This window comes from Saccharothrix sp. BKS2, assembly GCF_047689505.1.
In the GTDB taxonomy this organism is placed as follows: domain Bacteria; phylum Actinomycetota; class Actinomycetes; order Mycobacteriales; family Pseudonocardiaceae; genus Actinosynnema; species Actinosynnema lopnurensis.
In genome coordinates this window covers 518,324-573,932 of sequence record NZ_JAUQOL010000003.1, presented here as the reverse complement: position 1 = coordinate 573,932, position 55,609 = coordinate 518,324, and the positions used below count along the sequence as shown (strand labels likewise).

Sequence of the window (55,609 nt, the reverse complement as noted above, 5' to 3'; positions counted from 1 at the left end):
TCTACCGGGAGCACCGGATCAGCCTGGAGATCCTGACCAACCTGGACCAGCTGCCCGAGCAGGGCGCGCACGTCCTGGTCGGCGGTGTGGTCAACCGGCGCGGGTCCGGGTCGCCGGCGAGCGTGTACGCGTTCGTGCCCAGGCGCTGAGGAGTTCCCCCCGGCAGCGCGGTGGCCTTCACCGACCTCGGCAGGCGGGTGAGCACCTGGTGACCGCGGCCGCCCTCACCGGTGGACGACCAGCCCGCGCCCGCCCTCCCGCTTGGCCTCGTACATGGCCTTGTCCGCGCGCTTCAGCACCGACGCCGCGGTGGTCTCCGGGTCGCGGTCCGCGCAGACCACCACCCCCACCGACGCGCTGATCTCCTCACCGAGGCTGTCCAGCACCCGGAAGGCCACCTCGCGCGGCTCGCCCACCCCCTCCACCAGCACGCCGAACTCGTCGCCGCCCAGCCGGGCCACCACGTCGGTGTCGCGGACGCACCCGCGCAACCTCCGGGCCACCCGCTCCAGCAGCGCGTCGCCGTGCGCGTGGCCCGACACGTCGTTGACCGCCTTGAAGTCGTCCAGGTCCACGAACAGCAGCCCGAACGGCGTGCCGTCGCGGTGGTGGCGGGCCAGCGCCTCGTCCAGCCTGCCCTCGAACAGCGCCCGGTTGGCCAGGCCGGTGAGCGGGTCGTGGTGCGCCTGGTGGGCCAGCGTGCGCTCGGACTCCCGCAGCATCAGGACCAGCCTCGCGTTGTCCACGATGGTCACCAGCTGCCGCAGGACCACCGCGACGAACACGGTGAAACCGCACCCGATCTCCACCCCGTCCAGCGGCTCCACCTCGCCGATGGCGGTGCGCCGCAGCACCAGCACGGTGCAGACCAGCAGCGGCACGTACGGCATGAGCAGGTAGGCCCACTGCCACGGCCGCCGGCTGCGCCCGGGGCCGCCGACCGGGGTCGGGGTCGGCGCGAGGGCGGCCAGGGCGATCAGCGCGGGGCCGAGCACGAAGCCCGCGTTGGCCGCCGGCGGCACCTCCGGCGCCTGGATGCTGACCAGGTAGGCGAACGCCAGGTCCGACGCCGCCAGCGCGGCCAGCCCCAGGCCGAGCAGCCGCAGCTGCGGCCGGAGCACCACCTTGCGGTCGGCGCCGAGCACCACCACGACGACCAGCAGCACCAGGTCGGTGACCGGGTAGGCGACGGCCACCAGGAACGCCGCCGTGCTCGGGTTGCCCACCGCCACGAGGCCGCCCAGCGCCGTGGTCCAGGTGAGCGCGAACAGCGACCCGACCACGATCACGCCGTCCAGCAGCAGCACCAGGCGGGTGCTGCCCGACCGGTGGTCCAGCAGGGCGTCCGGGGTGTCCGACCGCCGGTGGCTGCCGATGACCAGCAGCGCGACGAACGCGAACGGCACGATGCTCAGGTACCCCGCGTCGGCGGGCGACGGCGAGGGCACGGCCCGCTCCTCGGCCAGCTGGTACCAGGTCCACAGCGCCATGCCGACCGTCCAGCCGAACGTGCCGCAGCCCATGGCGACGCGCCACCGGCGGTCCGGCCCGCCGCGCCGGCGCGCCGTCCACCAGCAGCAACCGGTGGCGAGCAGGCCCGCGGCGAGCTGGGCGAGGTTGTCGAGCACGACCGAGGCCCGGCCCTCGACGAGGTCGAGACCGGGTGCCACCCACGCGGCCGCGGCGAGCACCAGCACCGCCGTGGCGGTGACGGCGAAGCGCCTCGTCCCGATCACGCGGCCAAGTGTGCCCGATTTCCGCCCCACCGGCGGGGTGGCCCTGCGAGGATCGGCGGGTGGCAGAGCACGAGGTCCCGGCTGCGGACGACGTGGTGACGGAGCAGGACTACGAGCGCTTCGCGCGGCACCGGATCGCCGGGATGGGCGGTGACGCCGGGGCGTTCAGCCTCTCGTACAACGTGCTGCACCTGGCGTACATGATGATCACCGACTACGAGGCGCTCGTGCACCGCGAGCAGGGCTGGACGATGCCGGGGTTCCGGCTGATGTTCAAGCTGTGGATCCTCGGCCCCACGCAGCCCGCGCGGCTGGCCGACCTGTCCGGCACCACCAGGTCGGCGATGTCGAACCTGATCAACACGCTGGAGCGGGGCGGGCTGGTCGAGCGCACCAGGGACGGCCAGGACCGGCGCGTGGTGTTCGTGGCGCTGACCGAGGAGGGCCGCGCGGCCGTGGCGGGCGTCTTCCCGGTGCAGAACGCGCGCGAGTCGCGGTGGTTCGACGCCCTGGACGACGAGGAGCGCGTGTACGTGGTGCGGCTGATCCGGCGGGTGGTGGCGGCGCGGCCGCAGTAGCACGCCCCCGGCACCCGGACCACGCTGTCCGGGTGCCGGGGGCGCCGTGCGCGGCGGCGGAAGGACGTCCCCGGTGGCCGGACCACGCTGTCCGGCCACCGGGGACAGCTCAGGTGAGCGGCCGGTCCGTCGGCTCGATCGGCCGGGGCAGCACGTCCCGCCCCATCAGGTACGCGTCGACACCCGCGGCGGCCGAGCGGCCCTCCGCGATCGCCCACACGATCAGCGACTGCCCGCGCCCCATGTCACCGGCCACGAACACGCCCTCCACCGAGGTGGCGAACGACGCGTCCCGGGCGACGTTGCCCCGCGCGTCCAGCTCCACCCCCAGGTCCGTGACCAGCCCCTCCTTCTCGGGACCGACGAACCCCATGGCCAGCGTCACCAGCTGCGCCGGGACCTCGCGCTCGCTGCCGGGCACCGGCTCGAAGCGCCCACCGGCCGCCCGCACCTCGACCAGCCGCAGCGCCCGCACCGCGCCGTCGTCGTCGCCCAGGAACTCCGCGGTGGACACCGAGTACAGGCGCTCGCCGCCCTCCTCGTGCGCCGACGTCACCCGGTACAGCATCGGGTAGGTCGGCCACGGGTGGGCCTCCGACCGCAGCTCCGGCGGCCTCGGCATGATCTCCAGCTGCGTCACCGACAGCGCGCCCTGGCGGTGGGCCGTGCCCACGCAGTCCGCGCCCGTGTCACCGCCGCCGATGACCACGACGTGCTTGCCCTCCGCCGTGATCGGCGGCGACGCCAGCTCGCCGCGCGCCACCCGGTTCGCGCCCGGCAGGTACTCCATCGCCTGGTGCACCCCGCGCAGCGACCGGCCGGGGATCGGCAGGTCCCGCCACGCCGTGGCGCCGCCGGCCAGCACCACCGCGTCGAAGGAACCGCGCAGCTCCTCGACCGCGATGTCCGCGCCGACGTCCACGCCCGTCCGGAACTCGGTGCCCTCGGCGCGCATCTGCTCCAACCGCCGGTCCAGGCGCCACTTCTCCATCTTGAACTCGGGTATGCCGTACCGCAGCAGGCCGCCGATCGCGTCGGCCCGCTCCAGCACCACCACGGAGTGCCCGGCCCGGGTCAGCTGCTGCGCCGCGGCCAGCCCGGCCGGACCGGAGCCGACCACCGCGACCTTCCGGCCGGTCCGGGTGGCGGGCACCTGCGGGGTCACCCAGCCCTCGTCCCAGGCCCGGTCGACGATGGAGATCTCCACCCGCTTGATGGTCACCGGATCGCCGTTGATCCCGACCACGCAGGCGGCCTCGCACGGCGCGGGGCACAGCGTCCCGGTGAACTCCGGGAAGTTGTTGGTGGCGTGCAGCCGCTCCGACGCCTTCCGCCAGTCCTCCCGCCACACCAGGTTGTTCCACTCGGGGATCAGGTTCCCCAGCGGACAGCCCTGGTGGCAGAACGGGATGCCGCAGTCCATGCACCGCCCGGCCTGCTTCTCCAGCCGCGGCCGCTCGAACTCCTCGTAGACCTCGCGCCAGTCGCGCAGCCGCAGGAACACCGGCCTGCTGCGCGGCACCTCGCGCTCGGTGGTGAGGAAGCCCCGGGGGTCAGCCATGAGACGCCTCCATGATCGCTTCGTTGACGTCCCGGCCTTCCTGCTCGGCCAGGGCGCGGGCGGCCAGCACCCGCTTGTAGTCCTTGGGCATGACCTTGGTGAACCGGTCGACCGCGAGGTCCCAGTCCGCCAGCAGCGCGTGCGCCACCGCCGAGCCGGTCTCCGCGTAGTGCTTCTCCACCGCGGACCGCAGGAACTCCCGGTCGGCGGTGTCCAGCGGGTCCAGGTCCACCATCTCGGCGTTCACCCGGCCGACCAGCGCGTCGAGCAAGTAGGCGATCCCGCCCGACATGCCCGCCGCGAAGTTGCGCCCGGTCGGCCCGAGCACGACCACCCGGCCACCGGTCATGTACTCGCACCCGTGGTCGCCCACGCCCTCGACCACGGCCAGCGCGCCGGAGTTGCGCACGCAGAACCGCTCGCCGACGCGACCGCGCAGGAAGATCTCGCCGGACGTGGCGCCGTAGCCGATCACGTTGCCCGCGACCACCTGCTGCTCGGCCACGAACTGCGCGTCCGGCACCGGCCGCAGCGTGATCCGGCCGCCGGACAGGCCCTTGCCGAGGTAGTCGTTCGCGTCACCGACGAGCCGCAGCGTGATGCCGCGCGGCACGAACGCGCCGAACGACTGCCCGGCGGTGCCGGTGAACGTGATGTCGATCGTGTCGTCGGGCAGGCCCCGGCCACCCCACTTCCGGGTCACCTCGGACCCGAGCATGGTGCCCACGGTCCGGTTGACGTTGCGCACCGGCAGCTCCAGCCGGACCCGGTCGCCCGAGGCGATGGCGCCCTCGGCCAGCTGGATCAGCGTGTTGTCCAACGCCTTCTCCAACCCGTGGTCCTGCGCCACCACCCGGTGCCGCGCCGCGCCCTCCGGTAGCTCCGGCACGTGGAAGATCGGCGACAGGTCGAGCCCGGCCGCCTTCCAGTGGTCCACCGCCTTGCGCGTGTCGAGCAGGTCGGCCTGGCCCACGGCCTCGGCCAGGGTGCGGAAACCGAGGCGCGCCAGCAGCTCCCGCACCTCCTGCGCGACGAACTCGAAGAAGTTCACCACGTGCTCGGCCTTGCCCGCGAACTTCGCGCGCAGCACCGGGTTCTGCGTGGCCACGCCCACCGGGCAGGTGTCCAGGTGGCACACCCGCATCATGATGCAGCCCGACACGACCAGGGGAGCGGTGGCGAAGCCGAACTCCTCCGCGCCCAGCAGCGCCGCGATCACCACGTCCCGGCCGGTCTTGAGCTGGCCGTCGGTCTGCACCACGATCCGGTCCCGCAGCCGGTTGGCCAGCAGCGTCTGCTGCGTCTCGGCCAGGCCCAGCTCCCACGGGCCGCCCGCGTGCTTGATCGACGACAGGGGCGAGGCGCCGGTGCCGCCGTCGTGGCCGGAGATCAGCACGACGTCCGCGTGCGCCTTGGACACGCCCGCCGCGACCGTGCCCACGCCGACCTCGGAGACGAGCTTCACGTGCACGCGCGCCGCCGGGTTGGCGTTCTTCAGGTCGTGGATGAGCTGCGCCAGGTCCTCGATCGAGTAGATGTCGTGGTGCGGCGGCGGCGAGATCAGGCCGACGCCCGGCGTGGAGTGCCGGGTCTTGGCGATCCACGGGTACACCTTCGCGCCGGGCAGCTGGCCGCCCTCGCCGGGCTTCGCGCCCTGCGCCATCTTGATCTGGATGTCGTCGGCGTTGACCAGGTACTCGCTGGTCACGCCGAACCGGCCGGACGCGACCTGCTTGATCGCGGACCGCCGCGAGTCGCCGTTGGCGTCGGGCACGAACCGCTCCGGGTCCTCGCCGCCCTCGCCGGTGTTGGACTTCGCGCCCAACCGGTTCATCGCGATCGCCAGCACCTCGTGCATCTCCTGCGAGATGGACCCGTAGGAGATGGCGCCGGTGGCGAACCGCTTGACGATCGACGAGACCGGCTCGACCTCCTCGACCGGCACCGGCGGCCGCACGCCCTCCCGGAACTCGAACAGCCCGCGCAGCGTCATCAGCCGCCCGGCCTGCTCGTCGACCGCGCGCGTGTACTCCTTGAAGACGTCGTAGCGGCCGCTGCGGGTGGAGTGCTGGAGCTTGAACACCGTCTGCGGGTTGAACAGGTGCGCCTCGCCCTCGCGGCGCCACTGGTAGTCGCCGCCGGTCTCCAGCTCCCGGTGGTGCGGCCGGACGCCGTCTGCGGGGAACGCGGTGCGGTGCCGCCGGGCGACCTCCTCGGCGATGACGTCGAACCCGATGCCGCCCAGCCGCGAGGTGGTGCCGGTGAAGCAGGAGTCGACGACCTCGTCACCCAGGCCGATGGCCTCGAAGATCTGCGCGCCCGTGTAGGAGGCGACGGTCGACACGCCCATCTTGGACATGGTCTTGCGCACGCCCTTGCCCAGCGCCTTGATCAGGTTGCGGGCGGCGACCTTCGGCTCGACGTCCGGCAGCTCCTCCACCGAGGCCATCGCCAGGTACGGGTTGACCGCCTTGGCGCCGTAGCCGACCAGCAGCGCGATGTGGTGCACCTCGCGGGCGTCGCCCGCCTCCACGATCAGGTCCACCTGGGTGCGGGTCTTCTCCCGCACCAGGTGGTGGTGCACCGCGCCGGTGAGCAGCAGCGACGGGATCGGCGCGTGGTCGGCGTCGACGCCCCGGTCGGACAGCACGACCAGCCGCGCGCCGTCCCGGATGGCCGCCGACACCTCGGCGCGGACCTCGTCCAGCCGCCGCACCAGGGCCGCGCCGCCGCCCGCCATCTCGTAGAGGCCGCGCACGGTGAAGGTGCGGAACTCCGGCAGGGTGCCGTCGTCGTCGACGTGCACCAGCTTGGCCAGCTCGTCGTTGTCCAGCACCGGGAACGGCAGCGAGATGCGCCGGCAGGAGCTCTCGTCCGAGAGCAGCAGGTTGGGCTCCGCGCCCAGGGTGGCGTGCAGCGAGGTCACCAGCTCCTCGCGGATCGCGTCCAGCGGCGGGTTGGTCACCTGGGCGAACAGCTGGGTGAAGTAGTCGAACAGCTGCCGCGGCCGGTTCGACAGCGGCGCGAACGGGGCGTCGTTGCCCATCGAGCCGATCGGCTCCGCGCCGGTGCGGGCCATCGGGCCCAGCAGCAGCGCCAGCTCCTCCTCGGTGTAGCCGAACGCCTGCTGGCGGCGCACCAGCGACGAGTGCGTGGGCACCTCGCGCGCCCGCACCGGCAGGTCGGCCAGGCGCAGCACGCCCCGGGCGACCCACTCCTGGTACGGGTGCTCCGCGGCCAACTGCCCCTTGATCTCCTCGTCGTCGATGATCCGCCCCTGGGCGGTGTCGACAAGGAACATCCGGCCCGGCTCCAGCCGGCCCTTGCGCACGATGGTGGTCGGGTCGAGGTCGAGCACGCCCGCCTCGCTGCCGAGCACCACCAAGCCGTCCTCGGTGACCCAGTACCGAGCGGGGCGCAGGCCGTTGCGGTCGAGCACCGCGCCGATCAGCGTGCCGTCGGTGAACGAGACCAGCGCCGGGCCGTCCCACGGCTCCATGAGCGTGGAGTGGAACTCGTAGAACGCCCGCCGCGCGGGGTCCATCTCGGTGTGGTTCTCCCACGCCTCGGGGATCATCATCAGCACCGCGTGGGGCAGGCTGCGACCGCCCAGGTGCAGCAGCTCCAGCACCTCGTCGAAGGTGGCCGAGTCGCTGGCGCCGCGCGTGATGACCGGGAACACCCGGGACAGGTCGCCGGAGATCAGGTCGGTGGCCAGCACCGACTCCCGGGCGTCCATCCAGTTGCGGTTGCCGCGCAGGGTGTTGATCTCGCCGTTGTGCGCCACGTACCGGTACGGGTGGGCCAGCGGCCACGACGGGAACGTGTTGGTGGAGAAGCGCGAGTGCACCAGGCCGATGGAGCTGGTCACCCGCTCGTCGGTGAGGTCCGGGAAGAACCTCTCCACCTGCGGCTCGGTGAGCATCCCCTTGTAGACCACCGTGCGGCCCGACAGGCTCGGGAAGTACGCCTCGGTGGCGTGCTCCACGCGCTTGCGGACCACGAACGCCAGGCGCTCCAGCTCCAGCCCGCCGGTGCCCTCCGGCCCGGCGAGGAAGAGCTGGCGGAACGCGGGCATGGTCGTCCGCGCGGTCGGCCCGACGTGGTCGGTGTCCACGGGCAGCTCGCGCCAGCCCAGGACGGTGGCGCCCTCCTCGGCGGCGATGCGCTCGACCTCGGCCTTGACCTCGTCCTGCCCGTCGTGCGGCAGGAACGCGGTGCCGACGGCGTAGTGGCCCGGTCCGGGCAGCGCGAAGTCGACGACCTCCCGGTAGAACGCGTCGGGCACCTGGATCAGGATGCCCGCGCCGTCGCCGGTTTCGGGCTCCGCACCGCGGGCACCCCGGTGTTCGAGGTTGCGCAACGCGATCAGGGCCTGGCGCACGATCGCGTGGTTCCTACGCCCGGCCAGGTCGGCCACGAACGCGACGCCACAGGCGTCGTGCTCGTACCGCGGGTCGTAGAGGCCGCCTTGCGGCTGGTTGTGGTGGTGGGTCACAACGGGCCCTCCCGTACGTCGTCTGTTCGCCCTGTTTTCGGGCAAACGGATGCGGCCGAGCGCCCGCGCGCGGCTTTACGCGGACAGGTCGGCCTGCAGGTGCTGGCTGGGGAACCACGCCGGGAGATCATCAGCGTGGGGACCGCACTCCGTTGTGCGGGAGAACTGCACTTCCTGGTGCGTGCGTTCCGTGACCGGATGGGGTCGTGGGAGCACGCTGGGCGGTGCACCGGGGTTGCCGGGGTCTTGTGACGATAGTGTGAATTCGGGGTTATGGCGCTAGTCCGAGAGGGCGGCGTGGCGAAGACCACCCCTACTTGACGCCGTTCGGGTCAGCGGAGTGCACCCTTTCGGGTCAGCTTTTCGGGGGTTCCGGCCGCGGTGGAGGTCAGCCCCTCGCTCCGCGCGCCGCTCTGACGCAGGCGCCGGCGGTGGTCAGGAACAGGATCGCGACGACACCCTGCCACCAGGCGGCCTCGCTCGCGGCCAAGAGCACGTTGACGCTCGCCACCAGTGCGAACAGGGCGGCGAGCAGGGTCCACACCCGGCGTTCGCTCTTCTCCGAACGGGGTACCAGGACGTAGGTCGGCGGGTGGGTCATGGCGGGCACCTCCAGTCGGGCGCTCGTCGCGACCGGGGGCGACGAAGCGGTCCGGAGTACCCGCAGTTTGCGTAGATCACACCTCGGCGGGTGCTCTTCTTTCGCCGCCCGACGAACGTCGTGCACGCTGCGTGATAGGGGTTACCCCGCGGTTACGCCGAACAGGAGACCCACGCCGTAGGTGACGGCCATCGTCAGCGACCCGACCACGACGTTGCGGCGCACCGCCCGCCCGGCCGGGCTGCCGCCGAGCCGGGCGCTGACCACGCCGGTGAGCACCAGCCCGACCAGCACCGCCGCCGCGCACGCCCAGACCCGCCACGCCGTCGGCGGCAGCACGATCGCCGCCAGCGGGATCACCGAACCCGCGGCGAACGCCCCCAGCGAGGCCCACGCGGCGTGCCACGGGTTGGTCAGGTGGTCCGGGTCGATCTGGAGCTCGGCCTCGGCGTGGGCGCGCAGGGCGTCCTTCTCGGTCAGCTCGTGCGCGACCCGGGCGGCCAGGTCCTCGGTCAGGTCCTTGTCCCGGTAGATCCCGGCCAGCTCGCGCTCTTCCTCCTCCGGCATCTCCCGCAGCTCCCACGCCTCCCGGCGCAGCGCGGCCCGCTCGGTGTCCCGCTGGGTGCTCACCGAGGCGTACTCGCCGCCCGCCATCGACAGCGAGCCCGCGACCAGGCCGGCCACCCCCGCGGCGAGGATCGCGGTGCGGTCCGCGGTGGCGCCCGCGACGCCCACGACCAGGCCCGCCGTGGACACGATCCCGTCGTTCGCGCCCAGGACGCCCGCCCGGAGCCGGTTCAGCCGGCCGGAGAGGTCGTCGTGGTGCGGTTCACCGGGGTGCGTCATGCCGGAATCGAACCACCCGGCACGCCACCGGGTGGTGCGCGGGCCGCGAACGGGTGAGGGGCTGGACAACGCGCGCCGGGGCTCGCGCGTCCCCGCTGTGGGGCAAGCGGTTGTGACGAATGGGGGAAGCGGTGGTCGGCGGGCGGGTGGTGGTGCTCGGTGTCGGTCCGGGGTGGTCGGGCTCGGGCTGTGCGCGCTCCCGGTGCCTGTGGTCGGGTGGTGTGTCGCGCCGGGTGTGGAGTGGGGCTCGTCGCTCGCGCGGATCTGCCGGTAGTACGAAATTCCACTCGCGGAGATCCACGGGGGCCGCGACTTTGTGGACGGTGTGGGTTGTCCTGGCCGCGCCCTGCACGTCGTGTTGCCGGAGCTGCGCGTCGGGGTGACCCCGGTCGTGTGGCCGGGTCAGCCGGACTCGATGATCCGCCACTGCGGACCGTTGACCCAGGTGGCCTCCAGGCGGGAGCGGTGCCCGGCTCCGGTGAACTCGACGACCACCGCGTCGGCCGGTTGCTCGACGGTGGCGGCGAAGCCCTGGTGCGGGGTGGCCGAGATCGGTTGCAGGTCGCGGGGTGCGAAGCGGACGGCGGCCACGCCGCCGTGGAGGCGGAAGCTGCGCAGGTAGACCGGTTCGCCGTCCTGCCTGGTCCAGGTGCCCTCCTCCGAGGGCAGCGGCGGTGGTTCGGCGGTGGTGGTGGTTGTGGTGGTGGTCGCCGTCGTTGTGGTGGTCGTGGGCGCGGTGGTGACGATTGGCGGGGGAGTGGTGGTGGTCGGCGTGGTCGTCGAAGGGACGGCGGAGGACTGCTGGACCGGCCCGGCGACGAAGCGCGGCCGCTCCGGCACGCCCGCGTCGAGGACGGACCGGATGCCCAGCCAGGACAGCGCCACCGCGGCGGCGGTCGAGGCCGACCACGCCGCGAGGTACCGCAGGCCCCTGCTCACGCCCGTCATCCTGCCGGCGGTGGGGCGCCCGACCTGACGAGGCCCTGGCGCTGTCCCACCCGGCGGCGGATCAGGCGGCCACGCCGACGAAGTCCGCGAGCCTGCGCAGGTCGCCCTTCACCGAGCGCCGTTCGCGTCGGAGCATCCCGCGGAGCATCGAGTGGACCCGACCGGTGAAGAGCAGTTGCTCCGGGGCGGACGTCCTGGCCAGGTCTAGCGCATCCAGCGCTTCGCGGTCTTGCCGCCGCAGGTAGTGGGCCCACGCGACGGTGATCAGGTGCGAGGTCCGTCGCTCGGACAACTCCCCAGGCAGGTCGTCGTGCGGCACGTTCTCCGCTGCCGCGATGGCCGCTCCCGGGTCACCGAGTTCAAGTGCCAGCCACACGCGGTGGATGGCGATGTTCGTCGGCCCGAAAGCCAGCCAGAAGTCGTTCCGGTCCCCGGTCTTCTCCGCTGCCCGTGCGGCTTCGTCCAGGTGGTCGCGCGCGGCCCGGTGGTCGCCGAGGGTGGCTGCCCCCACGGCGCCCTTCAGCATGAGCGAGCCGTACACGCTGTAGGACTGCGGAGAGCCGAGGCGGGAACGCAGGGCGTCCGCCGCCACGACGGGGGCGTCGGTCGATTCGGTGAGGCGCCCGGCGTGGCGCAGGACCACGGCCAGTCGCCACGCCCCGCCCGCGATCAGCAGGGGGTCACCGGATTCCTCGGCGGCGTGCATCGAACGTTCGGCGGCAACCCACGGCAGGTGTGGCTCGCCCAGTCGGTCCAGCATCCCGGAGGTCACCCGGTACACCAGTGCTTGGAGCGAGGCGGCCTCGCGCTTCTGCTGCTCGTTCTCGGCGGCGTGCGCCAGGTGCCAGGCGTCCGCGATCATGTCCGGCACGAGCGGGGCCATCGCGGACCACCGCTCCGTCTGCGAGTGCGCGAACGCTTTCCCGACGCGAACCCGGAGGTGTTCCGGCGAAACGGACATGCGGTCCGGTGCGCCGATCAGCGAAGCGATGCCGTTGTAGCGCAGCATCGCCGCTTCGATCTCCGGAACGACGTTCGGGGCGGTGCCGAGCGAATCCTTGCGCTTCGCCGTCGCGCGAAAAGGGCCTGGCAGCAGTGCCGACGGGGGAATCCGCAGGGCCTCGGCCACCGCCACGATCGTGGACAACCTGTCCACCTCGCGCTTGCCGTTCTCGATCTGCCTCAGCCACTCGGTGGTGCGTCCCCCGGCCAGTCCGCACAGCACCTCTTGGGTCATCCCCTGCCGCTTGCGGTAGTAGGCGATGCGCTCGCCCACGGTCGCCTCGGTGTCCGGCCGCATATCCCCAGGGTACTCGCGCCCGCCTCGGGCAATGGACCCCCAACAGAAATTTGGGGTTGGCCGCGCGAGGTGGATCTAGCGTCTCGACCGAGCGGCATCCGTGGTCACCAACTCCCTCGGTGACCGGTGTGCCGCTGTCTGAACCGGACATTCGGCAGTTGGGGCAGATCGACATGAGTGAAAGTCCACAGGGCGAAGATCCGCCACGCGTGAGCGACGCCTACAGTCGCGATCTCGGGGCGCTACTGCGGGAAATCCGGCACCGGTCGGGCTGGGCCTCGAACAAGCTGCTGAAGAAGTTGGACTGGTCCGCCGGAAAATTGTCCAAGCTCGAATCGGGAACACGGGGGACGGGCGAGCGGGACATCCTCTTCTTGCTGGGCGTCCTCCAGGCGAGCAAAGAGGATCGCGAACAGGTTCACGATGTTCTTTCGGCGGGCAACCGACACGCCTTTGTCCGTCGTCACGACACCGACGGCAGTGCGCGGTGCATGAGAATCCATGAAGAATCGTCGGTGTCGGTCATCGCGTACGAGCCTTTCACGATTCCGCCGCTCGCTCAGGCGTGGGACTACGCACTGGCCTTGACCGGCAGCGAGGTGTGCGCAAACTCCCGGGCCCGCCGCAAGGATGCCGCCAGGTCGCGTGCCACGGGTCATCAAGGGCAGAGGTGGCGCTTCTACATCCACGAACTCGCCTTGCGAACGGTTGTCGGGGGTAAGGACGTGATGCGCGACCAGATGTTGGACCTCACGCTCACGGTGGGCCTGACGAACATCTCGGTCAACGTCGTTCCGGAGGTCGCGGGCATGGACGCTTACCTGCTGCGACCGGCAACCCTCATGGACGTCGGGCACTCCGCTGGAGCGGTCGCCTGCGTCGAAGGGGATTCCGCCACCGCGTTCTACGACGATGAAGAGATCGTCCAGGAGGTCAAGGAAAAAATGTGCAGGATCAGTGCGGCTGCACTGGGCGACGATGAATCACGGTCCCTGCTCGCCAGGTGGGCCGACCTCTACGACAGGGGCCAGTAGTCGCCTCTTGTCGAGGTCGGTCCCACCGTACGGGATCAAGCTGCGGTCGCAACCTTTCACAGCAGAAGTCGGAAATATGAAACAAAACACGGTTTTCCGGGATCTTCGTCTGGTGGTCATCGGGCTGGCACTCGGTGGACTCGGCCTGAACATCTACCGCCGTACGAGGCGTCAGCCTGCTCCCATCGAGCCGCACAGGGACCGGTTCCCGACCGACAAGGCGGCATGGACGCCCTACCACCACAGGCTGGACGCGCGTCAGCAGCTCCAGGCCGACCTGCTGGTGGGAATTCGGGACGGCGTCAACGCGGTCCTCACCACGATCACGCTCGGCCTGTACCGGCCCGAACCGATGGACGCGCAGAGCCGATACCACCCTCCTCGCCCGCCACGCGCCACCGCCTGAACCGGCCTGCACCCACCCGACCCCGCCGGGTTACCGTGCGCCCCATGGTCTCCGTGCTTCTCGTCGAGGACGATCCCGTGGTGCGGTCGGCGGTCGGCCGCGCGCTCACCGGGCTCGGGCACGCCGTGCTCCCGGTCGGCACGGCGCTGGAGGCGCTGCGCGAGATCACCAGCTCCACCTTCGACCTCGTGGTGCTCGACCTCGGCCTGCCGGACATGGACGGCGCGGACGCGTTGCGGATGATGCGCGGCGTGTGCGACGTGCCGGTGATCGTGGCCACCGCCCGTGATGACGAGGCCGAGATCGTCCGGGTGCTCAACGCGGGGGCCGACGACTACCTGGTCAAGCCGTTCTCCAGCGAGCACCTCGCGGCCCGGTTGGCGGCGGTGCTGCGGCGGGCCCGCAAGCAGGCGCCCGTGGAGGCCCTGCGGCTCGGCGGGCTGACCGTGGACCTCGACCGGCGGGAGGCCCGGCTCCACGGGCGCGAGCTCAACCTGACCCGCAAGGAGTTCGACCTCCTGGCCTACCTCGCCGCCCGCGAGGGCAAGGTGGTGCCGCGCGCCGAGCTGCTGGCGAACCTGTGGAACCTGCCCGGCCGCCACGACGACCAAACACTGGACGTCCACCTGTCCTGGCTCCGCCGCAAGCTCGGTGAGCGCGCGGCCGAACCCCGTTTCCTGCACACCGTGCGCGGCGTCGGGTTCAAGCTCACGGCGGCCGGGTGAGGAAGTCCCTCGCGCTGGTCTCCCTCGCGGTCACCTCGATGGTGGCGCTGGCCTTCCTGATCCCGCTCGCCCTGGTGGTCCGCCAGTTGGCCGAGGACCGGGCGATCACCGACGCCGAGCGCCGGGCGGCCGCCTTCGCGCCGGTGCTGGTGATCACCGACGACCCGGTGGCGGTCAACCAGGCCCTGGCCTCCGGCACGGGCGGGGTCGCGGTGCACCTGGCGGACGGTCGGTCCGCCGGCGTGCCCAGGGCTTCGGCGGAGCAGCTCGACGACGCCCGCGACCAGGTGCGCGCGTTCACCGACACCGTCCCGGCGGGGCGCGTCCACCTCCAACCCGTGCTGCTGGCCCAGGGCCGCGTCGCCGTGGTCGAGGCGTTCGTGCCCGAGGCCGAGCTGTCCCGGGGCGTGACCCAGGCGTGGCTGGCGCTCAGCGGCGTCGCGGTGGCCCTGGTGCTGGCCTCGGTGCTGGTGGCCGACCGGCTCGGGGCGCGCGTGGTGCGGGCGGCGACCGCCCTGGCCGACGGGGCCCGCCGGATGGGGCAGGGCGACCTCGCCGCCCGCGTCGCGCCCACCGGGCCGCCCGAACTGGTCGACGCGGGCGGCGCGTTCAACCGCATGGCCGACCGGATCGGCCAGCTGCTGGCGGGGGAGCGCGAGCTGCTGGCCGACCTCTCCCACCGCCTGCGCACGCCGCTGACCGCGCTGCGCCTGGACTCCGAGACCCTCGGTGCGGACCCCGGCGCCAACCGCGTCCGCCAGGCCGTGCACGCGCTGGAGCGCGAGGTCAACGAGCTGATCCGGGCGGCGCGGCGCGAGCTGGACGACCCGGGCGGCGGTCGGTGCGACGCCGCCGGGGTGGTGCACGACCGGCTGGTGTTCTGGTCGGCCCTGGCCGACGACCAGCAGCGCCTGTGGAACCTGCGCGGCACCGAGCGCGGCGCGGTCGTCCCGCTCAGCCGCAGCGACCTGGCCGCCGCCATGGACGCGGTGCTGGGCAACGTCTTCCGGCACACCCCGGAGGGCACCGGGTTCGTGGTGGCGCTGTTCCACCGGCCGGACCGGGTGGTGGTCGTCGTCGAGGACGCCGGACCCGGTATCGAGGACCTGGAGTCGGCGCTGCGGCGGGGCAGCAGCGGCGCGGGCTCCACCGGCCTGGGGCTCGACATCGCCCGCCGGGCCGCGGAGGCCACCGGCGGCTCCCTCGTGGTCGACCGGGGCCCGCTGGGCGGTACCCGCGTCCAGCTGCGGCTGCTGCTGGCCGACCAGGCTTGATCACCGCACCTTTCCCGCGCCTGATGGCACCTTTAAATCTTTCTTAAGAAAATGCCCGGTTGACATTTTTTCGATCGTGGATAGAGTTCTTTTTGGAATTGCGGCCGGCCGTAGCGCTCCCTCCCTTGCCCGGCCCGCCCGGTTCCCCGTCGGTGCGGCGGCCGCAGCGCTTACCCTGCGAAGAAGCGTTCGCGCGGCCGCCGCACCGAAAACACCGCCGAATGCAAACGAGGTTCTTCCCGTGTCGCGCAAGAGCCGTGTGCTGCCCCTCGCCGCCGTCCTGACCGGCCTGGTCCTCACCGGGTGCGAGCACCCCGACGGAACCGCCCTGGTCACGGTGAACGCGACCGCGGAGCTCAAGGCGGCGATCGGCACCCCGACCCGGGCCGCCACCTCCTCGCGCCCGGCCACCCCGTCGAGCGGGACCACGACCACCACCACCGGCACCTCCACGACCGAGGTCCCGCCGACCACCACGACCACGACCACCACGGCCGAACCGGCGGCGCCCCGACCCGAGGACCGGCCCCGCCCCCGGGTCGACACCCCCGCCGCGCCCCCGAAACCCACCGCCCCCGACGCACCCGCCAAGAGCGAGGTGGAGATCGCCGAGGCCCGCGTGGTCGAGCTGACCAACGCCGAGCGCGCCGCCCAGGGCTGCCCCGCCCTGGCCGCCGACGACCGGCTCGCCGCGGCCGCCCGCGCGCACAGCGCCGACATGGCCGCCCGCGACTACTTCGACCACGTCTCCCAGGACGGCCGCTCGTTCGTCGACCGGGTCAAGGCCGCCGGCTACCCCAGCCCCGGCGCGGAGAACATCGCGGCCGGCCAGCGGACCGCCGAAGCCGTGGTCAAGGGCTGGATGGACTCGCCGGGCCACCGCGCGAACATCCTCAACTGCAAGCTCAAGGCGCTGGGCGCGGGCATGGCCCGCGGCGGTTCCTACGGCATCTACTGGACTCAGAACTTCGGCTGGTGACCCTCGGCGGGCAGCTCGTCGAGGATCAGCACGGTGTGGCTGGACGTCACGTCCGGCATCGTCTGCAACCGCGACAGCACCAGGTCGCGCAGGCTGTGCGCGTCCGGCGCGCGCACCAGCAGCACCAGGTCGTAGTCGCCCGACACCAGCGCCCCGTGCCACACCTCGGGGATCTCCAGCACCCGCTGCCGCACCGCCTTCCACGAGTGCTGGCTGATCTTGAGGTAGACGTAGGCGGAGATGCCGAAGCCGTAGCGCTCCGGGTCGACCACCGCCGCGTACCCGGTGACCACGCCGTCCCGGTGCAGCCGCTCCACCCGTGAGTACGCGCTCGCGCGGGAGATGTGGAGCTTCTCGGCGAGCGCCCGCATCGACAGCCGCCCGTCCGCGCGCAGCGCCTCCACGATGCGCCGGTCCAGCTCGTCGAGCGGTGCCGAACGTCCAGCCTTCGCCGTCATGCGGCCGACCTTAACCCGTCCACGCGGCCGTTCGTCCGGGAAAAGGGCCGTGATCTGGACCTTTGGTCGGTGTGACGCGGACCATGCCCCCATCTCGTCACAGGAGACGGCACAGAAGACCCGGAGGCGCCCATGGCCCGCACCCGCGCACCCGAGCGGACGTTGCTGCCCAGCGAGGAACCCCTGTCGCTGCTGCGCAAGGACGGCTCACCGGTCGAGGACCCGCTCCTGGCGATGCCCGGTGACGACGTGCTGGTGGAGCTGCACCGCCGGATGGTGATCGGCCGCCGCTTCGACGCCCAGGCCACCGCGCTGACCAAGCAGGGCAGGCTGGCCGTCTACCCCTCCTCGCGCGGCCAGGAGGCGTGCGAGGTCGGCGCGGTGGTGGCGCTGCGCGAGCAGGACTGGCTGTTCCCCACCTACCGCGACTCGGTCGCCCTGGTGACCAGGGGCATCGACCCGGGGGAGACGCTGACCCTGCTCCAGGGCGGCTGGCACCTGGGCTACGACCCCTACGAGCACCGCGTCGGCCCGCAGTGCACGCCGCTGGCGACCAACACCCTGCACGCGGTCGGCTTCGCGCACGCGGCCCGGCTGAAGGGCGAGGACACCGCCGCGCTGGTGCTGCTCGGCGACGGCGCCACCTCCGAGGGCGACACGCACGAGGCGCTGAACTTCGCGGGCGTGTGGCGGGCGCCCGTGGTCTTCCTGGTGCAGAACAACGGCTACGCGATCAGCGTGCCCATGTCCAAGCAGACCGCCGCGCCGTCGCTGGCCCACAAGGGCATCGGGTACGGCGTGCCGTCCGTGCTGGTGGACGGCAACGACGTGGCCGCCGTGTACGCGGTGGTGCGCGAGGCGCTCAACGCGGACGGGCCCACGCTGATCGAGGCGGTGACCTACCGCATCGAGGCGCACACCAACGCCGACGACGCCAACCGCTACCGGGACGCCGCCGAGGTCGCGGCCTGGCTGGACCGCGACCCGGTGGACCGGATCGAGTCCTACCTGACCTCGCGCGGGCTGCTGGACCCCGCGCGCCGCGACGCCGTGGCGGCCGAGGCCGAGGACTTCGCGGCGGGGGTGCGGGCGCGGCTCAACACCGACGTCGAGCCCTCGCCCGAGGAGCTGTTCGAGCACGTCTACGCGGCCAGGACCACGCACCTGCGGGAGCAGGCCGCCGCGCTGCGGGAGGAACTGGCATGACCGTCTCCCTGGCAGGGGCGCTGAACAAGGCGCTGGCCGACGCGCTGGAGGCCGACCCCGGCGTGCTGGTGTTCGGCGAGGACGTCGGGCCGCTGGGCGGCGTGTTCCGGGTGACCGACGGGCTGTCCGCGCGGTTCGGCGACGCGCGGGTGTTCGACACGCCGCTGGCGGAGGCCGGCATCGTCGGCACCGCCATCGGCATGGCGATGAACGGCCTGCGGCCCGTGGTCGAGATGCAGTTCGACGCGTTCGCCTACCCGGCGTTCGAGCAGATCACCAGCCACCTGGCCAAGATGCGCAACCGCACCAGGGGCCGCGTGGGGCTGCCCGTCGTGATCCGCGTGCCCTACGGCGGCGGCATCGGCGGCGTGGAGCACCACTGCGACTCCTCCGAGGCGTACTACGCGCACACACCCGGCCTGCGGGTCGTCACGCCGGGCACCCCGGACGACGCCTACCGGCTGCTGCGCGACGCGATCGACTCGCCGGACCCGGTGATCTTCCTGGAGCCCAAGCGGCGGTACTGGGCGAAGGGCGAGCTGGGCGGCGACCCGGTCGGCTTCGACCGGGCGCTGGTCCGGCGACCCGGCCGGGACGTCACGCTGATCGCCTACGGCCCCATGGTCGCCACCGCCCTGGAGACCGCCGAGGCGGCGGGGGAGGAGGGCTGGGACGTCGAGGTGGTCGACCTGAGGTCGCTGTCCCCGTTCGACGACGAGACCGTGTGCGCGTCGGTGGTGAAGACCGGCCGGGCCGTGGTGGTGCACGAGGCGTCCGGGTTCGGCGGGTACGGCGCGGAGGTCGTCGCCCGGGTCACCGAGCGGTGCTTCCACCACCTGCACGCGCCGGTGCTGCGGGTGACCGGGTTCGACATCCCCTACCCGCCGCCGAAGCTGGAGCGCCACCACCTGCCGTCGGTGGACCGCATCCTGGACGCGATCGCCCGGTTGCAGTGGGACGACGAGGTCGTGGGGGGCCACCGTGCCTGACTTCCGCCTGCCCGACCTCGGCGAGGGCCTGACCGAGGGCGAGATCGTCAACTGGCTGGTGTCAGTGGGCGACCACGTGTCGATCGACCAGCCGGTGGTCGAGGTGGAGACGGCCAAGGCGCTGGTCGAGGTGCCCTGCCCGTTCGAGGGCGTGGTGAGCGCCCGGCACGGCGAACCGGGCGAGAAGCTGGCCGTGGGCTCCGTCCTCCTCTCCGTAGGCGCCCCCACCCCCCTCACCCCCACCCCCACCCCCACCCCGGAATCCCCGGACTCCTCCGAGTACTCCGGCAACGTCCTCATCGGCTACGGCACCACCCACACCCCGCGCCGCCGCCGCTCCCGCCCCGGCAAACCCCGCGAGTCGAACGCTCAGGACCACCGTGTCGAACGTTCAGGACCCCCGAGTTCCACATCCGCGCCACCGCGACCCGCGGCCCCGGCCGTCATCTCCCCGATCGTGCGGCAACTGGCCAGGGAGCACGGGCTGGCCCTGGACCGGATCGAGGGCAGCGGCCCCGGCGGCGTGATCCGCCGCGCCGACGTCGAGCGGGAGCTGGCCCGCGCCACCGCCCCGGTCCCCGAACCCCGGTCCGGCCGCCGGATACCGTTGCACGGCCTGCGCGGCGTGGTCGCGCGGAAGCTGGCCACCTCGCGGCGGGAGATCCCCGAGGCGACGGTGTGGGTCGACGTCGACGCCACCGACTTCCTCGCCGCCCGCGCCGCGCTGCCGTCGGTGTCGCTGCTCGCGCTGCTGGCCCGGTTCACCGTGCTGGGCCTCAAGAAGTTCCCCGAGCTGAACTCCCGGGTGGAGGGCGACGAGGTCGTGGTCCTCGACGAGGTCAACCTCGGCTTCGCCGCCCAGACCGACCGCGGCCTGGTCGTGCCCGTGGTCCGGGACGCGCACGCGGCCACCACCGCCGAGCTCGCCACGGCGATCGCCGCCCACACCGCGGCCGCCCGCGAGGGCCGGCTGTCGCCCGCCGCGCTCACCGGCGGCACCTTCACGGTCAACAACTACGGCGTGTTCGGCGTCGACGGCTCGGCCGCGATCATCAACCACCCGGAGGCGGCGATCCTCGGCCTGGGCCGCATCATCGACCGGCCGTGGGTGGTCGGCGGGCAGCTGGCCGTCCGCAAGGTCGCCCAGCTCACGCTCGCCTTCGACCACCGCGTGTGCGACGGCGGCACGGCGGGCGGGTTCCTGCGGTTCGTCGCCGACTGCGTCGAATCGCCCGTCACCGCCCTGGCCGACCTATAGGTTCGACCTCGTGACGTCCAGGGGCGCGGCAGGAGCGACAGGAGCGACGGGGGCCGACCGGGGCGGCCCGGTCGGCGCGGGCAGACCCACCTACCCCGTGCGGACGCGCCGCCTCCTCCTGCGCCCGTTCACCTTCGCCGACCACGCCGCCCTGCACTCGTGGCAGGGCCGGGCCGACGTCAACCGCTACCTCTACAGCGAGGCCCGCACGTCCGAGGAGACCGCCGAGAGCCTGGTCAAGAAGGTCACCCTGAAGTGGCCGGAGCAGGAGGGCGACGCCCTCTCGCTGGCGATCGAGAAAGACGGCGAGGTCATCGGCGAGGCGGTGCTCAAGTACCTCAGCGAGCACCACCGCCAGGGCGAGGTGGGCTACATCCTGCACCCCGACCACCACGGCCGCGGCTACGCCACCGAGGCGGCCGCCGCGGTGCTCGACCTCGCCTTCGACCACCTGGGGCTGCACCGGGTCCGGGCGTCGTGCGACGCGTTCAACGAACCGTCGTGGCGGGTCATGGAGCGGTTGGGGATGCGCCGCGAAGCGCATTTCCGCCACAACGAGGTGTTCAAGGGCGCGTGGGGCGAGGAGTTCGTCTACGCGGTCCTCGACGACGAGTGGCACCGAATGGCGGACAGCCGACCGGGGGCCGACGGCGGATGATGGCTCGATGATCGAGAGGTTCGTCGTGGACAGCGGCGCCTACGAGACCTGGTTGGCCGGCCACCAGGACCAGTACGTGATCAACGCCGAGCGCATCCTGAACCCGGACAACCTCGTCCTGCACCGGGCGACCTGCCGCACCATCAACGGCACACCGGCGCACGGGGCGACGTGGGTGGGCAGCTACGTCAAGCTCGTCGGCACCCGGGAGGAGCTGGAGACCGCCCACCCGGCCGCCCGCCCGTGCCGGCAGTGCCTGTGACCGCTCGTCCGGTCGGGCACGTCGGCTCCGACCCGCACGCGGACCGCGTCGCCCGCCACCTCGCGGACGCCACGCCGTCCCGGACCGCCGGGGAGGTGGCGGAACCGCTCAGGGGCTGAGCCGGTCGAGGACCGCCGCCAGCCCTTCCTCCGGGGACGTGCCGGTGTCGAACGCGTGGGTGACCTCGTGCCACGGCCCCAGCCGGTGCCACAGCAGGGCCCGCGCCCGCTGCTCCCCGGTCACGCCGTAGGACTCCGCCACGGCGTCCGCGAACGGGCGGGCGGTCCCGTGCAGCGCCCACGCCAGGTCGAGGGCCGGGTCACCGAGGTGCGCGTCGCCGAAGTCGATGACCCCGGTCAGGCCGGCGCCGTCGGCCAGCACGTGCTCCGGGCCCACGTCGCCGTGCACCACCGCGTCGGCGGGCAGGTCGCGCACGGCGTCGAGCAGGGCCCCGGCCCGCGCCCGCACCGCCGCGGGCAGCAGCGGCACGACCTCGGCGGCGAACCGGTCCAGGGCGCCGGCGCGGTCGGCCGGCGCCACGCCCAGGGCCGCGGCTCCGGCGGGCGGGGTCGCGTGCAGCGCCCGCAGGAACGCGCCGAGGGCCCGGCCGTGCGCGGGGTCCACGCCCCCGGTCGGCTCACCGGGCACCAGCACGTGCCGCACGACCAGCGGGTCGTCGGACACCAACTCCGGCACCGGGACGGGCAGCGGCAGGCGCGGGGCCAACCACGGCATCAGCCGCACCTCGCGCCGCAGCTGCGGTTCGACGTCCGGTCGCCGCGGGCGGCGCTCCACCCGGTCCCCGACCAGCACGGCCACGCTGCCCCACCCGCCCGCGAACTCCACGCGACCAGTCTGCCGGAGCACCCCGAGCCGGTCAGTCGGGGTCCGGCACCGCGTCGAGGTCCCCGTCCCCGCCCGCCACGCAGGACGCCGACCGCGCGGACGTCGCCAGGAACCGGCTCATGCACCGGCCGAACTGCGCGTAGCCGCGCGCGTTGGGGTGGAAGGACTCCTGGAGCGCGTGCTTGGCCCGCTCGGAGTCGCGCAGGCCCTCGAAGTCCACGGTCAGCCGGGTGAACCACTCCTCCTCCGGCCGCGAGCCGCCCACGCACGCCTCGCGCCGGTCGCCCGCCCGGGACAGGTCGAGGAACCTGGCGTCGACCTCCACGGCGGTCCGGCGCAGGGCCGCCGACAGCTCGGCCACCGCCCGGTCGCGCACCCACTCCAGGTCACCGGTGCGCAGCGGGCAGCCGGCGAGGTTCTGGAGGTCGAACGGCAGACCGGGCGCGACCGGCGCGGCGTAGGACTGGAGCACCAGCGTGTAGGAGCGGGGCGTGTACCCCTCGTCCTGCAACACCTGCCGGATGTCGCGCAGGGCCTGCTCGACCTTCGGCGCCATCCGCGCCACGCGGGCCTTCCACTCCTCCTCCAGGGTCCCGGCGCAGTCCACGCGGCGCTCGACCCACGCCCGCAGGCACGCGCCCAGCACGTCGGCGAACCGCGGGTCGTCGTTCGCGCCGACGGCCACCACGACGACCGACACCCGGTTCCGGCGGGCGATCTCGGCCAGCCGCAGCGCCTGCGAGCCCTCGGTGTTGCGGACCTGGTCGGTGATGCCGACCTGCTCGGCGTTCGCGCCCGAGCAGGCCAGGTTGAACACCCGGTCCACGCCCTCGACGCGGGTGTGGTGGACCGACGCCTCGGTGGACCGGTGGCACCAGTTGCCGTTCTCGCCGTCGGTGCCCGGCTCGTAGGACCCGGCGCCCTCGCCGGACATGGTGCTGTCGCCCATGGCCACGAGCGCCCTGGGCGCGTCGCGCGGCGGGCCGGGCAGGGGCGGGTAGGGGGAGTCGCTGACCACCAGCAGCAGGGCCAGCAGCGGGAACACCAGGGCGACGGCCACGAGTCGACGCAACATCGACACCTATCCTACGGACAACTGTCCGCCGGCCAGCACCACCGTGCGGTCCGCCGCCCGGCGCACCTCCTCGTGGTGCGTGGCGATCAGCACCGCCGCGCCCTCGTCGGCGGCCCGGCGCAGCACCCGCACGGCCGCCGGTGCGCTGTCCCGGTCGAGGTGCGCGGTGGGCTCGTCGGCCAGCAGCACGGCGGGGGAGCAGACCACGGCCCGCGCCAGGGCGGCGCGCTGCTGCTGTCCGAACGACACCTCGCCCGGGTAGCGGTCGGCCAGCTGCGCGACGCCCAGCTCCGCCAGCAGCGCGGTCACCCGGCCGAGGTCGCCCCCGGCGCGGCCGAGCCGCAGGGGCAGGGCGACGTTCTCGGCCAGGGTCAGCTCGCCCGCCAGGCCCAGCGCCTGCGGCAGCAGGGCGCACACCTCCCACGACGGCGGCGAGGTCAGCACCCGGCCGCACATCTCGACCGCCCCCGCGTCGGCCCGGTCGAACCCGGCCAGCACGCTCAGCAGCGCGCTCTTGCCCGACCCGGACGGTCCCGACAGCGTCACCAGCTCACCGGCCGCCACCTCCAGGTCGATCCCGCGCAGCACCCGCACCGGACCACTGGCGTGCACGAACGTCCGCTCGACGCCCACCACCCGCAACACCGTCACGCCGCCAGCACCCCGTTCTCCAGCTCGAACCTGGTGTGCGCCAAGGCGATCAGGCGGGGGTCGTGCGAGGCGACCACCACCGGGACCCCGCGCGCGGCCAGGTCGGCCACCGTCTCCAGCACCAGGTCGGCCGAGGCCGGGTCCAGCTGCGAGGTCGGCTCGTCGGCCAGCACCACCGACGCCCGCCGCGCCAGCGCGCACCCGAACGCCAGCCGCTGCTGCTGCCCGCCGGACAGCGACGGGACCCGCCAGCCGGCCGTGCCGGGCAGGCCCAGCCGCGCCAGCAGCTCGTCCACCTCGACCTCCCGGCCCGCCGCCTGCGCCGCGGCCCGCAGGTTGTCGCGCACGTCCAGGTGCGCCACCAGGTTGTCGGCCGGGTCCTGGAACACCAGGGCGACCTCGCGCCGCCGCAGGGCCCGCCGCGCCCGGTTGGACAGCCGCGCCGTGCCCGCGCCGCGCAGCTCCACCCCGCCGGTCGTGGGCCGCTCCACCAGGCTCAGCACCCGCAGCAGCGTCGACTTGCCCGACCCGGACGGCCCGGCCAGCACGGTGATCCCGGTGGACGGCACCTCCAGCGACACGTCCGACACGGCGGTCACCTCGCCCGCCGGCGTGCGGTAGCGCACGCCGACCCCGGTCAGCCGCAACACGGAGTCAGCCACGGATCAACTCCCCGATCTTCGCCGTGCGCACCGAGCGCACCGCGATCCACGCCGCCACCAGCACCACCAGCACTCCGCCCACGACCGTGGCCACCAGCAGCGGCACCGGGTCCGGCACCTCGGGCACGGGGGTCAGCCGCGGCGCGGGGTCCAGCCTGGGCACGGTGAAGCCGCTGCTCACCGCGCTGGCGGTGAGGCCGATCGCGACCGCGGCCGCGGCCAGTACGCCCAGCTCCAGCAGGTGGCTGCGCAGCAGCGCCGCCGGGCGCAGGCCCATCCGGGTGCTGAACGCGCCGGACACCGCGTTCTGCCGCCGCCGCACCTCCACCGCCATCAGCAGCGCGATCGAGGCCACCGCGGCGAGCACCACGCCGATGGCGGTGACGAACCCGAACGTCCACTGGATGGTCAGGAACGGCAGGCCCTGCACCGCCTTGGCCTTCTCGGTGACGTTGCGGTACGGCACGCCCGCCGCCGCCAGCGCCCCGGTCAGCTCGCCCAGCGGCCTGCTCGACCACACGTACCAGGAGCCGATCTCCCGGCGGTTCTCGACCAGGTCGACCGGCACCACCCAGCCCGAGGTGCCGAGCTTCGGGAACGAGGGCACGTGCGCGCTCGGGTCGAGCGGCGGCAGCCCGCGCAGGGTGACCTCGCGGCGGGGCGCGTCGCCGACGCGCAGCGGTTCGGCCAGCAGCGCCGGGTCGAGGCCGAACGGGGCCGGGAACGCGCCGTCCCGGAACGTCCGCGGGTCCACCACCAGCGCGGTCCGGTCCTGGACCGTGACGAAGCCGACGATCGTGGCGCTGCCGCGCAGCGGCTCGGGCACCTCGGTGAGGTTCGCGTGGACCTGGGCGACGCTGTTCGCGCCGGTGAACATGCCGGACTTGTCCTCCAGCGCGGTGCGCTGCGAGTCGGCGATGGCGGTGCCGACCGCGATCGTGCCGACGGCCAGCACGCCGACCAGCAGCACGCCCGTCACCGGTCCGGCCGCGGCGGCGAGCCGGCGGATCGCCAGCTGCGCGGTCGGCCTGGACCACAGCGACACGCGGTGCGACGCGGCCAGCGCCCAGCGCGCCAGGCGGGTCGCCAGCAGCGCCGCGGTGAGCACGACCAGCAGCGGGAACGCCAGCGCGGCCGCGTCGACGCGGGGCAGGGAGCCGACCGAGTCGGTGGTGGCCAGGCCGCTGTTCTGCACCCGGCCCCACGCCCACACCGCGAACCCCGCGGTGACCAGCTCCCACGGCAGCGCGGTCAGCACCCGGCGCACCCGGTGCCCGCGCGTCGCGACCTGGAACGACCGGTGCGCGCGCAGGGCGGCGGTGACCGCGGTGACGGCCAGGGCGAGCACGACGACCGCCAGCACGGCCAGCGCCGCGCCGGTCGCGGTGCCGGGCGGCAGCACGTCCGACGGCGCGTAGACCGGCAGCAGCAGCCGGGCCGCGCCGAGCCCGGCCACGCCGCCGACCACCAGCGGCAGGCCCAGCTCCAGCACCGCGCGCCCGCCCAGGGCGGCCGGGCCCGAGCCCCGCACCCACAGCAGGCGCAGCTCCCGGTGGCGCCGCTGCGCCCACTGCACGGCGACCGTGGCCACGCCCGCCAGGCCGATGAGCACGCTGATCAGCACCAGGCCCAGGATCGCCGAGCGCACGTTGACCGCGGTCTGCTCGGCGTTGCGCACGGGCAGCGCGAGGTGCGAGACCACGCGGCCGAAGCCCTCGAACGGTTCGACGCGCGCGGTGCCCTCGGCGAGCAGGGCACGCGCCTCGTCGACGGTGCGGGGCTGGGCGGTGGGGAAGCGGATGGTGATGTCGGTGCGCCCGCCGACCTCCTCGGGCAGCGCGGTGAACGACTCGAAGCTGGGCATCCACACCACCGCGGTGGCCAGCTCGTCGCGGTCGAGCGCGTTGGGCACCACGAAGTGGCGCTCCGAGCACCACCACGCGGGCAGCGGGTCGCGCACGTCCTCGTAGATCGCGGTCACCGGGGGCAGCCGCCCGCCCAGGCCGCGCCCGCCCACCCGGACCCCGACGGTGTCGGCGATGCTCTTGGGCACCCAGAGGCCGTCCCCGGCACCGCCCTCGATCACCCTGAGGTGGTCGGTCGCGCCCTCCCGGTAGCCGAATTTGGCCAGGGTCGTGGCGCCGCCGAAGTCGGTCCGCCGCTCCCTGGTGTAGGTGCCGATGAGCGTCGGGTGGCCCTGCGCGAGGTCGGTGAACACGGTGACCGCGCTCGCGATCTCGCGGTGGTCGGCGTCGGTCTCCACCGACGGGTGCAGCGCCTCCGCGCACAGCCGGCCCTGCTGGTGGGCGACGGCCGCGCTCCCGGAGGCGGCCGAGTGCATGACGGCCGCCGCGACCACGAAGCCGAGCAGCAGCGCCGTCACCAGGCTGACCAGCAGCGTCAGCGGGCTCGACAGCGCGGCGCGGGGGGCGGCTCTCCACGGTACCTGCACGACCAGGACGTTAGCCGCCGCCCGATCCGCGCAGGAGGCGTTTCGTGAACGGCGTTCACGAGTCGGACAACGTCCGGACAACGGCGCGTGTTGTCCGCGTCACGGCTCGTGTCCAGGACAAAGGTTCGCCCGCCGGCGACGGGGTACTGGCAGGTCATGAGACTGAACGTGGTGAAGAGGTCGGTGGCGGTGCTGGTGAGCGGCGCGGCCCTGTTCCTGACGCTGGGCGCCGGCTGCGAGAGCGGCGGCGGCGACGGCGACGACAACCCCGGTGTCGAGAACACCCAGGACAACGAGGGCGACGAGCAGGACGGCGAGCAGGGGGACGAGGAGGGCGACGAGGGGAACTGAGTCCCCGCGTCGCCCGTCCCGGCCGCGGTCACCGACCGCGGCCGGTCTCCTCCTGCAACTTGTCGATGAGCTGGGACGCCTCGACCTTCGTCAGGTCCTCCGGCACCTCTTCGCCGGCCTCCTGAGCCAGCGTGTTCAGGTAGGACTCCTGCGGGCCGGTCATCGGCTCGTCGCCCGTGGTCCAGTCACTCGGGTCCTTCTCCGGCGTGCGGTTCACGTCGAGTCTCCCTTCGTTCGAACGCGAGTTCGAGGTACCCACTGCGCGGACGGCCCAACCGTCGCGGCCGATCGTCGGAACTGTTGACACGCACCGGTGTGGTCCAGTCCAATTTCGGCACCTGGAGGCCGCCACCGCTGGGAGGTACGACGATGTCGCGCAGGGTCTTGTTCGCCAGGGTGGCGACGGTGGCGGCGTTGGTGGTGGGAGCGGCGGCGGTGAGCTTCGCGCCCGCCTACGCCGCCTCGGTCACCGCCACGTTCACCAAGACCGCGAGCTGGGACACCGGCTACACCGCGCAGTTCTCCGTCAAGAACGGGACGAGCGCGGCGGTGACGGGCTGGCGGGTCGAGTTCGACCTGCCGGCCGGCACCTCGGTCGGCGCCTACTGGGACGCGTTGCAGACCAACGCGAGCGGGCGGTACACCTTCACCAACCGCGACTACAACGGCACCCTCGCGCCCGGCGCCGCGGTGACGTTCGGCTTCAACGCCTCCGGCACCGCGAGCCCGGCCAACTGCCGGATCAACGGCGCGTCGTGCGCCGGTGCCCCGACGACGACCACGACCACGACGACCACCACTACGACGGCGACCACCACGACCACGACGGGCCCCACGACCACGACGGGCCCCACGACGACCACCACGGCACCGCCGCAGGGCGGCCTGCCCAAGCGGGTCCTGGTCGGCTACCTGCACGCGAGCTTCGCCAACGGCTCCGGCTACATCCGGATGAAGGACGTCTCCGACGACTGGGACATCATCAACCTGTCCTTCGCCGAGCCCACCTCCGCCACCTCCGGCGACCTGCGCTTCGCCCAGTGCCCGGTGGCCGAGTGCCCCAACGTCGAGTCCGAGGCCGAGTTCATCGCGGGCATCCGGGAGAAGCAGGCCAAGGGCAAGAAGGTGCTGATCTCCATCGGCGGCGCGAACGGGCAGGTGCAGCTGGCCACCGCGGCGGCGCGCGACGCGTTCGTCCGCTCGGCCTCGGCCATCATCGACCGGTACGGCCTGGACGGCCTGGACGTCGACTTCGAGGGCCACTCGCTCTCGCTCAACGCGGGAGACACGGACTTCCGCGCGCCCACCACGCCGGTGATCGTCAACCTGATCCAGGCGCTGAAGACCCTCAAGGCCCGCTACGGCAGCCGGTTCGTGCTGACCATGGCCCCGGAGACGTTCTTCGTCCAGGTGGGCTACCAGCACTACGGCGGCGGCAGCGGCGCGGACCCCCGGGCGGGCGCGTACCTGCCGGTGATCCACGCGCTGCGCGACGACCTGACGCTGCTGCACGTCCAGCACTACAACTCGGGGCCGATCATGGGCCTGGACAACCAGTACCACTTCATGGGCGGCCACGACTTCCACGTCAGCATGGCCGACATGGTGCTGGCGGGGTTCCCGGTGCGCGGTGACGCCACGCGGGTCTTCCCGGGCCTGCGGCAGGACCAGGTCGCCATCGGCCTGCCCGCCGGCGTCAACGCGGGCAACGGGTTCACCTCCGTGGCCGAGGTGCACCGCACGCTCGACTGCCTGGTGAAGGGCTCGAACTGCGGCACCTACAAGCCCCGGGCGGTCTACCCGGGCCTGCGCGGGCTGATGACGTGGTCGGTCAACTGGGACCGGCACAACCAGTTCGAGTTCTCCCGGTCCCACCGGGCCTACCTGTCCCGGTGACCAGACTGTCCCGGTGACCCGCCTGTCCCGGTGACCCGCCTGTCCCGGTGACTGATCGGCGCGGCCCCGCCCGGCGGCGGGGCCGCGTCACCCCCGGTGGCGCAGCCACACGACCACGGCCGCTGCCGCCACCAGGGCCGGCAGGACTTCGCTCGCCAGGCCCAACCGGTGCTCCACCACCCCGAGGCCCGCGCCCGCGCCGTACCCCAGCAGCACCACCCCGCTCGCCCACAGCAGCCCGCCCGCCGCGTTCCAGGTGGCGAAGGCGCGCAGCGGCAGGCCGCTCATCCCGGCCAGACCCGGCACCAGGGCCCGCAGCAGCGCGGTGAACCGGCCGAGGAACACCGCGGGGCCGCCGCGGCGGCGGATCAGCGCCGTGGCCCGCTCCACCGCCGCCGGGCGCACCAGCCGCCGCGGCAGGCGGCGCAGCAGGGCGTGCCCCCAGCGCCTGCCCACGAAGTAGCCCGCCAGGTCACCCAGCACCGCGCCCGCCACGCCGGCGACCAGCACCGCCCACAGCGGCGCGCCGCCCGCGTGCGCCGCCGCGCCCGCGACCAGCAGCGCCACCTCGCCGGGGAAGACCACCCCCAGCATGGTGGACGCCTCCAGGGCGGGCAGCAGGAAGGCCAGGGCGAGCACCGGGGCCGGGGGCAGGTCGCGCAGCGCGTCGAGGACCACGGACCGATCCTCCGCCGGTCCACAGTGGACTTCAAGCTAACGCGCCGGGTCCGCCGCCGATCCCAGGGTGAGGAGGTGGGCCCATGACCACCGCGATCCGCCTGTCCGCCGGCCCGGCGCGCCTGTTGCCGCCCGTCCTGCCCGCGCTGCTCCTGCTGCTCGCCGTGGTGCTCGCGCCGGTCGCGCCCGCGAAGGCGTCGAACGGCCTCTACCGGGTCGACACCCCGGAGTTCTCGGTCGTCGAGGGCTTCGAGTGCGCGCCGAGCGGCCACTCGTGCTCGGTCGTCGTGGCCGGTCGGGTCCTGACCGTCCGGGCCGAGCTGCTCAGCCCCTGCTCCGCCGAGTACGACGGCCGGTCGGTGAGCTGCCGGCCCGTCTCCCAGTACGGGCCGGCCGAACCGTGGGTCGAAGTCGGCTCGCTGGGCGTGTCGCCGGACCAGGCGCCCCGCACGCCGCTGTGGCGGGACGCGATCGACCGGTGGTGGACGATCTGGTGGCTCGGCGGGGCGCTGGGCCTGGGGCTGTTGATGGCCCTGGCGACCGCCGTGCTGTACCGGGGGCCGCGGCTGCCGGACGAGCACCAGTCGGTTCGGACGCTGGTGACCGGGGTGGTGTGCTGGTTGGTGCCCGCCGCGGCCACGCTGATCGTGGAACCCGCGGGTCGGGAGAGCATGGTGGGGGTGGTGCTGGTGGCCCCGCACTTCGTGCTGCTGCCCGCCGCGTTGATGGCGGTGTGGCAGCACCTGGCCGGTGGTCCGCAGAGCGGTCGGCTGCGCGGTCGGTTGGGGCAGGCCGCGATGGCCGCGGTGGCCACCACCCTGTACTTCGGCGGCGGGGTCATCGGGTTCGCGATGGCGGCCGGGCTGCCGGACTAGGTGGTCCGGCAGCCCGGCCGTTCAGCGGTTCGGTCTTCGGGTCTTTCGGGTTTCGGTCTTTCGGCGGCCTGGTCGTGTCGCGGGTCAGCAGCCGATCCGCTTGGTGCCCAGCGCGATGTCGTCGAACCAGAGGTCGTAGGCGCCCTCGTTCGGCTGGTACAGCTGCCAGCCGATCTTGACCGTGTCGAACCGGGGGAACAGGAAGTCGACCTGGTTGCCGCCGTGCTCCCGGGTCGACACGGTCAGGTCCGGCTTGGGCTTGCCGTCGAACCACAGCTCGACCCGGTTGTCCGAGGCGTCCATCCGCCACTCGACGCACTGCCACCGGCCCGCCTCGGAGGGGGCCGACTCGCGCCAGTTCGTCCAGTCGCCGGTGGGCCCGCCGTCCGCGCCGACGCCCCACAGGGGCCGGTCCAGGGTCGGCACGTACTGGCCGCCCAGCGGGCGGACGACCTCCGGGCCGTCGCCGGTGGCCTCGACGAGCGTGTAGTGCGCCCAGTCCGGGGCGGTGGGGAACGCCTCGACCTTCACCCGGACCCGGCCGTAGAAGCTGTTGCCGGGCGCGGCGAAGTCGTCGACCTTGAGGAACGCCCGGCCGTTGCGCTCGGCGCGCACGTGCAGGACCTTCTGGCCGCGGCGGTCGCGCTCGACCTCCAGCGAGCCGTTCCTGGTGTCCACGCCCCAGTTCAGGCTGGTGCCCGCGCCGGTGGGCACGCGCTGGAAGTCCTCGCAGAACAGCAGGTCGGTCTTGGCGCACGTGGTGAGCCGCTGGTGGGTCGGGCCGGAGGCGGCGGCGACCGGCAGGGCGATGACCGACAGCAGGGCGGCGAGGACCGCCGAGGACAACCGTTTCCGCACGTCTGGCTCCTTCTGCGCTGAGGGGGCAGGAGAGGAAGTTAGCCGTTCTGGGAACGCTCCCATACCTCCGGGCGGCGGAACCGGGGTGGACGGGCTTCGGGGCCGGGACGGGCGGTGGCCGGCGCTGGTGGGGCCGAGGGTCGGGCCGGTGGGCCGGAGCCGGTGGGATGAGAGCGGCGGCCCACCACCAGCCGCCTGTGGTCGGACCGGGAGCCCGAGGGCTACTCGAAGCGCGAGGGGTCGCCCGCCCCGCGCCGGACGATCTCCGGCTCACCCTGCGAGAAGTCCACCACGGTGGTCGGCTCGGTGCCGCAGTCGCCGGAGTCCAGCACCGCGTCCACCACGTGGTCCAGGCGCTCCTTGATCTCCCAGCCCTGCACCAGCGGCTCGTCCTGGTCCGGCAGCAGCAGCGTGCTGGACAGCAGCGGCTCGCCCAGCTCCGCCAGCAGCGCCTGCGCCACCGCGTGGTTCGGGATGCGAGCGCCCACCGTCTTCTTCTTCGGGTGCAGCAGGCGGCGCGGCACCTCGGTGGTGGCCGGGAGGATGAACGTGTAGCTGCCCGGCGTGGCCGCCTTGATCGCCCGGAACACCGCGTTGTCCACGTGCACGAACTGGCCCAGCTGCGCGAAGTCCCGGCACATCAGGGTGAAGTGGTGCTTGTCGTCCAGGTGGCGGATCTGCCGGATGCGGTCCAGGCCGTCCTTGTTGCCCAGCCGGCTGCCCAGCGCGTAGCAGGAGTCGGTGGGGTAGGCGACGAGCCCGTCGTCCTTGATCAGCGCGACCACCTGGTCGATGGCCCTGCGCTGGGGGTTGACCGGGTGCACGTCGAAGTACCTCGCCATGCCGGGAGCCTAGTCCCCCGAACGGTCGAGCACGGGAGGGCCCGGCCGGCTCGTCCGCCCGGGGCTGCCCGTTCCCGCCCGTGATCGGCTCCGCTCGCGCCGACCAAACCCGATCGCCACTTTCGCGCGAAACATGTGCCCACCGAGGTGACCACGCCCGTTCTCACTCTGCGACACCTGTTGCTAGGCCGTTAGTGTCCGGCGTTGGGCTGTATCAGTGAAAGGCATCGAGGGAACGCGACATGTTTTCGCAGATGAGCGCAATGACCTTCTACTCAAAGTTTTCCGCTCGACCTTCCGCACGAGGTTGTCTCACTCGAACAGGCGTTGTCGCATTGCTCCTCGTGTCGCTCTTGACACCGGCGTCGGCCGCTGAGGACCGGTGGCCGGCCCGCGTCCAGGTGTTCGTCGCCAACAGCGCCTCGAACACCGTCACCGCCTACGACACCCGGCTCGGGCAGGTGGTGGCGACGGTGCCGGTGGGGCCGGGTCCGGTGGGTGTGGGCGCGGCCCCCGGCGGCGACCGGGTGTACGTGACCAACGAGCAGGGCGCCTCCCTGTCGGTGATCAACCCGCGGACCTACGAGGTGGTGGCGACCGTGCCGGTCGGGCAGCACCCCTTCGGCGTGGCGGCCACGCCGACCCGCGCGTACGTGACCAACTTCGGCTCCGACACGGTCACCGTCGTCGACACCGCCACGAACAGGCCGCTGCGGGACATCCCGGTCGGCCGGTTCCCGCACACCCCGGCGGTGAGCCCGAACGGCAAGCTCGTCTACGTCACCAACAACGGCGGCCAGAGCGTGACCGTGATCAGCACGCGCAACGACGAACCGGTGGCCACCATCCCGGTCGGCCGCTTCCCGGCGGGCGTCGCCTTCAGCCCGGACGGCGAACGGGCCTACGTGGCGAACACCGGCTCGAACACCGTGACCGTCATCGACGTCGACCGCGGCCGGGCGATCGACACCGACGCGGTGGGCCGCGCGCCGATGGGGGTCTCGGTCACCCCGCGCGGCCGGGTGTACGTGGCCAACGCCGGCGACGACACGGTGTCGGTGCTCAACCGGTCCGGTGAGCCGGTCGGCCCGGCCGTGCCCGTCGGCAAGCAGCCCGAGGGCTCCGCGGCCAGCCCCGACGACAGCTTCGTCTACGTGACCAACTCCAGGTCGGACTCGATGTCGGTCATCGACGCGTCCAGCGGGTCGGTGGTGGCGACCGTGCCCGTGGGGAAGGAACCGGAGGGCCTCGTCGTGACGTCCTGAGGCGGCGCGGGGGCGTCCCGGCTCACTTAGGCGACCCTAACGTACCGTGGGGGTGATTGCGCTGACCGAGTGAACCGAGGAGTGCGCGGATGGCCCATCACGGCCAGGTGGTGCGGACCGAGTGGATCGCGCCCGGGATGATCCGGGTCGTGCTCGGCGGGAACGGGCTCGCGGACTTCGCGACCGGTCCGCACACCGACAGCTACGTCAAGCTGATCTTCCCGCAGGAGGGCGTGACCTACCCGGAGCCGTTCGACCTCGCGGCCGCCCGGGAGGCCCTGCCGCGCGACCAGTGGCCCCGCACGCGCACCTACACGGTCCGCCGGTGGGACCCCGACACCCGCGAGCTGTGGATCGACTTCGTGGTGCACGGGGATTCGGGGATCGCCGGGCCGTGGGCGGCTCGGGCCCGGCCCGGCGACGTGCTGCGCTTCGCCGGGCCCGGCGGCGCCTACGCGCCCGACCCGACCGCCGATTGGCACCTGCTGGCCGGTGACGAGAGCGCCTGGCCCGCCATCGCGGCGGCCGTGGAGGCCCTGCCGGCGGGCGCGCGGGCCACGGTGGTCGTCGAGGTCGGCGGACCGGCGGACCGGCAGGTCGTGTCCACGGCGGGCGACGTGGACCTGGTGTGGCTGCACCGGGCCGGCCGGCCGCGCGGTCGGGCGGTCGTCGAGGCGGTCGGCAAGCTGGACTTCCCGGCCGGCGTGGTGCAGGTGTTCGTGCACGGCGAGGCGACCATGGTCAAGGAGCTGCGCGGTCACCTGCGGCTGGACCGGGGCGTGCCGCGCGAGCGGATGTCGATCTCCGGCTACTGGCGGCTGGGCGCGGACGAGGACGGGTGGCAGTCGTCCAAGCGCGAGTGGAACCAGCAGGTCGAGCAGGAGCAGGAGCGGGAGTAGGCCCGGGGCGGGAGTGGCGGGAGCGGACCGGGGCGGGAGCAGGTCCGAGAGCAGGCCGGGGGCGGGTCAGCCCAGCGCGTCCGCCAGGCCCAGGGGCGTGGCGGGCGGCAGCGGCCCGTCCGCCTGGAACGCCTGGAGGAAGTAGGCCACCAGCCGTCGCGAGGCGATGAGGGTCGCCTCCACCGTGCCGGCCACGATGCCGCCGTTGGCCATCATCAGCAGCACGAGGTCGTCGGCCACGAAGTCGGCGCGCAGCCGCCCGGCGGCCTTGGCGCGCCGCGCCAGCTCGGCGAACGCCTCCTCGGCCCGGGTGCGCTCCCGCGCCACCGGGAGGGCGTCCGGGAACGCCGCCAGGAAGGCCGCGCTGAACCCCCGGTCCACCGCCTGCATCGCGCACAGCTCGCCGACCACGACGCAGAACCCGCGCCACGGGTCCGGGTCCTCCAGGGCGTCGTGCACGACCGAGGTGCACGAGGCGAACTGGTCCGCGAACACCGCGGTGACCAGGGCCTCCTTGGTGGGGAAGCGCCGGTAGAGGGTCGCCGCGCCGACGCCGGCGCGCCGCGCGATGGTGGTCATCGGCACGTCCAGGCCCTCGGCCGCGAACGCCTCTCGGGCCACGGCGAGCACCCGGTTCCGGTTGGCCAGCGCGTCCACGCGCAACTGAGTCGGTTCACCGGCCACGACTCTCACTTTAGCCCGCGCGGAAGACATCCCCCGGTGCCCGGTGCTAGAAGTGGAAGGTAGTTTCCACTTAGTGCGGAGGGTGACGATGCGCGCAGCGCTCTACGACCGGTTCGGCCCGCCGGAGGTGCTCCACGAGGGCACCGTGCCGGAACCGGCCGTCCCGCCGGGCCACGTGCTGGTCCGGGTGCACGGGGCCAGCGTGAACGGCGGTGAGCTGCTGCTGAGGTCCGGCCGGTTGGGGCCGCTGCTCGGCCGGCGCTTCCCGAAGCTGGTCGGCGTGGACTTCGCGGGCGAGGTCGTCCGAGGCCCCGGCTACGAGCCCGGCGCCCTCGTGTGGGGCGGGCTGCCGCGCGGCAGGTTCGGCGCCGCCGCCGAGTACGTCGCCGTCCACCCGAGGCAGCTCGCCCTCGCCCCGACCGGGCTCGACCCGGTGCGCGCCGCCGCGCTGCCGGCCGTCGGCACCACCGCCATCACCGCCCTGCGCGATCAAGCGCGCCTGCGCGCGGGTGAGCGGCTGCTGGTGCGCGGCGCGAGCGGCGGCGTGGGCAGCGTCGCGGTCCAGCTGGGCAAGGCCCACGGCGCGCACGTCACGGCGCTGGCGAGCGCGCGCAACCTCGACGCGGTGCGCGAGCTGGGCGCCGACGAGGTGGTGGACTACGCGGCCGACCCGGCCGGGCTGGGCCGGTTCGACGTCGTCCTCGACACCTACGGCGGCTCGCCGCGCGCCTACCGCCGGCTGCTCGCGCCGGGCGGCCGCATGGTGGGCATCGCCTTCCGCTCGGCGGGCGACCTCGCCTACGTGCTGGCGTCCGCGGTGTTTGGGTCGCGGCGGGTGCGGTTCTTCAGCGGCAACCCGCGGCACGAGCTGTTCGCCGACCTGACCGCGCTGGTCGAGCGCGGCGCGGTCCGGCCCGTGATCGAGGCGGTGCACCCGCTCTCGCGCATCGCCGACGCCCACCGCGCGCTGGAGGCGGGCGGCGGGCACGGCAAGCACGTCATCCGGGTGAGCGGCTGACCACGCTGCGCTCACGGGGGTAACGCCGAACGGGGCCGACCGATGGTCAGGCATACACCCGTTCGGCACCTGGAGTGGGCAGTGATCGAGAACTCGTCGGCCGGCTTGGTGATGTTGCCGGGAGAGGCCACCGTGACGGTGACCCGGGAGGAACACCACCAGGCCGCCTTGAGCCCGTACGACGTCGTCCCCGGCGCGCACCGCCGCGTCGCGGTCGAGCTGGGGTGGTGCACGGTCGGCACGGGCAAGCACCGCGGCCGGCGCGTGGTCGAGGTCCTGCTGGACGGCCGGCGGGTCGGCGAGCTGACGCACCTGATGTCCCAGCGCTACGCCGGGTTGGTGAGCCAGGTGGCCGACCGGGGCGGCCGGCCCGGGTGCGAGGCGGTGGTGCAGCGGGGCCCCCGCGGGCTGGAGGTCCTGCTGCGCCTGCCGCGCGACGCGGAGGGCGTGCTCCCGCTGATGCCGCCGCAGCCGACCACCGCGTTCGGCGCGGTGCCGCCGCTTCCGCCCGTGTCGACCGCCGCGTTCGGGACGGTGCCGCCGCAGCACACCGCCGCGTTCGCCGCCGGGCCGCCGCTCCCGCCAGTGCCGAAGAAGCCCCGCCGTCCGGTGTGGATCGCGGTGGGGATCGTCGCCCTGCTGTTCGCCTTCATCGGCGCCCTGACCGACGACGACAAGCCGACGAGCACGGCGGCCGACCTGAGCACCGCGGCGGCCGCGACGACCACGGCCCGGCCGACCACCACGCCGCCGCCGAGCACCACGACCACCACGACGACCACCACCACCACGACTACGACCACCACCACGACGACCGTGGCGCCGGCCCCGCAGCCGAAGCCCCAGCCGCAACCTCAGCCGCAACCCAAACCGCAGCCCCAGCCCCAGCCGCAACCCAAACCGCAGCCGCAGCCGCAGCCCGCGCCCAACAACGGCTGCCACGCCAGCTACACGCCGTGCGTGCCGATCTCCAGCGACGTCGACTGCGCGGGCGGCAGCGGCAACGGGCCCGCCTACGTCAGCGGGCCGGTCACCGTCATCGGTCCCGACGTCTACGGCCTGGACCACGACAAGGACGGCACGGGCTGCGAGTAGGTCAGCCGACGGGCTCCTCGGCCGGCGCCGACCGAGGAGCCAGCACGTCCGCGAACACCGCCGCCACCACGCACAGCACCACGGGCACGGCGAACGCGGCGTTCAGCGGGATCCAGTGCGCCAGGCCGCCGATCAGCGCCGGGCCGGCCAGCAGGCCCACGTAACCCAGCCCGACGACCCGCGCCATCAGCGCCCCGGACGCCCGCGGGTCGAGGTTGCCCGCCGCGCTGAACAGCTGCGGCACGCTGCCCGACAGGCCCAGGCCGAACAGCGCCCAGCCGGCCAGGGCCAGCGGCAGCCACGGCGTGAACACCACGAGGGTCAGGCCGACCGCGGCGAGCGCCGACCCGTACCGGACGATGGCCACCGGGCCGACCCGCGCGGCGACCCGGTCGGTGGCGAACCGGCCGGCGGTCATCGCGACCGCGAACGAGCCGTAGGCGAACGCGGCGGTGCTCGTGGACGTGCCGAGGACGTCCTCGGAGTGCAGCGCCGCCCAGTCGTTGGCCACGCCCTCGGCGAGCATCATCGCGAACGCGATGGCACCCAGCAGCCAGACGAGCTTGCGCGACGGCCTGGCCGACGGCGCGGCCTCGGTGCTCCCGGGCTGCTCCGGCTCGGGCGTCGCGTCGATCACGAACCGGGCGGCTGCCAGCGAGACGACCACGCAGACCGCGCCGACCGAGCCGAGCGTCACCGCGGTCGGCACCCCGGCGGCCAGCGTGCCCGCGCCGACCAGGGCGGCCAGCGCGCCGCCGATCGACCACATCGCGTGGAACGCCGCCATGATCGGGCGCGGGTAGGCGCGTTCCACCACCACGGCGTGGGAGTTCATCGCCACGTCGATGGTGCCGTTGCCGAAGCCGAGGCAGAACAGCGCGATCCCGAGCGTCCACCAGGAGTCGGCCAGGCCGGGACCGACCAGCGCCAGGCCCAGCAGCACGCCCGCCGCGGGCAGCAGGCGGCGCTGGCCGAAGCGGTCGGCCAGGGGACCGGCGACCTGCATCCCCAGGAACGCGGCGGCGCCCAGCACGAGCAGCAGCCCGCCCAGCGCGCTGTGGGTGATGCCGGTGGCGCGTTCGACGTTGGGGATGTGCACCACCCACATCCCGACGGCGAACCCGTTGAGGGTGAAGTAGGTCCAGGTCGCGACGCGCGCGGCACGGGGCAGGGGGTGGGTCACGGGTTCTCCTGTGCGGGTTGGGCGACGTGCACCAGCACACCGCGCGCGGCCAGCTCGGCGCGCTGGTCCTCCGGCGCGGTGGTGTCGGTGACGAGCACGTCGGGCCGGTCGGCCGGGCAGACGTGGGCCATGGCGGTGCGGTCCCACTTGCTGCCGTCGGCCAGCGCGATGGTGCGGGCGGACACCGCGAGCGCCTGCTGCTTGACCTCCGCGTCGGCCAGGTCGTGGGCGGTGAGCCCGCCGGTGGTGCTCAGCGCGCAGGGGCTGAGCACGGCCACGTCGAAGCGCAGCGCCCGCAGCGAGGCCAGCGCCAGCGGGCCGACCAGGGCCAGCTCGCCGGGCCGGGGCTCGCCGCCGGGCAGCAGCAGCCGCACCCCGGGCGCGTCCAGCAGCTCGCGGACCGCGTGCAGCGACAGCGGCATGACCGCGAGCGACCGCTCGCGCAGCAGCCGCGCCACCTCCAGGGTCGTGGTGCCGCTGTCGAGCAGGACGGTCTCGCCGTCCCGGATCAGCTCGACCGCGGCGGCGGCGATCGCGCGCTTGGCGGCGGCGGCCGAGGTGGCGCGGGCGGCGAACGGCGGTTCGACGCCCGAGGGGGTGGCGGGCACCGCGCCGCCGTGCACCCGGCGCAGCACGCCGCTCGCGGCGAGCAGGTCGAGGTCGCGGCGGATGGTCATCTCCGACGCCCCGGTGGCCACCGCCAGCTCCACCACGGCGACCTGGGTCGACGTGCGGAGCCGTTCCACGATCACCCGGTGCCGGTCGGCGCTCTTCACCCGGTGATGGTGACAAGGGGATGTGCGTTCGAACAAGTTATTTGTTAGAACGCTCATAGTGGCTTGGTGGGGAGGGGCCGCTCGCGCGCGGGTGTCCGCACCCTTCCGGAGGGGTGGACCGCACGGGGAGCAGGCTCCTGGCGATGTGCGCGAGCGTGGTGGCGGCCGTACCCGACAGCCGGCCGGTTGGTCTGAACGGGGCCTGGCCGGCGATTGATCGCCTCCCTATCGTTCGAACCGACTGGGAGCGCTCCCAGTCGGTTCACGGGAGAGGGATTCTCGATGAGGAGAGTTCTCGCCGGTGCGCTCGCCACCTCCGTCGTCGCCGCGCTGGTCGCGGTCGCGCAGGTCGGTCCGGGCGCCGCCGCGGCGGATGACCCGGTCGTGGTCGTCACCAGCACGTTCGAGGACGCCACGACGCAGGGCTGGGCGCCGCGCGGCGGCCACGCCGTCGAGGTCGGCACCGCCGTGGCCCACGGCGGCACGCACAGCCTCGCCGCCACCGGCCGCACCCAGAACTGGGAGGGCCCGACGCTCGACCTGCTCGACGAGGTCGACCCGGGCACCAGGTACGAGCTGTCGGTCTGGGTCCGGCTCGCGGCGGGCGAGGCGGCCACGCAGGCGCGGCTGTCCGTCGAGCGCCGCACCGCCGGCACCCCGTCCTACGACCAGGTGGTGAGCGGCACCGACGTCACCGCCGACGGCTGGGTCAACCTCCGGGGCAGCTACACCCTCGCCGCCGACGTCGACTTCCTCGCCGCCTACGTCGAGCTGACCAGCGCCACCGCGTCGCTGCACATCGACGACTTCACCCTCTCCTACACGCCGCTGCCCCCGATCCAGACCGACATCCCGTCGGTGAAGGACGCGCTGGCCGACCACTTCGAGGCCGTCGGCGCGGCGGTCGAGCCCGCGCAGCTCCTGGGCAACCACGGCCAACTGCTCGCCAAGCACTTCAACTCCCTCACCCCGGGCAACCAGCTCAAGTGGGACGCCACCGAGCCCACCGAGGGGACGTTCCGGTTCGCCGACGCCGACGCGCTGGTGGCGTTCGCGCGGGCCAACGGCATGGCGGTGCGCGGCCACACCCTCGTCTGGCACCAGCAGACGCCCGCCTGGGTGTTCCGGGACGCCGCGGGCGCGGACATGACCGCCACCCCGGCGAACAAGGCGCTGCTGCTGGCCCGCCTGGAGGCGCACATCCGCGCCGTGGTCGGCCACTTCGGCGACGACATCGGCGTGTGGGACGTGGTCAACGAGGTCATCGACGAGACCCAGGCCGACGGCCTGCGCCGCAGCCGGTGGTTCGAGATCGCCGGGCTCGACTACGTCCGCACGGCCTTCCGGGTGGCCCGCGAGGTCGCGCCGGACGCGGTGCTGGTGATCAACGACTACAACACCAACGTCCCGGCCAAGCGGGACAGGTTGCACGACCTGGTGGCGCAGCTGCGGGCCGAGGGCGTGCCGGTGGACGCGGTCGGGCACCAGATGCACGTCAACGTGCAGTGGCCGTCGGTCGCCGAGACCGAGGCGATGATCACCAAGTTCGCGCCGCTCGGGGTGGACCAGCAGATCACCGAGATGGACATCTCCGTCTACACGGACAACAGCCAGTCCTACCCGACCCCGCCGGCCGAGGTGCTGCTGGCGCAGGCGCACCGCTACCGCGACCTGTTCGAGGTCTTCAAGCGGCACTCCGGCGAGATCAGCTCGGTGACCCTGTGGGGCCTGGCCGACGACAACACCTGGCTCGACAGCTTCCCGGTGACCCGCAAGGACCACCCGCTGCTGTTCGACACCCGCCTCCAGGCCAAGGACGCCTACTGGGGCGTGGTGGACCCGAGCCAGATCGGCGGCCCGACCACCACGACGACGACAACCACCACCACCACGACCACGACGGACTCCCCGCCGCCCGCGAGCTGCGCGGTGTCCTACGACATCGCGGGCCAGTGGCAGAACGGCTTCCAGGGCTCGGTCCGCATCACCAACCGCGGCACCGCGCCCATCGACAGGTGGACGCTCACCTGGCACTACGCCAACGGCCAGCGGGTCACCCAGCTCTGGAACGGCGCCTTCCGCCAGTCCGGCGGGCAGGTCACCGTGGACCACGTCGGGTGGAACCACCTGATCCCGGCCGGCGGCTCGACGTCGATCGGCTTCCTCGGCACCTGGTCGGGCGTGAACACCAAGCCGACCGCGTTCACCCTCAACGGCCTGGCCTGCCGGCTCGGCTAGCACGGGCCCCTCGGTGGGATCGACTTCCGATCCCACCGAGGGATTTGCCTAAACGACTTAGGCAAGCGCATAATCCCTTCAGGAAACAGGAGGGATGACCGTGGCGCGCGCAGGACTCACCCCGGAACGCCTGACCCGAGCGGGCGCGGAGCTGGCGGACGAGGTCGGCTTCGACCAGGTGACCGTCACCGAGCTGGCCAGGCGGTTCGACGTCAAGGTCGCGAGCCTGTACTCGCACCTGAAGAACTCCCACGACCTCAAGACCCGGATCGCCCTGCTCGCCCTGGAGGAGCTCGCCGACCGGGGCGCCGCCGCGCTGGCCGGCCGCGCGGGCCGGGACGCCCTGGCCGCGCTGGGCGACGTCTACCGCGACTACGCCCGCGAGCACCCCGGCCGCTACGCCGCCGCCCAGCTCAGGCTCGACCCGGCCACGGCCGCCGCCAGTGCGGGCGGCAGGCACTCGCAGATGACGCGGGCGATCCTGCGCGGTTACGACCTCGCCGAGCCGGACCAGACGCACGCGGTCCGGCTGCTGGGCAGCGTCTTCCACGGCTACGTGAGCCTGGAGCTGGCCGGTGGGTTCAGCCACAGCGCGCCCGACAGCCAGGAGAGCTGGACGCGTGTCCTGGACGCCCTGGACGCCCTGCTGCGCAACTGGCCCGCCCCGTGACCGGGGCCCGCGCCGACCACCCGAACACCCCGACCGAGCAGGCGAGAGCGATGCGCGACCCCATCACCACACCCGTCACCCCGGACCTCCTGCGCGGCGCCCTCGACGTCGAGCGCACCGAGCGCGGCCTGCTGCCGCACCGGCTGCCCGCGCGGGCCCGTGCCCAGTTCTCCGACGGCCAACTGGCCGCGGTCGAGGCCCAGCCCTCCGGCGTGCGGCTGGTCTTCCGCACCCGCGCCACCACCGTCGAGCTGGACACCCTGCCCACCAAGCGGGTCTACCGGGGCGTCCCGCCCCGCCCGGACGGCGTGTACGACCTGGTCGTCGACAACCGCCTGGTCGGGCAGGCGAGCGTGCCCGGCGGGAACACCCTGGTCGTCGACCTGGCCACCGGCGCCGCCGAGCGGCGGTCCGGGCCGTCGGGCACCCTCCGCTTCACCGGCCTGCCCGACGGCGCCAAGGACGTCGAGATCTGGCTGCCGCACAACGAGGTGGCCGAACTCGTCGCCCTGCGCACCGACGCGCCCGTCGAGCCCGCGCCCGACCGGGGCCGCCGGGTGTGGCTGCACCACGGCAGCTCGATCAGCCAGGGCTCCGACGCCGCGAGCCCCAGCACCACGTGGCCCGCGCTGGCCGCCTCCCTCGGCGGCGTGGACCTGGTCAACCTCGGCCTGGGCGGCAGCGCCCTGCTCGACCCGTTCACCGCCCGCGCGCTGCGGGACGCGCCCGCCGACCTGATCAGCGTCAAGATCGGCATCAACCTGGTCAACGCCGACCTGATGCGCCTGCGGGCCTTCACCCCGGCCGTGCACGGCTTCCTCGACACCGTCCGCGAGGGCCACCCGACCACGCCGCTGCTGGTCGTCTCGCCCATCCTGTGCCCGATCCACGAGGACACGCCCGGTCCCGGCGCCCTGGACACCGCCGAGCTGGCCCGGGGACGGGTGCGGTTCCTGGCCACGGGCGACCCGGCGGAACGGGCGAGCGGGAAGCTGACCCTGGGCGTCATCCGGGAGGAGCTGGCCCGGATCGTGGCGCGGCGGGCGGTCGACGACCCGAACCTGCACCACCTCGACGGCCGCGAGCTCTACGGCGAGGCGGACGCCGCCGCGCTGCCGCTGCCCGACCGGCTCCACCCGGACGCCGCCACCCACCGGCTCATGGGCGAGCGCTTCGCCGGGCTGGTCTTCGCCGACGGCGCGTTCGCGGGGCGCCGGGCGGGGTGACCGCCGCCGGGGCAACATGGGTGCCACCACGGATGGACGTCCCGGAGCGCGTCCGGGCAGCCTGGTGGACCGGAGGCGGTGCGTGTTCCTGTTCTGGCGGATCTTCCTGCTCAACGCGGCGGTGCTGGTGACGGCCACCGGCGTGCTGACGCTCGGCCCCGTCACCGTGTCGACGCCCGTCCTGCTGACCGAGGCGCTGGTGGTGACCGGGGGCCTGGGCGCGATGCTCGTCATCGACGCCGTGCTGCTGCGCGTCGGCCTCGCCCCGCTGGACCGGCTGGCCCACGCCATGACGACCACCGACCTGCTCAAGCCGCACCCCAGGCCCGCGGTGTCCGGTCGCGGCCACATCCCGGAGCTGATCCGGGCGTTCAACCGGATGCTCGACCGGCTGGAGGCCGAGCGCGGCCTGAGCGCCGCGCGGGCGCTGTCCGCGCAGGAGGCCGAGCGCAGCCGCATCGCCCGGGAGCTGCACGACGAGGTCGGCCAGACGCTCACCGCGGTGCTGCTCGACCTCAAGCGGGTCGCCGACCAGGCGCCCGAGGACGTGCGCGCCGAGCTGCGCCAGGTGCAGGAGACCACGCGCGCCGGCCTGGACGAGATCCGCCGCATCGCCCGCCGCCTGCGGCCCGGCGTGCTGGAGGAGCTGGGCCTGACGAGCGCGCTCAAGGCCCTCACCGCCGAGATGTCCGCCCACGACGGGCCGACCGCGCGCAGCAGGTTCGACCAGGACCTGCCGGCGCTGGGGGAGGAGAAGGAACTGGTCGTCTACCGGGTCGCCCAGGAGTGCCTGACCAACACCGCGCGCCACGCCCGCGCCACGCACGCCGAGCTGTCGCTGCGGCGCACCGGCGCGGGCGTGGAGCTGCTGGTGCGCGACAACGGCCGCGGCCTGCGCGGCGCCGAGGAGGGGGCGGGCATCACCGGCATGAGGGAACGGGCGCTGCTCATCGGGGCGGACCTGGAGATCGGGCCGGCCGAGGGCGGCGGCACGGTCGTGCGCCTGGGCGTCCCGGTGGGTGCGCCGTGACCGTCCGCATCCTGCTCGCCGACGACCACTCGCTGGTCCGCCGCGGCGTCCGGCTCATCCTCGACAACGAGCCGGACCTGGAGGTGGTGGCCGAGGCCGGCGACGGCGCGGAGGCCGTCGCCGCGGCCCGGCGCGAGGAGCCCGACCTCGCCATCCTGGACATCGCCATGCCCCGGATGACCGGCCTCCAGGCGGCGCGCGAGCTGTCCCGGCTGCGACCGGCGCTGCGCATCCTCATCCTGACCATGTACGACAACGAGCAGTACTTCTTCGAGTCGCTCAAGGTCGGCGCGTCCGGCTACGTGCTCAAGTCCGTGGCCGACCGCGACCTGGTGGAGGCGTGCCGGGCCACCATGCGCGGCGAGCCGTTCCTGTACCCGGGCGCGGTGACCGCGCTGATCCGCGACTACCTCGACCGCGCCCGGGAGGGCTCCCTGCCCGCCAGGGCCATCACCGACCGCGAGGAGGAGATCCTCAAGCTGGTCGCGGAGGGCCACTCCTCGAAGGAGATCGCGGACCTGCTGTTCATCAGCGTCAAGACCGTCGAGCGGCACCGCGCCAACCTGCTCCAGAAGCTCGGCCTGCGCGACCGCCTGGAGCTCACCCGCTACGCGATCAGGGTCGGTCTGATCGAGCCCTGAACCACGTGGCGGGCGAGCCGGCGGGTCAGAAGTACCGCAGCCACACGTAGCCCCACGCCATCAGGATGGTCAGCGCGGTGACCAGCGCGCCGTACTTGGTGAACTGCCAGAACGAGATCCGGTGCCCGGCCCGCGCGGCGATGCCGATGGCCACCACGTTCGCGCTGGCCGCCACCGCGGTGCCGTTGCCGCCGAAGTCCGCGCCCAGCGCGAACGCCCACCACAGGGACTCGCCGGTCTCCGGGTCCGGCGCCTCCGCCACCAGGCCCTCCACCACCGGCGCCATGGTCGCCACGTACGGGATGTTGTCGAAGAAAGCGCCCAGCACGCCCGAGCCGAACAGCAGCGCGGTGGCGGCGAGGAAGTAGTCGTCGCCGACCGCGTCGATCGACCACTCGCCGATGGCCCCGATCACCCCGGTGTGCAGCAGGCCCGACACCATCACGAACAGGCCCATGAAGAACACCAGCGTGGGCCACTCGACCTCGCGCAGCACCTCGCCGACGTCCATCTTGGACACCAGCACCATCGCGCCCGCGCCCAGCAGGGCCACGACCGCGGGTTCCACGTGCAGCACGGAGTGCAGGCCGAACCCGAGGACCACCACCGCCAGCACCACCAGGCAGCGGACCAGCAGGCGGGTGTCGGTGATGGCGCGCCTCTCCTGCAACGCCATCACCGACTCGACGTGTTCCGGGTTGTACCGGAACGACTTGCGGAACAGCACCCTGGTGAACAGCACGAAGAACACGAACACCACGATCGTGATCGGGGCCATGTGCACCAGGAAGTCGTTGAAGCTCAGGCCCGCCCGGCTGCCGATGATGATGTTCGGCGGGTCGCCGATCAGGGTTGCCGCGCCGCCGATGTTGGAGGCCAGGATCTCGGCGATCAGGTAGGGCTGCGCCGGGATGCGCAGCCGGTTGCACACCACGATCGTGACCGGCGCGACCAGCATGATGGTGGTGACGTTGTCCAGGAACGGCGAGGCGATCGCGGTGATCGCCATGAGCAGCACCATCAGCCGGTAGGGCTTGCCGCGCGACCGCTTGGCGGCCCAGATGCCGAGGTAGTCGAACACGCCGGTCTGCTTGACCACGCCGACGATCACCATCATGCCGAACAGCAGGAAGATGACGTTCCAGTCGATCCCCTCGTGCTCGGAGAAGAACACCTCGCTGCCGGGCACGATCCCGACCAGGGCCATCACACCGGACGCGATGAGCACGACCTTGACCTTGTCGGCCTTCTCGGTCGCGATGAAGAAGAAGGCGACGGCGAAGACGCCGATGGCGAGGAGCGGGCTCATGGCTGCGGCCAAGGGCAGGGCAAGGACGACCTCCGGGCACGGTGAACTCCCGGCGGCCGCGCGGGGCGGTCGCCGGGGCGGGGGACGGGCATGGGCGGCGGCCGCGCGTGGCGGTCGCCGGCGAGGGTGGTGCGGCACGGGTCGGGCGAAGTGGTGGTGCGGCACGGGGGTGGCGCGGCACCGGTCGGACAAGGGGGTGGTTCGGCGAAAGAGCTGGTGCGGCGCCGGTCGGGCGTTGGCCGGGTCAGGCGTCGGGGCGCGACACCGCGAGGCTGGTCAGCAGCCGTTCCAGGGTGATGACCCCGGCCAGCGCGCCGTCTTCGGCGAGGACCGCGACCAGCGGGCTGTGCACGCGGCACATCAGTGCCGCGACCTCCAGGATGGTCGAGTCGGCCGCGACCGTGACGGGTTTGGCGCGTTTGGGCGGCAGGCAGTCACCTACCGTCAGGTCGGCCAGCTCCTCCCAGAACAGGTCGGCGTGCGCCTCGTCGATCGTGCGGGCCAGTGCCGGGTCGTCCTGGAACGACGCCGGCACGGCGAGGCGCAGCACCTGGGTGCCGGGCAGCACGGTCAGCGGTCGCCCGGCCTCGTCCACCACGACCAGCCCCGGCAACCGGCTCACCGCCATCACGCGCAACGCCCACGACACGGGGTCGTGGACGGTCACCGTCGGCACGTGGGCGGCGATGTCGGACGCTCGCATGGCACCGTTCCGTGGGGCTCCGTGGTGGACCGGTCGGAGCACGGTGAAGGCGTTCACGGCTCCCCCTCCCACTGCGCTTGGGGTTTCGGACACCTGGAGTGTTGTCGACCGTCGCGGCCGCCACCATCGGGTGTGACACCCATTCGGGGAGGGGGAGAACGTGCACGTGGTCAGCCGGCGGGCTCCGACCGGCGGTAGACGATGTCGACGTACTCGGGGTGGCGCGCGATGTAGCTCGCGATGAACGGGCACTGCGGCATCACCGGCAGCTCCCACGCGCGGGCCTGGTCCAGCGCGGCCCTGGCCAGGGCGCTGCCCACGCCCTTGCCCTCGAACGCCGGGTCGACCTCGGTGTGGGTGAACACGATCAGCCCCGCGGTCCGCAGGTACTCGGCCCGACCGGCCGGCACCCCGTCCACGACGGCGGCGAAGTGCTTCTCGTCGGGGACGTCGTGCACCTCGATGGCCATGCGGTTCCTCCTGGTTGGACGAACCCCGAACCTAACACCGCCCACCCGCGCGGGGCCGGCGCGACCACATGCGCCGCGTCCTGGTGCGACGTTTTCACGGGGAGTGACGAGGGTAGTCGTTCGGTGACCACACCGGGGTAGTCGAAGGGGAAACTTCATGCGCATCGGCATCGTGCTGGTGGCCGCGCTCTGCACCACCGTCGGTTGCGGTGGGTCGGGCTCGGACGCCGCCGGACCCGAGTCCACCACCACGTCCGAGTCCGCGGTCACGAACCGGCAGGTCGGGGTGCTGGCCGAGGTGAGCGACGCGGACACCGCCTTCACCTACGACACCACCGCCGCGCCGCCCGGGGGCGAACTGGAGCTGGAGGTGGTCGAGGGGGAGGGCACGACGACCGTGCGCCTGATCGTCTCGGGGCTCCAGCCCGACCGCGGCTACGCCGCCCACGCCCACACCGACCCGTGCGGGGAGACCGGCGCGGACGCCGGACCGCACTTCCAGAACGAGCCCGACCCCAACGCGACGCCGGACAAGCCGTCGACCGACCCGGCCTACGCCAACCCGCAGAACGAGATCTGGCTCGACCTGACCACCGACGGCGAGGGCAACGGCACGGCGGAGACCGCGGTGCCGTTCGACTTCGCCGACCGCGTGCCCGCCTCGGTCGTGCTGCACGAGCAGCCGGCCACGGCCACCGAACCGGGCAAGGCCGGCAGCGCGGGCGGCCGGGTCGCCTGCTTCACCGCCCCGTTCCGGGGTTGAACCGGTCGGGGTGGACGAGGCGGGCGGCCTGGTTGCCCGTCCTCGTCCTGGCCCTGGTGACGGCGGGGTGCGGGCTGCCGCGCGACGTGGACGGCACCCTGGACCGCGTCCGGGGCGGCGCGCTGCGCGCCGGCGTGACCGACAACCCGCCGTGGACCGAGGCGGGGGACGGGGAGCCGGCGGGTGCGGAGGTGGAGCTGGTGGAGCGGTTCGCGGAAGAGGTGGGCGCCCGCGTCGAGTGGCGGCGGGGCTCGGAGTCGGCGCTGATGACGGCGCTGGGCAACGGTGAGCTGGACGTGGTCGTCGGTGGGTTCGAGGAGCAGTCGCCCTGGGTCGAGCACGCCTCGCTGACCCTTCCGTACGTGGACGGGCACGTGTGGGCGCTGCCGCTGGGGGAGAACGCGTGGCAGGTCGAGGTGGAGCGGTTCCTGCTGGACCTGCCGGACGACGAGGTCGATCGGCTGCCGGGGCGCCGGTGAGGGTGCAGGACAGGTTCGAGCTGCCGCCGGACAAGGCGGCGCTGCACCGGCGCGCGGTGCGGCTGGAGTGGTGGACCATCGCGTTCTTCGCGGCGGCCGTCGCCCTGCTGGCGGCCACGCTGGGGCAGTCGCAGGCGATGAAGGCCGCCTGGATCGAGGACATGCTGGGGCTGGTGCCGCCCGCCGCGTTCCTGCTCGCCGCCCGCTACCGCAACCGGCCGCCGAACGCGCGGTTCCCCTACGGCTACCACCGGTCGGTCAGCGTGGCGTTCCTGGCGGGCTCGGTGGCGCTGCTGGGCTGGGCGGCTACGTCGTCCACGACTCGCTGACGCGGCTGCTGGCGGGTGAGCGCGCGCCCATCGGGCTGGTGGAGGTGTTCGGCGTCCGGCTGTGGCTGGGCTGGCTGATGATCGCGGTGCTGCTGGTGACCATGGCGCCCGCCGTCCTGCTGGGCCGCGCCAAGCTGAAGATCGCCCGGCAGCTGCACGACAAGGTGCTCTACGCGGACGCGGAGATGAACCGCGCCGACTGGCTCACCGCCGGGGCGGCGGTGCTGGGCGTGCTCGGCATCGGCTTCGGCCTGTGGTGGGCCGACGCGGTGGCCGCGCTGGTCATCGGCGCCGACATCGTCCGCGACGGGGTGAACACCACGCGGAGCGCGGTGGGGAACCTGATGGACAGCCGCCCGCAGGTGGTCGGGAGCCGCGACCCGCACCCGCTGCCGGGCCGGTTGCTGGCCGCCGTGCTCGACCACGACTGGGTGGCCGACGCGTGGCTGCGCGTCCGCGAGGAGGGCCACGTGTTCGTCGGCGAGCTGCTCGTCGTGCCGACGGGCGAGGAGGGGCTCCCGGCGCGCCTGGCGGAGCTGGGCGAGTGGGCCAGGGACTTCGACTGGCGCGTGCACGACCTGGTCGTGGTGCCCGTCACCCGCATCGAGCGGGGTCCGGCGGAGGGCTGAGAACCCGTGGTGGGATTTCGCGGCGGATTCGCGCGCACCTGTGCTTGTGACTTGAGTCACAACGCAGTTCGGTAACCCGCAACGGGGCCGGATTCACCCGTTCGCCACGTTTCGGCTAGGCCGGTCACCGAGTGCACGGGATCGCCGCCCCGCATTCGTGCGGTCATTTCCCCAACGTGCGCGAACAGGTCCGCGCCGGCCCCGAACGCGAGTCTCCCTCTGTATCGCGGATCACCCTTCCGGTCGCGTTTGAACGGAGCGTGTCCGAAGTGCCCGTGAGAAGGATCGGTGCTTCATGGAAATATCCGAGTGTTGGTCGTGACGGCGCCTTCCGGCGAAAGGAGCAATTCCAGGGCTCTTTTCGGCTTGTCACCCGAAAGGACTCGTGCGCAGCAATTCCCGGTTCTGCTTGTATTTGGTCAGCGCCGATCGGCGCAGACGGAACTTTCGAACTAGGAGCCCAAGTTGTTGAAGCGTCTTGTCTCGGGTGCCGCTCTCACCGCGATCACCGGTGCGCTCCTCTTCAGTGGTTCGACCGCGGCCCAGGCGACCACCAAGCCGGACGTCGGCTGCCTGAACTCCCCGATCGGCCTGGTCAACGTCGTCGCCTGCACCGTGGACGTGGACGTGGACATCCTGCCCGACGCCGTCATCACCTTCGGCGACATCCTGAGCGGCAACAAGGTCCTCAACGGGACCGAGCTGGACCTGCTGGAGGTCGAGCTGGAGAACGTCCTCAAGACCGTCAACGTCGAGGACAACCTGGTCTTCAAGAACACCCTGGTCGACGCGCTGAACGACCTGGACCTGATCGACGACATCGACATCTCGAAGATCCTGGTCAGCATCCTCCCCTGATCGACGGCCGACCGGCCCGGTGAGTCGGCCCTGCGGGGCACCTGCGATCCAGGTGCCCCCGCAGGGCATCACCCGTTTGCAGAATTCGAATTTACATTTTCGACGCGGAATTCGGTGATGGGGGTCAGCGCCTGCCCAGCAGTGCGGAGAGGTCCACCGCGTTCGCCATGGCCTCGGTGCCCGCGTCGTTCGGGTGCAGGTGGTCGCCGCTGTCGTAAACGGGGTTGAGCGTGGCCGGGTCGCCCGGCACCGCGGTCGCGGCGGCGAAGTCCACCACGCCGTCGAATTCGCCGGACGTGCGGATCCAGTCGTTCAGGGTGCGCCAGGTCGCCTCGCGCTCCTCGGTCCAGACGAACGAGCCCTTGAACGGCAGCACGGTGCCGCCGTAGACGTCGACCCCCGCGGCTCGCGCCTGCCTGATCACCTCGCGGTGTCCCTCGATCAGGTCCGCCGCCGACGCGCTGTAGCCGATGTCGTTGACCGCCAGCAGCATGATCACCGCCTTGACGCCGGTCTGCGACAGCACGTCGCGCCGCACCCGCGTGACGCCAGCGACGCCGTAGAACGGCTCGCCCTCCCGGTCGGCGAGCAGCCGGTTCCCGCCCAGGCCCGCGTTCACCACCGACAGCGTCCGGCCCCGCACCGCGTCCAGCCGCCGGGCCAGGAAGTCCGGCCAGCGGCGGTTGGCGTTGCCGGTCGTGCCGGCCGTGTCGGTGATCGAGTCGCCGAACGCCACGACCGTGCCCGCGACCCGCCCGGACGGCGCCACGTCGACCCCGTTGACCACCATCCAGCACGGCGTGTCCGCGAATCCGCCCGACACCGCGCCGGTCCGGTCGCCCGGGGCCAGGTAGTTGCCCTGGGCGGTGAACGGGTGGTTGGTCAGCGGCCCGGTCGCCTCCGGCACGTACGCGCTGACCAGCAGCGTGGACAGCGCCTCGACGTCCAGGCGCACGGGGTCGCTGAAGACCTCCCGGCCCGGCGGCACGACCACCTCCCGCCGACCCTGGAACGTCACCGCGCGCAGGGTGCCGGGCACGGCCGCGTCGTCGGCCGCCCGCACCGCGACCGAGGTCCGGCCCACCCGCAGCGGTCCGGTGCCGAACGCGTTGGTCAGCCGCACCCGCACCGACCTCCCGCCCGCGCTGGTGAACACGACGTTGCGCACGGTCTGGTCGGCCAGCCCCTCGCCCGCCGGGCACGAGCTCCAGGGGATCTCGCTGCCGACCACCGGGCTCGCCGCCCACGCGGCCACCCAGTCCCTGCCGTGCGCGCCTGCGGCGGGCTGCACCGCCGTGGTGGCCACGAGCGCCGCGATCACGGTCAGCTTTCCCAGGTGTCTTGGCATGGGGTCTCCTCGCCGGTCGTCGTTGGTGGCGGGGCCGACGGTGGCAGCGGCCAAATTAACCGGTCAAGCAGGTCACGACGAGCGGCGGAGGAGTTGCGCTGAGTGGTAGTTACTTAACGTTCAGCATTCATTGGCGGGGTCAGCGGGGTCAGTGGGATGCGGGCGACGGCGTTGGGCAGGCCGACGGCCGGCCAGGTGACCAGCAGGTCGAGCACGCCGCCGGTGGGTGCGTCGAAGACGTACCGGGAGTCGGTGACCACGCGCCCGGAGCCCCCGGCGGCCTCCGCGGAGTGCGGGGACAGCCAGAACGCCTCCGCGCCGCGCACGACCGCCAGGCCGGGACCGGGGCCGCCCCGCGAGGACCACGAGAGGTCGGGCGGGGACCCGTCCGGGGCCGTGAGGTTGGGCGAGGGCTCTCCCCACCGGGCCGTGAGGTCGGGCGGGGACCCGTCCGGGGCCGTGAGGTCGTCCACGACCTGATCCCCGGCCGCGTCCCCGGCCACGCCCACCACGTACGCCGCCAGCAGCCCCGGCTCCACCGCGGCGAGCCGGGTGAGCACGACCGCCGCGTGCCCACCCCGGTGCAGGACCCGTGGTGCGGCCGCGGTGACCCCGGTCTCGACGGCGACGGCGCCCACGTGGCGGGCTTCCCGGTCCGCGAACCCCGTGGTGGTCGGCACGGCGGCGACGGGCGCGTCCCAGATCGGGAGGGCGTCGCGTTCGACGGTGTCCCGGTCGGGCAGGGGCAGGGTGACCACCGTCTCGGGGAACCCGATCCCCGGCCAGGCGAACACCAGCGAGACCTCGTCGAAGGCGGGCGGGAGGAGGAAGGTCCGGTGGTGCGCGGGACCGAACTCGCCGGTGTGGTGGTCGCCGGTCCAGCCCGACTCCCGCACCGGCCACGCCCAGCGCGCCCGCCCGTCGTCGCCGAGCACGCCGAGGCGCAGCTCCAGGCCCTCGTCGTGCTGGGGCAGCAGCACGCGTGGCGCGGGCGGGACCACGTGCCCCTCGCGGACCTCGCGCTGCCGCCGGGTCGCGTCCCGCCGGTCCAGCGGCTGCCGCGCCAGCACCTCGACCTCCAGCCCGGACGGCCGCGACACCACCCGCACCACGCCGATGCTCAGCTCGGGCCGCCGCACCACCAGCCCACCCGGGTGCCCGGACACCCCCAGCACCTCGACCGCGTCCGCGAAGTCCCCCATCACCACTCCACCATCCCGCGGGGCGACCACCGGGCCAAGTAGTTTGGGCGGGGTGAACGGGCGGTCGCGTGCGGGTGTCGTCCGGCTCGTGCTGCTCGTCGCGCTCGTGGTGCTGTTCGCGGTCGGCGTCGCCACCGGGGTTACGCCCGGTGTGGACGAGGTCCGCGGCTGGGTCGAGGCCGCCGGGCCCGCCGCGCCGCTGGTGTTCGTGGCGGTCTGCGCGGCCGGGTCGTCGGTGCTGGTGCCCAAACCGGTGTTGAGCGTGCTCGGCGGTGTGCTGTTCGGGCCGTGGCTCGGTGCCGGCGTGGTGGTGGCGGGTGTGACGCTGGGCGCGCTGGTGGGCTTCGCGCTGTCGCGGGGGCTCGGGCGCGACGCGGTTCGGCCCGGCGGGGCCCGGCCGGATGAGGCCCGGTCCGGCGAGGCCCGGCCCGACCAGATCCCGCCCGGCGAGGGCCGCTTCGCCCGCGTCGACCGGCTGCTGGAGCGGCACGGCTTCGCCGCCGTGGTGGCGTTGCGGCTGCTGCCGGTGGTGCCGTTCGGCCTGGTCAACTACACCGCCGGGCTCACCGGCGTGCGGGTCGGCTCGTTCGCGGCCGGCACGGCGCTCGGCGTGGTCCCCGCCACGGCCGTCTACACCGCCACCGGCGCGTCGCTGACCACCATGACCACCGGCCGGTGGCTGCTGGCGGGATCGGCGGTGGCGCTGCCCGCGCTGGTCGGGTTCGCGGTGCTCCGGGTCAGGCGAGCGCGGTGACCGCCGCGACCACGTCCGGGCCGTCGAGCAGCACCCGGTCGTTGTGGTCGGCGCCCGGCACCTCCACCGCGCGCCCGCCCGCCGCCGTCGCCACCGCGCGGCTCTGCCCCGGCGGGACGACCGAGTCGGCCGAGCCGTAGACGACGGTGACCGGCGCGCTGGTCGCGGCCGCGTGCTCGGCGGTCGGGAACCGGTCCAGCAGCAGCCACCGCACCGGCAGGAACGGGTAGTGCACCCGGCCCACCGCGGCCAGGTCGGTGAACGGCGAGCGCAGCACCAGCCCGACCGGCGGGTGCTCGACGGCCAGTTCGGCGACCACGGCCGAACCCAGGCTCTCCCCGAAGTACAGCAGCGGCAGGCCGGTCTCGGTGACCAGGAAGTCGCGCGCGGCCCGGACGTCGAGCGCCAGGCCCGCCTCGGTGGGCGAGCCGGGGTTGCCGCCGAAGCCCCGGTAGTCCAGCAGCAGCACCGACAGGCCGCGGGCGGTGAGCGCGGCCGCGAGCGGCGCGCGCATCGACCGGTTGCCCGCGTTGCCCGGTGCGACCAGCACGGCGGCCCGCGCGCCGGGCACCGGGAAGTACCAGGCGGACAGGCTCAGGCCGTCGGCGGTGGCGAGGGTGGCGTCACGACCGCCGGGCAGCACGTCGGCCGCGGCGGGCAGCGGACCGCCCGAGGGCAGGAACACGAGCTTGCGCTGGAGGGCGAACGCGCTGCCGAGCACCACGACCACGATGATGACGGCCGCGGTGATCCCGGGCAACACGCGCCTGCGCACGTGACCATCATGGGCCGGCCCGCCCGCGGTACCCGGTTGCGGTCGGTGATCGGGTCGGGCGAGGCTGCCCCGGTGGACATGCACGACGACCAGCTGACCGTCACCGCGGCGACGGTCCGCGCGCTGGTGGCCGACCAGTTCCCCGGCTGGCGGGACCTGCCCGTGCGGGACGTCGCCGCGCACGGGACCGTCAACGCGATCTTCCGCGTCGGGGACGGGCTCACCGCCCGCTTCCCGCTGCGGCCCGGTGACCCGGGCGAGGTCCGGCGTGAGCTGGTGGCCGAGGCCGACGCCGCCCGCGAGCTGCTCGGCCGCACCCCGTTCCGCACGCCCGAACCGGTCGCGCTGGGCGGACCCGGCGCGGGCTACCCGCTGCCCTGGTCGGTGCAGACCTGGTTGCCCGGCGCGCCGGCCACGCCCGACAGCGCCGCCGGGTCCGTGCCGTTCGCGCGCGACCTGGCCGCGTTCGTCCGCGGCGTGCGCGCGATCGACACCCGCGGCCGGGTGTTCCGGGGGCGGGGGCGGGGCGGGGAGCTGAGGTCCCACGACGAGTACCTGGAGAGCTGCTTCCGGCGCAGCGAACACCTGCTGGACGTGCCGCGGCTGCGCGGGCTGTGGGCGGACCTGCGGTCGCTGCCGCGCGGCGACGCACCCGACGTGATGACCCACGGCGACCTGATCCCCGGCAACGTGCTGGTCGCCGGCGGGCGGTTGACCGGGGTGATCGACGTGGGCGGGCTCGGGCCGGCCGACCCCGCGCTG

General features: G+C 73.4%; 58 protein-coding genes (2 of these 58 cut by a window edge). 32 read left to right on the top strand and 26 right to left on the bottom strand.

Features of this window, described 5'->3' with window-relative positions; translation table 11 throughout:
- Window positions 1-149, top strand: partial view of a cyclase family protein gene (locus Q5530_RS08135; protein ID WP_415361621.1) — the end only. 691 nt of this gene lie to the left of the window's left edge; only the last 149 of its 840 coding nucleotides appear in the window; its start codon lies beyond the left edge, outside the window; it ends in the stop codon at window positions 147-149.
- A gap of 75 nt (window positions 150-224) precedes the next feature.
- Here the strand turns inward: Q5530_RS08135 and Q5530_RS08130 are convergent, their stop codons facing one another.
- Window positions 225-1,736 carry a diguanylate cyclase domain-containing protein gene (locus Q5530_RS08130; protein WP_415361620.1) on the bottom strand — a complete coding sequence of 504 codons (1,512 nt, stop codon included), beginning with the start codon at window positions 1,734-1,736 and terminating at the stop codon, window positions 225-227.
- A gap of 59 nt (window positions 1,737-1,795) precedes the next feature.
- Between Q5530_RS08130 and Q5530_RS08125 the strand changes: the two genes are divergently transcribed.
- Window positions 1,796-2,314, top strand: a complete 519-nt coding sequence (locus Q5530_RS08125) for a MarR family winged helix-turn-helix transcriptional regulator (protein ID WP_415361619.1) — start codon at window positions 1,796-1,798, stop codon at window positions 2,312-2,314.
- A 109-nt stretch (window positions 2,315-2,423) separates the two neighbouring features.
- On the opposite strand, the gene Q5530_RS08120 is transcribed toward Q5530_RS08125, so the two are convergent.
- From Q5530_RS08120 to Q5530_RS08095, 6 genes are all read right to left on the bottom strand, one after another.
- On the bottom strand, window positions 2,424-3,875 hold the full coding sequence (locus Q5530_RS08120) for a glutamate synthase subunit beta (protein WP_415361618.1): 1,452 nt from the start codon (window positions 3,873-3,875) through the stop codon (window positions 2,424-2,426).
- Window positions 3,868-8,373, bottom strand: coding sequence for a glutamate synthase large subunit (gltB, locus tag Q5530_RS08115; protein WP_415361617.1), 4,506 nt, complete (start codon window positions 8,371-8,373; stop codon window positions 3,868-3,870). The genes Q5530_RS08120 and gltB overlap by 8 nt, the downstream gene beginning before the upstream one ends.
- Window positions 8,374-8,761: 388 nt before the next feature.
- Complete coding sequence (locus Q5530_RS08110) at window positions 8,762-8,974, bottom strand: hypothetical protein (protein ID WP_415361616.1); 213 nt, start codon at window positions 8,972-8,974, stop codon at window positions 8,762-8,764.
- 141 nt (window positions 8,975-9,115) lie between these two features.
- Complete coding sequence (locus Q5530_RS08105) at window positions 9,116-9,820, bottom strand: VIT family protein (protein ID WP_415361615.1); 705 nt, start codon at window positions 9,818-9,820, stop codon at window positions 9,116-9,118.
- Between the two features lie 402 nt (window positions 9,821-10,222).
- Window positions 10,223-10,759, bottom strand: a complete 537-nt coding sequence (locus Q5530_RS08100; RefSeq protein WP_415361614.1) for a hypothetical protein — start codon at window positions 10,757-10,759, stop codon at window positions 10,223-10,225.
- A 70-nt stretch (window positions 10,760-10,829) separates the two neighbouring features.
- Window positions 10,830-12,068 carry a helix-turn-helix domain-containing protein gene (locus Q5530_RS08095; RefSeq protein WP_415361613.1) on the bottom strand — a complete coding sequence of 413 codons (1,239 nt, stop codon included), beginning with the start codon at window positions 12,066-12,068 and terminating at the stop codon, window positions 10,830-10,832.
- A 119-nt stretch (window positions 12,069-12,187) separates the two neighbouring features.
- Between Q5530_RS08095 and Q5530_RS08090 the strand changes: the two genes are divergently transcribed.
- The 5 genes from Q5530_RS08090 to Q5530_RS08070 all read left to right on the top strand — a co-directional run bounded on the left by Q5530_RS08090 (window position 12,188) and on the right by Q5530_RS08070 (window position 16,486).
- Window positions 12,188-13,102 carry a helix-turn-helix domain-containing protein gene (locus Q5530_RS08090; protein ID WP_415361612.1) on the top strand — a complete coding sequence of 305 codons (915 nt, stop codon included), beginning with the start codon at window positions 12,188-12,190 and terminating at the stop codon, window positions 13,100-13,102.
- Between the two features lie 112 nt (window positions 13,103-13,214).
- Window positions 13,215-13,508: a hypothetical protein gene (locus tag Q5530_RS08085; protein ID WP_415361611.1), complete on the top strand. Its 294-nt coding sequence runs from the start codon at window positions 13,215-13,217 to the stop codon at window positions 13,506-13,508.
- A gap of 44 nt (window positions 13,509-13,552) precedes the next feature.
- Window positions 13,553-14,233, top strand: a complete 681-nt coding sequence (locus Q5530_RS08080) for a response regulator transcription factor (protein ID WP_380642341.1) — start codon at window positions 13,553-13,555, stop codon at window positions 14,231-14,233.
- The gene (locus Q5530_RS08075; protein WP_415361610.1) at window positions 14,230-15,507 is read left to right on the top strand and encodes an ATP-binding protein; all 1,278 of its coding nucleotides are present in this window, start codon (window positions 14,230-14,232) and stop codon (window positions 15,505-15,507) included. The genes Q5530_RS08080 and Q5530_RS08075 overlap by 4 nt, the downstream gene beginning before the upstream one ends.
- Before the next feature lie 241 nt (window positions 15,508-15,748).
- Entirely contained in the window at window positions 15,749-16,486 is a 738-nt protein-coding gene (locus Q5530_RS08070; protein WP_415361609.1) for a CAP domain-containing protein, read from the top strand.
- On the opposite strand, the gene Q5530_RS08065 is transcribed toward Q5530_RS08070, so the two are convergent.
- Complete coding sequence (locus Q5530_RS08065) at window positions 16,468-16,944, bottom strand: Lrp/AsnC family transcriptional regulator (RefSeq protein ID WP_380642335.1); 477 nt, start codon at window positions 16,942-16,944, stop codon at window positions 16,468-16,470. The two genes, Q5530_RS08070 and Q5530_RS08065, sit on opposite strands and share 19 nt — an antisense overlap.
- A 132-nt stretch (window positions 16,945-17,076) precedes the next feature.
- On the opposite strand from Q5530_RS08065, the gene Q5530_RS08060 reads away from it, so the two are divergent.
- Genes Q5530_RS08060 through Q5530_RS08035 form a run of 6 tightly spaced genes read left to right on the top strand, consistent with a single transcriptional unit; the run spans window position 17,077 to window position 21,436 of the window.
- A complete protein-coding gene (locus Q5530_RS08060) occupies window positions 17,077-18,150 on the top strand; it encodes a thiamine pyrophosphate-dependent dehydrogenase E1 component subunit alpha (RefSeq protein ID WP_415361608.1) in 1,074 nt (357 codons plus the stop codon).
- On the top strand, window positions 18,147-19,139 hold the full coding sequence (locus Q5530_RS08055; RefSeq protein WP_415361607.1) for an alpha-ketoacid dehydrogenase subunit beta: 993 nt from the start codon (window positions 18,147-18,149) through the stop codon (window positions 19,137-19,139). Before Q5530_RS08060 ends, Q5530_RS08055 begins: the two co-directional genes overlap by 4 nt.
- Window positions 19,132-20,397 carry a dihydrolipoamide acetyltransferase family protein gene (locus Q5530_RS08050; protein WP_415361606.1) on the top strand — a complete coding sequence of 422 codons (1,266 nt, stop codon included), beginning with the start codon at window positions 19,132-19,134 and terminating at the stop codon, window positions 20,395-20,397. Before Q5530_RS08055 ends, Q5530_RS08050 begins: the two co-directional genes overlap by 8 nt.
- Before the next feature lie 10 nt (window positions 20,398-20,407).
- Window positions 20,408-21,055 (top strand): GNAT family N-acetyltransferase, encoded by a 648-nt coding sequence (locus Q5530_RS08045; RefSeq protein ID WP_415361605.1) that lies wholly within the window; start codon window positions 20,408-20,410, stop codon window positions 21,053-21,055.
- 7 nt (window positions 21,056-21,062) lie between these two features.
- The gene (locus tag Q5530_RS08040; protein WP_380642326.1) at window positions 21,063-21,317 is read left to right on the top strand and encodes a hypothetical protein; all 255 of its coding nucleotides are present in this window, start codon (window positions 21,063-21,065) and stop codon (window positions 21,315-21,317) included.
- A complete protein-coding gene (locus tag Q5530_RS08035; RefSeq protein ID WP_415361604.1) occupies window positions 21,314-21,436 on the top strand; it encodes a hypothetical protein in 123 nt (40 codons plus the stop codon). The genes Q5530_RS08040 and Q5530_RS08035 overlap by 4 nt, the downstream gene beginning before the upstream one ends.
- Here Q5530_RS08035 and Q5530_RS08030 read toward each other — a convergent pair.
- From Q5530_RS08030 to Q5530_RS08010, 5 genes are read right to left on the bottom strand one after another with little or no spacing between them, the layout of a single operon-like run.
- Window positions 21,426-22,163, bottom strand: coding sequence for a phosphotransferase (locus Q5530_RS08030; protein ID WP_415361603.1), 738 nt, complete (start codon window positions 22,161-22,163; stop codon window positions 21,426-21,428). The genes Q5530_RS08035 and Q5530_RS08030 overlap by 11 nt on opposite strands.
- A 31-nt stretch (window positions 22,164-22,194) precedes the next feature.
- Window positions 22,195-23,238, bottom strand: coding sequence for a GDSL-type esterase/lipase family protein (locus Q5530_RS08025; RefSeq protein ID WP_415361602.1), 1,044 nt, complete (start codon window positions 23,236-23,238; stop codon window positions 22,195-22,197).
- A 6-nt stretch (window positions 23,239-23,244) separates the two neighbouring features.
- A complete protein-coding gene (locus tag Q5530_RS08020) occupies window positions 23,245-23,889 on the bottom strand; it encodes an ABC transporter ATP-binding protein (protein WP_415361601.1) in 645 nt (214 codons plus the stop codon).
- On the bottom strand, window positions 23,886-24,551 hold the full coding sequence (locus Q5530_RS08015) for an ABC transporter ATP-binding protein (RefSeq protein ID WP_415361600.1): 666 nt from the start codon (window positions 24,549-24,551) through the stop codon (window positions 23,886-23,888). The genes Q5530_RS08020 and Q5530_RS08015 overlap by 4 nt, the downstream gene beginning before the upstream one ends.
- Window positions 24,544-27,003 (bottom strand): ABC transporter permease, encoded by a 2,460-nt coding sequence (locus tag Q5530_RS08010; protein WP_415361599.1) that lies wholly within the window; start codon window positions 27,001-27,003, stop codon window positions 24,544-24,546. Before Q5530_RS08010 ends, Q5530_RS08015 begins: the two co-directional genes overlap by 8 nt.
- A gap of 156 nt (window positions 27,004-27,159) precedes the next feature.
- Here Q5530_RS08010 and Q5530_RS08005 point away from each other — a divergent pair, with 156 nt between their 5' ends.
- Complete coding sequence (locus tag Q5530_RS08005) at window positions 27,160-27,354, top strand: hypothetical protein (protein WP_415361598.1); 195 nt, start codon at window positions 27,160-27,162, stop codon at window positions 27,352-27,354.
- 28 nt (window positions 27,355-27,382) lie between these two features.
- Here Q5530_RS08005 and Q5530_RS08000 read toward each other — a convergent pair whose 3' ends face one another.
- On the bottom strand, window positions 27,383-27,517 hold the full coding sequence (locus Q5530_RS08000; RefSeq protein ID WP_380642364.1) for a DUF3072 domain-containing protein: 135 nt from the start codon (window positions 27,515-27,517) through the stop codon (window positions 27,383-27,385).
- Between the two features lie 206 nt (window positions 27,518-27,723).
- Here Q5530_RS08000 and Q5530_RS07995 point away from each other — a divergent pair, with 206 nt between their 5' ends.
- Window positions 27,724-29,250 carry a chitinase gene (locus Q5530_RS07995; protein ID WP_415361597.1) on the top strand — a complete coding sequence of 509 codons (1,527 nt, stop codon included), beginning with the start codon at window positions 27,724-27,726 and terminating at the stop codon, window positions 29,248-29,250.
- An 87-nt stretch (window positions 29,251-29,337) separates the two neighbouring features.
- Here the strand turns inward: Q5530_RS07995 and Q5530_RS07990 are convergent, their stop codons facing one another.
- Window positions 29,338-29,928 (bottom strand): DedA family protein, encoded by a 591-nt coding sequence (locus tag Q5530_RS07990; RefSeq protein ID WP_415361596.1) that lies wholly within the window; start codon window positions 29,926-29,928, stop codon window positions 29,338-29,340.
- A gap of 83 nt (window positions 29,929-30,011) precedes the next feature.
- On the opposite strand from Q5530_RS07990, the gene Q5530_RS07985 reads away from it, so the two are divergent.
- Window positions 30,012-30,803: a hypothetical protein gene (locus tag Q5530_RS07985; protein WP_415361595.1), complete on the top strand. Its 792-nt coding sequence runs from the start codon at window positions 30,012-30,014 to the stop codon at window positions 30,801-30,803.
- A gap of 84 nt (window positions 30,804-30,887) precedes the next feature.
- Here Q5530_RS07985 and Q5530_RS07980 read toward each other — a convergent pair whose 3' ends face one another.
- A complete protein-coding gene (locus Q5530_RS07980; RefSeq protein ID WP_415361594.1) occupies window positions 30,888-31,661 on the bottom strand; it encodes a hypothetical protein in 774 nt (257 codons plus the stop codon).
- 221 nt (window positions 31,662-31,882) lie between these two features.
- The gene (locus tag Q5530_RS07975; protein ID WP_380642305.1) at window positions 31,883-32,503 is read right to left on the bottom strand and encodes an L-threonylcarbamoyladenylate synthase; all 621 of its coding nucleotides are present in this window, start codon (window positions 32,501-32,503) and stop codon (window positions 31,883-31,885) included.
- Window positions 32,504-32,847: 344 nt separating this feature from the next.
- Here Q5530_RS07975 and Q5530_RS07970 point away from each other — a divergent pair, with 344 nt between their 5' ends.
- On the top strand, window positions 32,848-33,768 hold the full coding sequence (locus Q5530_RS07970) for a beta-propeller fold lactonase family protein (RefSeq protein WP_415361593.1): 921 nt from the start codon (window positions 32,848-32,850) through the stop codon (window positions 33,766-33,768).
- An 89-nt stretch (window positions 33,769-33,857) separates the two neighbouring features.
- Complete coding sequence (locus Q5530_RS07965; protein ID WP_415361592.1) at window positions 33,858-34,667, top strand: siderophore-interacting protein; 810 nt, start codon at window positions 33,858-33,860, stop codon at window positions 34,665-34,667.
- A gap of 66 nt (window positions 34,668-34,733) precedes the next feature.
- Here the strand turns inward: Q5530_RS07965 and Q5530_RS07960 are convergent, their stop codons facing one another.
- Entirely contained in the window at window positions 34,734-35,351 is a 618-nt protein-coding gene (locus tag Q5530_RS07960) for a TetR/AcrR family transcriptional regulator (protein WP_415361591.1), read from the bottom strand.
- Between the two features lie 88 nt (window positions 35,352-35,439).
- Here Q5530_RS07960 and Q5530_RS07955 point away from each other — a divergent pair, with 88 nt between their 5' ends.
- Window positions 35,440-36,369: an NAD(P)-dependent alcohol dehydrogenase gene (locus tag Q5530_RS07955; RefSeq protein ID WP_415361590.1), complete on the top strand. Its 930-nt coding sequence runs from the start codon at window positions 35,440-35,442 to the stop codon at window positions 36,367-36,369.
- A 132-nt stretch (window positions 36,370-36,501) separates the two neighbouring features.
- Window positions 36,502-37,464: a hypothetical protein gene (locus Q5530_RS07950; protein ID WP_415361589.1), complete on the top strand. Its 963-nt coding sequence runs from the start codon at window positions 36,502-36,504 to the stop codon at window positions 37,462-37,464.
- 1 nt (window position 37,465) lies between these two features.
- On the opposite strand, the gene Q5530_RS07945 is transcribed toward Q5530_RS07950, so the two are convergent.
- Both Q5530_RS07945 and Q5530_RS07940 read right to left on the bottom strand, forming a co-directional pair.
- Window positions 37,466-38,647 carry an MFS transporter gene (locus tag Q5530_RS07945; protein WP_415361588.1) on the bottom strand — a complete coding sequence of 394 codons (1,182 nt, stop codon included), beginning with the start codon at window positions 38,645-38,647 and terminating at the stop codon, window positions 37,466-37,468.
- A complete protein-coding gene (locus Q5530_RS07940) occupies window positions 38,644-39,423 on the bottom strand; it encodes a DeoR/GlpR family DNA-binding transcription regulator (protein WP_415361587.1) in 780 nt (259 codons plus the stop codon). The genes Q5530_RS07945 and Q5530_RS07940 overlap by 4 nt, the downstream gene beginning before the upstream one ends.
- A 282-nt stretch (window positions 39,424-39,705) precedes the next feature.
- Between Q5530_RS07940 and Q5530_RS07935 the strand changes: the two genes are divergently transcribed.
- From Q5530_RS07935 to Q5530_RS07915, 5 genes are all read left to right on the top strand, one after another.
- Window positions 39,706-41,661 carry an endo-1,4-beta-xylanase gene (locus Q5530_RS07935; protein ID WP_415361586.1) on the top strand — a complete coding sequence of 652 codons (1,956 nt, stop codon included), beginning with the start codon at window positions 39,706-39,708 and terminating at the stop codon, window positions 41,659-41,661.
- 100 nt (window positions 41,662-41,761) lie between these two features.
- Window positions 41,762-42,331 (top strand): TetR/AcrR family transcriptional regulator, encoded by a 570-nt coding sequence (locus Q5530_RS07930; RefSeq protein ID WP_415361585.1) that lies wholly within the window; start codon window positions 41,762-41,764, stop codon window positions 42,329-42,331.
- A 50-nt stretch (window positions 42,332-42,381) separates the two neighbouring features.
- Entirely contained in the window at window positions 42,382-43,557 is a 1,176-nt protein-coding gene (locus Q5530_RS07925) for a GDSL-type esterase/lipase family protein (protein ID WP_415361584.1), read from the top strand.
- Between the two features lie 82 nt (window positions 43,558-43,639).
- Window positions 43,640-44,587: a HAMP domain-containing sensor histidine kinase gene (locus Q5530_RS07920; RefSeq protein WP_380642282.1), complete on the top strand. Its 948-nt coding sequence runs from the start codon at window positions 43,640-43,642 to the stop codon at window positions 44,585-44,587.
- A complete protein-coding gene (locus tag Q5530_RS07915; protein ID WP_415361583.1) occupies window positions 44,584-45,228 on the top strand; it encodes a response regulator in 645 nt (214 codons plus the stop codon). The genes Q5530_RS07920 and Q5530_RS07915 overlap by 4 nt, the downstream gene beginning before the upstream one ends.
- A 25-nt stretch (window positions 45,229-45,253) precedes the next feature.
- Here the strand turns inward: Q5530_RS07915 and Q5530_RS07910 are convergent, their stop codons facing one another.
- The 3 genes from Q5530_RS07910 to Q5530_RS07900 all read right to left on the bottom strand — a co-directional run bounded on the left by Q5530_RS07910 (window position 45,254) and on the right by Q5530_RS07900 (window position 47,710).
- Window positions 45,254-46,537 (bottom strand): SLC13 family permease, encoded by a 1,284-nt coding sequence (locus Q5530_RS07910; RefSeq protein WP_415361582.1) that lies wholly within the window; start codon window positions 46,535-46,537, stop codon window positions 45,254-45,256.
- A 244-nt stretch (window positions 46,538-46,781) separates the two neighbouring features.
- Window positions 46,782-47,240 (bottom strand): CBS domain-containing protein, encoded by a 459-nt coding sequence (locus tag Q5530_RS07905; protein WP_380642276.1) that lies wholly within the window; start codon window positions 47,238-47,240, stop codon window positions 46,782-46,784.
- Window positions 47,241-47,410: 170 nt separating this feature from the next.
- Window positions 47,411-47,710, bottom strand: a complete 300-nt coding sequence (locus Q5530_RS07900; RefSeq protein WP_415361581.1) for a GNAT family N-acetyltransferase — start codon at window positions 47,708-47,710, stop codon at window positions 47,411-47,413.
- 157 nt (window positions 47,711-47,867) lie between these two features.
- Here Q5530_RS07900 and Q5530_RS07895 point away from each other — a divergent pair, with 157 nt between their 5' ends.
- From Q5530_RS07895 to Q5530_RS07875, 5 genes are all read left to right on the top strand, one after another.
- Entirely contained in the window at window positions 47,868-48,473 is a 606-nt protein-coding gene (locus Q5530_RS07895) for a superoxide dismutase (RefSeq protein WP_415361580.1), read from the top strand.
- Between the two features lie 32 nt (window positions 48,474-48,505).
- The gene (locus Q5530_RS07890; RefSeq protein WP_415361579.1) at window positions 48,506-48,952 is read left to right on the top strand and encodes a transporter substrate-binding domain-containing protein; all 447 of its coding nucleotides are present in this window, start codon (window positions 48,506-48,508) and stop codon (window positions 48,950-48,952) included.
- A complete protein-coding gene (locus Q5530_RS07885; RefSeq protein ID WP_415361578.1) occupies window positions 48,949-49,281 on the top strand; it encodes a cation transporter in 333 nt (110 codons plus the stop codon). Before Q5530_RS07890 ends, Q5530_RS07885 begins: the two co-directional genes overlap by 4 nt.
- A gap of 38 nt (window positions 49,282-49,319) precedes the next feature.
- Window positions 49,320-49,910 (top strand): cation transporter, encoded by a 591-nt coding sequence (locus Q5530_RS07880; protein ID WP_415361577.1) that lies wholly within the window; start codon window positions 49,320-49,322, stop codon window positions 49,908-49,910.
- Between the two features lie 465 nt (window positions 49,911-50,375).
- Window positions 50,376-50,768 (top strand): hypothetical protein, encoded by a 393-nt coding sequence (locus tag Q5530_RS07875; protein ID WP_415361576.1) that lies wholly within the window; start codon window positions 50,376-50,378, stop codon window positions 50,766-50,768.
- A gap of 124 nt (window positions 50,769-50,892) precedes the next feature.
- Here the strand turns inward: Q5530_RS07875 and Q5530_RS07870 are convergent, their stop codons facing one another.
- Together Q5530_RS07870 and Q5530_RS07865 are read right to left on the bottom strand one after the other, a co-directional pair.
- A complete protein-coding gene (locus Q5530_RS07870) occupies window positions 50,893-52,116 on the bottom strand; it encodes an SGNH/GDSL hydrolase family protein (protein WP_415361575.1) in 1,224 nt (407 codons plus the stop codon).
- 113 nt (window positions 52,117-52,229) lie between these two features.
- Window positions 52,230-53,318, bottom strand: a complete 1,089-nt coding sequence (locus Q5530_RS07865) for a hypothetical protein (protein ID WP_415361574.1) — start codon at window positions 53,316-53,318, stop codon at window positions 52,230-52,232.
- Between the two features lie 52 nt (window positions 53,319-53,370).
- Here Q5530_RS07865 and Q5530_RS07860 point away from each other — a divergent pair, with 52 nt between their 5' ends.
- Complete coding sequence (locus Q5530_RS07860; RefSeq protein WP_415361573.1) at window positions 53,371-54,072, top strand: TVP38/TMEM64 family protein; 702 nt, start codon at window positions 53,371-53,373, stop codon at window positions 54,070-54,072.
- Here Q5530_RS07860 and Q5530_RS07855 read toward each other — a convergent pair.
- Window positions 54,056-54,847, bottom strand: a complete 792-nt coding sequence (locus tag Q5530_RS07855) for an alpha/beta hydrolase (RefSeq protein WP_415361572.1) — start codon at window positions 54,845-54,847, stop codon at window positions 54,056-54,058. The genes Q5530_RS07860 and Q5530_RS07855 overlap by 17 nt on opposite strands.
- Before the next feature lie 78 nt (window positions 54,848-54,925).
- On the opposite strand from Q5530_RS07855, the gene Q5530_RS07850 reads away from it, so the two are divergent.
- Window positions 54,926-55,609, top strand: the 5' portion of a protein-coding gene (locus Q5530_RS07850; protein ID WP_415361685.1) for an aminoglycoside phosphotransferase family protein. 279 nt of this gene lie beyond the right edge of the window; 684 of the gene's 963 nt are visible here — the first part of the coding sequence; it begins with the start codon at window positions 54,926-54,928; the stop codon falls past the right edge of the window.

What these genes read in the sequence shown, in the direction of transcription:
- Q5530_RS08120 (WP_415361618.1), bottom strand. Translation starts at nt 3,875, where the DNA reads ATGGCTGACCCCCGGGGCTTCCTCACCACCGAGCGCGAGGTGCCGCGC.
- Q5530_RS08110 (WP_415361616.1), bottom strand. Translation starts at nt 8,974, where the DNA reads ATGACCCACCCGCCGACCTACGTCCTGGTACCCCGTTCGGAGAAGAGC.
- Q5530_RS08105 (WP_415361615.1), bottom strand. Translation starts at nt 9,820, where the DNA reads ATGACGCACCCCGGTGAACCGCACCACGACGACCTCTCCGGCCGGCTG.
- Q5530_RS08095 (WP_415361613.1), bottom strand. Translation starts at nt 12,068, where the DNA reads ATGCGGCCGGACACCGAGGCGACCGTGGGCGAGCGCATCGCCTACTAC.
- Q5530_RS08080 (WP_380642341.1), top strand. Translation starts at nt 13,553, where the DNA reads ATGGTCTCCGTGCTTCTCGTCGAGGACGATCCCGTGGTGCGGTCGGCG.
- Q5530_RS08065 (WP_380642335.1), bottom strand. Translation starts at nt 16,944, where the DNA reads ATGACGGCGAAGGCTGGACGTTCGGCACCGCTCGACGAGCTGGACCGG.
- Q5530_RS08060 (WP_415361608.1), top strand. Translation starts at nt 17,077, where the DNA reads ATGGCCCGCACCCGCGCACCCGAGCGGACGTTGCTGCCCAGCGAGGAA.
- Q5530_RS08055 (WP_415361607.1), top strand. Translation starts at nt 18,147, where the DNA reads ATGACCGTCTCCCTGGCAGGGGCGCTGAACAAGGCGCTGGCCGACGCG.
- Q5530_RS08040 (WP_380642326.1), top strand. Translation starts at nt 21,063, where the DNA reads ATGATCGAGAGGTTCGTCGTGGACAGCGGCGCCTACGAGACCTGGTTG.
- Q5530_RS08025 (WP_415361602.1), bottom strand. Translation starts at nt 23,238, where the DNA reads ATGTTGCGTCGACTCGTGGCCGTCGCCCTGGTGTTCCCGCTGCTGGCC.
- Q5530_RS08005 (WP_415361598.1), top strand. Translation starts at nt 27,160, where the DNA reads ATGAGACTGAACGTGGTGAAGAGGTCGGTGGCGGTGCTGGTGAGCGGC.
- Q5530_RS08000 (WP_380642364.1), bottom strand. Translation starts at nt 27,517, where the DNA reads ATGACCGGCCCGCAGGAGTCCTACCTGAACACGCTGGCTCAGGAGGCC.
- Q5530_RS07995 (WP_415361597.1), top strand. Translation starts at nt 27,724, where the DNA reads ATGTCGCGCAGGGTCTTGTTCGCCAGGGTGGCGACGGTGGCGGCGTTG.
- Q5530_RS07985 (WP_415361595.1), top strand. Translation starts at nt 30,012, where the DNA reads ATGACCACCGCGATCCGCCTGTCCGCCGGCCCGGCGCGCCTGTTGCCG.
- Q5530_RS07975 (WP_380642305.1), bottom strand. Translation starts at nt 32,503, where the DNA reads ATGGCGAGGTACTTCGACGTGCACCCGGTCAACCCCCAGCGCAGGGCC.
- Q5530_RS07965 (WP_415361592.1), top strand. Translation starts at nt 33,858, where the DNA reads ATGGCCCATCACGGCCAGGTGGTGCGGACCGAGTGGATCGCGCCCGGG.
- Q5530_RS07955 (WP_415361590.1), top strand. Translation starts at nt 35,440, where the DNA reads ATGCGCGCAGCGCTCTACGACCGGTTCGGCCCGCCGGAGGTGCTCCAC.
- Q5530_RS07935 (WP_415361586.1), top strand. Translation starts at nt 39,706, where the DNA reads ATGAGGAGAGTTCTCGCCGGTGCGCTCGCCACCTCCGTCGTCGCCGCG.
- Q5530_RS07925 (WP_415361584.1), top strand. Translation starts at nt 42,382, where the DNA reads ATGCGCGACCCCATCACCACACCCGTCACCCCGGACCTCCTGCGCGGC.
- Q5530_RS07910 (WP_415361582.1), bottom strand. Translation starts at nt 46,537, where the DNA reads ATGAGCCCGCTCCTCGCCATCGGCGTCTTCGCCGTCGCCTTCTTCTTC.
- Q5530_RS07905 (WP_380642276.1), bottom strand. Translation starts at nt 47,240, where the DNA reads ATGCGAGCGTCCGACATCGCCGCCCACGTGCCGACGGTGACCGTCCAC.
- Q5530_RS07900 (WP_415361581.1), bottom strand. Translation starts at nt 47,710, where the DNA reads ATGGCCATCGAGGTGCACGACGTCCCCGACGAGAAGCACTTCGCCGCC.
- Q5530_RS07895 (WP_415361580.1), top strand. Translation starts at nt 47,868, where the DNA reads ATGCGCATCGGCATCGTGCTGGTGGCCGCGCTCTGCACCACCGTCGGT.
- Q5530_RS07870 (WP_415361575.1), bottom strand. Translation starts at nt 52,116, where the DNA reads ATGCCAAGACACCTGGGAAAGCTGACCGTGATCGCGGCGCTCGTGGCC.
- Q5530_RS07865 (WP_415361574.1), bottom strand. Translation starts at nt 53,318, where the DNA reads ATGGGGGACTTCGCGGACGCGGTCGAGGTGCTGGGGGTGTCCGGGCAC.